The organism is Micromonospora sp. FIMYZ51 (assembly GCF_038246755.1).
Classification (GTDB): Bacteria; Actinomycetota; Actinomycetes; order Mycobacteriales; family Micromonosporaceae; genus Micromonospora.
Genome location: NZ_CP134706.1, coordinates 1,541,613 through 1,598,619 on the forward strand (window position 1 = coordinate 1,541,613; position 57,007 = coordinate 1,598,619).

General features: G+C 71.6%; 51 protein-coding genes and 3 pseudogenes (1 of these 54 running past the window's edge). 38 read left to right on the forward strand and 16 right to left on the reverse strand.

The features are described 5' to 3' along the window. Positions 1–640 carry the 3' portion of a bifunctional DNA-formamidopyrimidine glycosylase/DNA-(apurinic or apyrimidinic site) lyase gene (gene mutM / locus QQG74_RS07275; protein ID WP_341719524.1) on the forward strand. Its footprint begins 206 nt before the window's first position, so only the last 640 of its 846 coding nucleotides appear in the window; its start codon lies beyond the left edge, outside the window; it ends in the stop codon at positions 638–640. A gap of 9 nt (positions 641–649) precedes the next feature. Here mutM and QQG74_RS07280 read toward each other — a convergent pair whose 3' ends face one another. Together QQG74_RS07280 and QQG74_RS07285 are read right to left on the reverse strand one after the other, a co-directional pair. Next, positions 650–1,558: an endo alpha-1,4 polygalactosaminidase gene (locus QQG74_RS07280; RefSeq protein ID WP_341719525.1), complete on the reverse strand. Its 909-nt coding sequence runs from the start codon at positions 1,556–1,558 to the stop codon at positions 650–652. 102 nt (positions 1,559–1,660) lie between these two features. Continuing rightward, entirely contained in the window at positions 1,661–2,983 is a 1,323-nt protein-coding gene (locus QQG74_RS07285) for a CAP domain-containing protein (RefSeq protein WP_341719526.1), read from the reverse strand. A 357-nt stretch (positions 2,984–3,340) separates the two neighbouring features. Here QQG74_RS07285 and QQG74_RS07290 point away from each other — a divergent pair, with 357 nt between their 5' ends. The 3 genes from QQG74_RS07290 to QQG74_RS07300 all read left to right on the forward strand — a co-directional run bounded on the left by QQG74_RS07290 (position 3,341) and on the right by QQG74_RS07300 (position 8,041). Further along, positions 3,341–3,535: a hypothetical protein gene (locus tag QQG74_RS07290; protein ID WP_111213647.1), complete on the forward strand. Its 195-nt coding sequence runs from the start codon at positions 3,341–3,343 to the stop codon at positions 3,533–3,535. A gap of 271 nt (positions 3,536–3,806) precedes the next feature. Further along, a complete protein-coding gene (gene smc, locus QQG74_RS07295) occupies positions 3,807–7,421 on the forward strand; it encodes a chromosome segregation protein SMC (protein WP_341719527.1) in 3,615 nt (1,204 codons plus the stop codon). Then, positions 7,421–8,041, forward strand: a complete 621-nt coding sequence (locus QQG74_RS07300; protein ID WP_341719528.1) for an HAD-IA family hydrolase — start codon at positions 7,421–7,423, stop codon at positions 8,039–8,041. The genes smc and QQG74_RS07300 overlap by 1 nt, the downstream gene beginning before the upstream one ends. Before the next feature lie 12 nt (positions 8,042–8,053). Here the strand turns inward: QQG74_RS07300 and QQG74_RS07305 are convergent, their stop codons facing one another. The 4 genes from QQG74_RS07305 to QQG74_RS07320 all read right to left on the reverse strand — a co-directional run bounded on the left by QQG74_RS07305 (position 8,054) and on the right by QQG74_RS07320 (position 12,896). After that, positions 8,054–8,575 (reverse strand): DinB family protein, encoded by a 522-nt coding sequence (locus tag QQG74_RS07305; RefSeq protein ID WP_341719529.1) that lies wholly within the window; start codon positions 8,573–8,575, stop codon positions 8,054–8,056. A 63-nt stretch (positions 8,576–8,638) separates the two neighbouring features. Further along, entirely contained in the window at positions 8,639–10,255 is a 1,617-nt protein-coding gene (locus QQG74_RS07310; RefSeq protein ID WP_341719530.1) for an MFS transporter, read from the reverse strand. Positions 10,256–10,606: 351 nt separating this feature from the next. Continuing rightward, entirely contained in the window at positions 10,607–11,047 is a 441-nt protein-coding gene (locus tag QQG74_RS07315) for a MarR family transcriptional regulator (protein WP_341719531.1), read from the reverse strand. 145 nt (positions 11,048–11,192) lie between these two features. Continuing rightward, a complete protein-coding gene (locus QQG74_RS07320) occupies positions 11,193–12,896 on the reverse strand; it encodes an alkaline phosphatase D family protein (protein ID WP_341719532.1) in 1,704 nt (567 codons plus the stop codon). A 144-nt stretch (positions 12,897–13,040) separates the two neighbouring features. On the opposite strand from QQG74_RS07320, the gene ftsY reads away from it, so the two are divergent. The 12 genes and pseudogenes from ftsY to QQG74_RS07380 all read left to right on the forward strand — a co-directional run bounded on the left by ftsY (position 13,041) and on the right by QQG74_RS07380 (position 26,724). Further along, positions 13,041–14,231 (forward strand): signal recognition particle-docking protein FtsY, encoded by a 1,191-nt coding sequence (gene ftsY, locus QQG74_RS07325; RefSeq protein WP_341719533.1) that lies wholly within the window; start codon positions 13,041–13,043, stop codon positions 14,229–14,231. 6 nt (positions 14,232–14,237) lie between these two features. Beyond that, positions 14,238–15,101 (forward strand): aminoglycoside phosphotransferase family protein, encoded by an 864-nt coding sequence (locus tag QQG74_RS07330; protein ID WP_341719534.1) that lies wholly within the window; start codon positions 14,238–14,240, stop codon positions 15,099–15,101. Positions 15,102–15,305: 204 nt separating this feature from the next. Next, positions 15,306–16,673, forward strand: coding sequence for an ammonium transporter (locus QQG74_RS07335; protein ID WP_341719535.1), 1,368 nt, complete (start codon positions 15,306–15,308; stop codon positions 16,671–16,673). A gap of 25 nt (positions 16,674–16,698) precedes the next feature. Continuing rightward, a complete protein-coding gene (locus QQG74_RS07340) occupies positions 16,699–17,037 on the forward strand; it encodes a P-II family nitrogen regulator (protein ID WP_170147604.1) in 339 nt (112 codons plus the stop codon). A gap of 11 nt (positions 17,038–17,048) precedes the next feature. Then, positions 17,049–19,443: pseudogene (locus QQG74_RS07345) on the forward strand ([protein-PII] uridylyltransferase). 152 nt (positions 19,444–19,595) lie between these two features. Then, complete coding sequence (locus QQG74_RS07350) at positions 19,596–20,498, forward strand: ABC transporter ATP-binding protein (protein WP_341719536.1); 903 nt, start codon at positions 19,596–19,598, stop codon at positions 20,496–20,498. Next, positions 20,488–21,309 carry an ABC transporter permease gene (locus tag QQG74_RS07355; RefSeq protein WP_341719537.1) on the forward strand — a complete coding sequence of 274 codons (822 nt, stop codon included), beginning with the start codon at positions 20,488–20,490 and terminating at the stop codon, positions 21,307–21,309. Before QQG74_RS07350 ends, QQG74_RS07355 begins: the two co-directional genes overlap by 11 nt. Before the next feature lie 22 nt (positions 21,310–21,331). Then, positions 21,332–22,567, forward strand: coding sequence for a sensor histidine kinase (locus QQG74_RS07360; protein ID WP_341719538.1), 1,236 nt, complete (start codon positions 21,332–21,334; stop codon positions 22,565–22,567). Further along, entirely contained in the window at positions 22,564–23,220 is a 657-nt protein-coding gene (locus QQG74_RS07365) for a response regulator transcription factor (protein ID WP_341719539.1), read from the forward strand. The genes QQG74_RS07360 and QQG74_RS07365 overlap by 4 nt, the downstream gene beginning before the upstream one ends. Before the next feature lie 189 nt (positions 23,221–23,409). Next, the gene (gene ffh, locus QQG74_RS07370) at positions 23,410–24,981 is read left to right on the forward strand and encodes a signal recognition particle protein (RefSeq protein WP_341719540.1); all 1,572 of its coding nucleotides are present in this window, start codon (positions 23,410–23,412) and stop codon (positions 24,979–24,981) included. Positions 24,982–25,047: 66 nt separating this feature from the next. After that, positions 25,048–25,626: a Uma2 family endonuclease gene (locus tag QQG74_RS07375; protein WP_341719541.1), complete on the forward strand. Its 579-nt coding sequence runs from the start codon at positions 25,048–25,050 to the stop codon at positions 25,624–25,626. An 18-nt stretch (positions 25,627–25,644) separates the two neighbouring features. Beyond that, positions 25,645–26,724: an amidohydrolase family protein gene (locus tag QQG74_RS07380; protein ID WP_341719542.1), complete on the forward strand. Its 1,080-nt coding sequence runs from the start codon at positions 25,645–25,647 to the stop codon at positions 26,722–26,724. Here QQG74_RS07380 and QQG74_RS07385 read toward each other — a convergent pair. Further along, on the reverse strand, positions 26,714–27,256 hold the full coding sequence (locus QQG74_RS07385; protein ID WP_341719543.1) for a hypothetical protein: 543 nt from the start codon (positions 27,254–27,256) through the stop codon (positions 26,714–26,716). The two genes, QQG74_RS07380 and QQG74_RS07385, sit on opposite strands and share 11 nt — an antisense overlap. A 201-nt stretch (positions 27,257–27,457) precedes the next feature. Between QQG74_RS07385 and proS the strand changes: the two genes are divergently transcribed. From proS to QQG74_RS07445, 12 genes are all read left to right on the forward strand, one after another. Further along, a complete protein-coding gene (gene proS, locus QQG74_RS07390; protein WP_341719544.1) occupies positions 27,458–28,864 on the forward strand; it encodes a proline--tRNA ligase in 1,407 nt (468 codons plus the stop codon). A gap of 79 nt (positions 28,865–28,943) precedes the next feature. Further along, positions 28,944–29,591 carry a DUF402 domain-containing protein gene (locus QQG74_RS07395; RefSeq protein ID WP_341719545.1) on the forward strand — a complete coding sequence of 216 codons (648 nt, stop codon included), beginning with the start codon at positions 28,944–28,946 and terminating at the stop codon, positions 29,589–29,591. Positions 29,592–29,854: 263 nt separating this feature from the next. Continuing rightward, positions 29,855–30,313: a 30S ribosomal protein S16 gene (gene rpsP, locus QQG74_RS07400; protein WP_341719546.1), complete on the forward strand. Its 459-nt coding sequence runs from the start codon at positions 29,855–29,857 to the stop codon at positions 30,311–30,313. A gap of 1 nt (position 30,314) precedes the next feature. Further along, on the forward strand, positions 30,315–30,548 hold the full coding sequence (locus QQG74_RS07405; protein ID WP_013732101.1) for an RNA-binding protein: 234 nt from the start codon (positions 30,315–30,317) through the stop codon (positions 30,546–30,548). A gap of 2 nt (positions 30,549–30,550) precedes the next feature. After that, on the forward strand, positions 30,551–31,168 hold the full coding sequence (gene rimM / locus QQG74_RS07410) for a ribosome maturation factor RimM (protein ID WP_341721160.1): 618 nt from the start codon (positions 30,551–30,553) through the stop codon (positions 31,166–31,168). Between the two features lie 16 nt (positions 31,169–31,184). Then, a complete protein-coding gene (gene trmD / locus QQG74_RS07415) occupies positions 31,185–31,958 on the forward strand; it encodes a tRNA (guanosine(37)-N1)-methyltransferase TrmD (protein WP_341719547.1) in 774 nt (257 codons plus the stop codon). 144 nt (positions 31,959–32,102) lie between these two features. Beyond that, positions 32,103–32,459, forward strand: a complete 357-nt coding sequence (gene rplS / locus QQG74_RS07420; RefSeq protein ID WP_341719548.1) for a 50S ribosomal protein L19 — start codon at positions 32,103–32,105, stop codon at positions 32,457–32,459. A gap of 182 nt (positions 32,460–32,641) precedes the next feature. After that, positions 32,642–33,529 (forward strand): signal peptidase I, encoded by an 888-nt coding sequence (gene lepB / locus QQG74_RS07425; RefSeq protein WP_341719549.1) that lies wholly within the window; start codon positions 32,642–32,644, stop codon positions 33,527–33,529. Continuing rightward, the gene (lepB, locus tag QQG74_RS07430; protein WP_341719550.1) at positions 33,526–34,161 is read left to right on the forward strand and encodes a signal peptidase I; all 636 of its coding nucleotides are present in this window, start codon (positions 33,526–33,528) and stop codon (positions 34,159–34,161) included. Before lepB (QQG74_RS07425) ends, lepB (QQG74_RS07430) begins: the two co-directional genes overlap by 4 nt. 54 nt (positions 34,162–34,215) lie before the next feature. After that, positions 34,216–34,704, forward strand: a complete 489-nt coding sequence (locus QQG74_RS07435; protein ID WP_341719551.1) for an NUDIX domain-containing protein — start codon at positions 34,216–34,218, stop codon at positions 34,702–34,704. Beyond that, entirely contained in the window at positions 34,698–35,510 is an 813-nt protein-coding gene (locus QQG74_RS07440) for a ribonuclease HII (RefSeq protein WP_341719552.1), read from the forward strand. The genes QQG74_RS07435 and QQG74_RS07440 overlap by 7 nt, the downstream gene beginning before the upstream one ends. Further along, entirely contained in the window at positions 35,507–35,830 is a 324-nt protein-coding gene (locus tag QQG74_RS07445) for a DUF2469 domain-containing protein (protein WP_007075222.1), read from the forward strand. The genes QQG74_RS07440 and QQG74_RS07445 overlap by 4 nt, the downstream gene beginning before the upstream one ends. Positions 35,831–35,971: 141 nt before the next feature. On the opposite strand, the gene QQG74_RS07450 is transcribed toward QQG74_RS07445, so the two are convergent. Beyond that, entirely contained in the window at positions 35,972–36,598 is a 627-nt protein-coding gene (locus QQG74_RS07450; protein ID WP_341719553.1) for a class I SAM-dependent methyltransferase, read from the reverse strand. Between the two features lie 131 nt (positions 36,599–36,729). On the opposite strand from QQG74_RS07450, the pseudogene QQG74_RS07455 reads away from it, so the two are divergent. After that, a pseudogene (locus tag QQG74_RS07455) lies at positions 36,730–37,398 on the forward strand (M23 family metallopeptidase); the annotation flags it as partial. Positions 37,399–37,429: 31 nt separating this feature from the next. On the opposite strand, the gene QQG74_RS07460 reads toward QQG74_RS07455, so the two are convergent. From QQG74_RS07460 to QQG74_RS07485, 6 genes are all read right to left on the reverse strand, one after another. Beyond that, complete coding sequence (locus tag QQG74_RS07460; RefSeq protein ID WP_341719554.1) at positions 37,430–38,608, reverse strand: aminotransferase class V-fold PLP-dependent enzyme; 1,179 nt, start codon at positions 38,606–38,608, stop codon at positions 37,430–37,432. A 138-nt stretch (positions 38,609–38,746) separates the two neighbouring features. After that, complete coding sequence (locus tag QQG74_RS07465; RefSeq protein ID WP_341721161.1) at positions 38,747–39,835, reverse strand: tyrosine-type recombinase/integrase; 1,089 nt, start codon at positions 39,833–39,835, stop codon at positions 38,747–38,749. 57 nt (positions 39,836–39,892) lie between these two features. Further along, positions 39,893–40,756 carry an MBL fold metallo-hydrolase gene (locus tag QQG74_RS07470; RefSeq protein ID WP_341719555.1) on the reverse strand — a complete coding sequence of 288 codons (864 nt, stop codon included), beginning with the start codon at positions 40,754–40,756 and terminating at the stop codon, positions 39,893–39,895. Between the two features lie 231 nt (positions 40,757–40,987). Continuing rightward, the gene (locus tag QQG74_RS07475) at positions 40,988–42,175 is read right to left on the reverse strand and encodes a DNA-protecting protein DprA (protein ID WP_341719556.1); all 1,188 of its coding nucleotides are present in this window, start codon (positions 42,173–42,175) and stop codon (positions 40,988–40,990) included. Next, positions 42,172–43,689: a YifB family Mg chelatase-like AAA ATPase gene (locus QQG74_RS07480; protein WP_341719557.1), complete on the reverse strand. Its 1,518-nt coding sequence runs from the start codon at positions 43,687–43,689 to the stop codon at positions 42,172–42,174. The genes QQG74_RS07475 and QQG74_RS07480 overlap by 4 nt, the downstream gene beginning before the upstream one ends. Beyond that, on the reverse strand, positions 43,689–44,048 hold the full coding sequence (locus tag QQG74_RS07485; RefSeq protein ID WP_341719558.1) for a YraN family protein: 360 nt from the start codon (positions 44,046–44,048) through the stop codon (positions 43,689–43,691). Before QQG74_RS07485 ends, QQG74_RS07480 begins: the two co-directional genes overlap by 1 nt. 221 nt (positions 44,049–44,269) lie before the next feature. On the opposite strand from QQG74_RS07485, the gene QQG74_RS07490 reads away from it, so the two are divergent. The 8 genes and pseudogenes from QQG74_RS07490 to QQG74_RS07525 all read left to right on the forward strand — a co-directional run bounded on the left by QQG74_RS07490 (position 44,270) and on the right by QQG74_RS07525 (position 53,150). Then, positions 44,270–45,322: a hypothetical protein gene (locus QQG74_RS07490; protein WP_341719559.1), complete on the forward strand. Its 1,053-nt coding sequence runs from the start codon at positions 44,270–44,272 to the stop codon at positions 45,320–45,322. A 357-nt stretch (positions 45,323–45,679) separates the two neighbouring features. After that, the gene (gene rpsB / locus QQG74_RS07495) at positions 45,680–46,567 is read left to right on the forward strand and encodes a 30S ribosomal protein S2 (protein WP_341719560.1); all 888 of its coding nucleotides are present in this window, start codon (positions 45,680–45,682) and stop codon (positions 46,565–46,567) included. A 126-nt stretch (positions 46,568–46,693) separates the two neighbouring features. Then, positions 46,694–47,521, forward strand: coding sequence for a translation elongation factor Ts (gene tsf / locus QQG74_RS07500; protein ID WP_341719561.1), 828 nt, complete (start codon positions 46,694–46,696; stop codon positions 47,519–47,521). 153 nt (positions 47,522–47,674) lie between these two features. Then, on the forward strand, positions 47,675–48,442 hold the full coding sequence (gene pyrH, locus QQG74_RS07505; protein WP_341719562.1) for a UMP kinase: 768 nt from the start codon (positions 47,675–47,677) through the stop codon (positions 48,440–48,442). A gap of 74 nt (positions 48,443–48,516) precedes the next feature. Beyond that, positions 48,517–49,074, forward strand: a complete 558-nt coding sequence (frr, locus tag QQG74_RS07510) for a ribosome recycling factor (RefSeq protein WP_341719563.1) — start codon at positions 48,517–48,519, stop codon at positions 49,072–49,074. Between the two features lie 304 nt (positions 49,075–49,378). Further along, positions 49,379–50,632, forward strand: coding sequence for a phosphatidate cytidylyltransferase (locus tag QQG74_RS07515; RefSeq protein WP_341721162.1), 1,254 nt, complete (start codon positions 49,379–49,381; stop codon positions 50,630–50,632). 104 nt (positions 50,633–50,736) lie between these two features. Then, complete coding sequence (gene rlmN, locus QQG74_RS07520) at positions 50,737–51,888, forward strand: 23S rRNA (adenine(2503)-C(2))-methyltransferase RlmN (RefSeq protein ID WP_341719564.1); 1,152 nt, start codon at positions 50,737–50,739, stop codon at positions 51,886–51,888. Positions 51,889–51,919: 31 nt separating this feature from the next. Then, positions 51,920–53,150, forward strand: a pseudogene (locus QQG74_RS07525) (DivIVA domain-containing protein). Between the two features lie 105 nt (positions 53,151–53,255). Here the strand turns inward: QQG74_RS07525 and QQG74_RS07530 are convergent. Further along, positions 53,256–53,477 (reverse strand): DUF2631 domain-containing protein, encoded by a 222-nt coding sequence (locus QQG74_RS07530; RefSeq protein ID WP_341719565.1) that lies wholly within the window; start codon positions 53,475–53,477, stop codon positions 53,256–53,258. 259 nt (positions 53,478–53,736) lie between these two features. Here QQG74_RS07530 and QQG74_RS07535 point away from each other — a divergent pair, with 259 nt between their 5' ends. Further along, positions 53,737–55,320, forward strand: a complete 1,584-nt coding sequence (locus tag QQG74_RS07535) for a Rieske 2Fe-2S domain-containing protein (protein ID WP_341719566.1) — start codon at positions 53,737–53,739, stop codon at positions 55,318–55,320. 27 nt (positions 55,321–55,347) lie between these two features. On the opposite strand, the gene QQG74_RS07540 is transcribed toward QQG74_RS07535, so the two are convergent. After that, positions 55,348–56,970, reverse strand: coding sequence for an NAD(P)/FAD-dependent oxidoreductase (locus QQG74_RS07540; protein WP_341719567.1), 1,623 nt, complete (start codon positions 56,968–56,970; stop codon positions 55,348–55,350). Between the last annotated feature and the right edge of the window lie 37 nt (positions 56,971–57,007).

Sequence of the window (57,007 nt, forward strand, 5' to 3'; positions counted from 1 at the left end):
CGGCGACGCGGTGATCGGGCACCTCGGGATGTCCGGGCAGTTGCTGCTGCAACCGGCCACCACGCCCGACGAGCCGCACCTGCGGGTCCGCTTCCGGTTCGGCGACGGCGGGCCGGAGCTGCGCTTCGTCGACCAGCGTACGTTCGGCGGGCTGTCGGTGAGCGAGGGCGGCGCCACCCTGCCTGCGGAGATCGCACACATCGCCCGGGACCCGCTGGACCCGGAGTTCTCCGACGCCGAGTTCGTGGCGGCGCTGCGTCGACGCCGTACCGAGGTCAAGCGCGCTCTGCTCGACCAGACGCTGATCTCCGGAGTGGGCAACATCTACGCCGACGAGGCGCTCTGGCGTGCCGGTCTGCACGGTGCCCGGTCGACCGAGGCGCTCACCGGGCCGGCCGCCCGGCGACTGCTCGGGCACGTCCGGGATGTGCTCGGCGAGGCGATCACCGCGGGTGGCACCAGCTTCGACGCCCTGTACGTGAACGTCAACGGCGAGAGCGGCTACTTCGACCGGTCGCTTAACGTCTACGGCCGCGAAGGGCAGCCCTGCCGCCGCTGCGGCGCACCGGTGCGCCGCGAGGCGTTCATGAACCGCTCGTCGTACAGCTGCCCGCGCTGCCAACCCCGCCCGCGCCGCTGACCCGCGTGGTCACGGCGGCGGAGGACAGGGTTGCCGCCAGGCGTCCAGGGTGCGGTTCTTGCGCATGGAGGCGAAGCCGTACCCGACGCTTGTGACGCAGAAATCCAGGGTGGCGCCGGTGTACTCGACGTGGAAGACCGGCTTGCCGGCGTCGGCGAAGGGCAGCAGCTTGGCGCAGTTCTTCAGTCGTACGCACTCCTCGTTCACCGCGAAGTCGAAATCCGGCGCCAGCGCGGCGACCTGCGCGAGGGCACCCAGCAGGCCGGGGGAGAGGCCGAGTGAGCGGGCCAGGGCGGCGACCCGGCGGTTGAACGCCAGTTGGTCGTCGAACTCCAGCGGGAAGCCGCTGCGCTTGTCGTAGCCGTCCGCGTCGGCGATCACCACCGCTGCGAAGCCCTTGCCCCGGCAGAGCCGGAACCGGTCGGCCAGCACCGGCCGCAGCGTCTCCCAGCGGCGTACGTCCAGCCAGCTGCGGCCGGTTCCGGTCGACGTGGCACCGCGTACCTGGGCCGGATAGCGGCTGGCGTCCGGATCGTCGGGGTGCACCGACCCGACGTACACCTGGCAGATCAACCGCCGGTTCCGGGAGCGCAACTCGGTGGTCTGCGCCGCGGTGGTGGCCACCGGATCGAGCACGAAGACTTCCGCCTCGACCGTCGGGTCCAGCACCCCGTCGAGCTGCCACTGCCACCGCCAGTGCCGCGCCGAGGCGGCCGGCCAACCGGTCGGCGCGCCCGGCGGGGCGGCGTCCGGCCGGCAGGCCGCCATGGTGGTGAGCAGTACGAGTGCCAGGCCGGCCGGCAGCGCCGGGGTTACCCCTCGCCTCGGTCGCCCGTCCAGCCCGTCGCGCATGGCCAGCTCCGCGGTCGCGGGGCGGCGTCCGCGCCGCCCGAGCCGGTACGCCGGATCCCGACGCACCTCACCGGGTCAAACGAGCACAGACCCGACAAGGACTCGCGGTCGGTCGCCCACCAGCAGGGCGTGGGCCCAGCGGGCCGTGGGGTCTTCGGGGCCGCGGGGTCAGCGGGGCGCGGCGAAGACCTGGGTCCAGTACGGTCCGTTGCTGCTCACGACGCCGACGCCGATCTCGGTGAAGGAGCAGTTCAGGATGTTGGCCCGGTGCCCGGGGCTGTTCATCCACGCGTCCATCACCGCAGCCGGGGTCCGCTGGTTCCAGGCCACGTTCTCGCCGTACGTCCGCCAGCTGTACCCGACCCGGTCGAGCCGCGTGCCGGGGTCGCTGCCGTCGCTGCCGGTGTGCGACATGTTCTGGTGGTCCGCCTGGTCCTGGCTGTGTCGCTGGGCCGCGGTCGTCAGCTTCTCGTCGATGCTCAGCGCGCCGCAGCCCGCCTTGGCCCGTTCCGCGTTGACCAGTTCGACGACCTCGGCCGCCTGTGCGCTGGTGCCGGCGGGCGGGGCGAAGGTGGTGGTGGTGCCCCGGTTCGCGTTGCCCTGACGCTCGGCGGTCTGCCGGGAGGCCGCCGCGCTGCGTGACTGGGCCGGGGTGGGTGCGGGCCTGGGCTTGGCGGTCCGGCTCGGGGTGGGGGAAGGCGCGGCGCTGCTGGGGGAGACGCTCGGGCTCGGGCTCGGACTCTCCAGCGCCTCGAACGGGATCGCCACCTCCTCGTCGGGCTGGGCCGATGTGGTGGCGGCGGGCACCTCACCAGCGCTGGTGCTGGTCGGGGCGTCGGCACCGGGCAACGCGAGGGCGGCCACGCCGACGCTCACCACCAGGGTGGCCGCCGCGGCGGCTCCGCCCATCACCAGGGGACGCGACAGCCGGCGTCTGCGGCGACCGCCCCGGGCCGCAGCGGCGGGCAGGTCCGTCCCGGTCGGGCCGGGAACCTCCCCGCCCGCTGCGCCGTACGCAGCCGAAGCAGGTACGCGATCGGCCTCCTGCGGCTCGACGTGGTACCGCTCGGCGTCGTATCGACCGGGTTCGTATCGAGCGTCCTGGTACCGGCCGTGTTCATACCGACCGTCCTCGTACCGGAGGGAGTCGTACCGGTCGGCGTCGTACTGCTCGGGGGCGTACCGGTCGGCGTCGTACCGGTCGGCCGCTGGTGCCGCGTGGCGGGCGGCCCACGCCGTGTCGTGCGGTGCGGTCCAGTCGTCGGCGGGTGCGGCGGGCTCCGCCACCGGCCAGCGGTCGGTCGACTCCGCCACCGGCTGGTCGCGCTGCCAATCGTCGGCGGGGCGGTCCGGTTCGTCACCGAACAGGTATGACGACCGTGGGGCCGGTCGGTCGGTCAACCAGGCCGGGTCGTCGGTTGGTTCCGGCCGCCGAGGGTTGTCCGCCGGGTCGATCGGATCGTTCCAGCCGTGCACGCCTGTCGCCTCCACGGGTCGGGTATGGGCCGGGGTGACGCTACGTGTCGGGCTGACCAGCAGCAATGTGGCTAAGGAAGAGTTAAGGGGACCCTGTCCATCCGGGTGAGGTGTTCCGGCGATTCGTCGCGTAGAGTCGGTGCGTCCGGACAGAGCGTGTCCGCGCCTATTGGCACCCGGCCAGAAAGGGGCCGGGTCGACGCCGGGATGATCTACGGCCTGCGTGAACTTGACGAAGCAGGGGCTGTCGGCTCAATATGGAGATGTCGCCAGTCGCGCCCGGCCATGCCTAGAAATTCGTGGGAATGGTAGCCGCGTACGTATGGGCGCGCGTTGGCCGGCCTCTCCGGCAGCGCAATTCAAGGAGTCAACATGGCGAAGGCCCTCTTCGGCCACGTAGGTGCGGCGCCCGACCGGCGCCTGCTCGACGAGGTCACCCGACTGCGTGCCAGGGTTCAATCACTGGAGTTCGAGGTCACCCGACTGCGCGCCGAGAACGATCGGCTCGCAGCGGCTGCGGCGGAGGCGGACGATCTGCTCCGTCTGGCCGAGCCGGCCCTGACCTGATCCACCTGGCCGCTACAACCGAATAGCACCACCGCACCCAGAGCGCGCCGGACACCATGTGCCGGCGCGCGATTCTGTGCGTACTCCCTCGGTCTGGGCGGTTCGGTGCGCGGACCGCAACGGCCGGCGTGCGGTCGGCGTGCGGTCGGCGTGCGGTCGGCGGCGGGTGGGTCGCGTGGCACCACCCGGCCGGTTCCGGGTTAGTCTGCGGGTTTACCAGGGTCCGCGCAGCCGGGCGACGGTACGGCGGCCACGGACGAGGATCGAGAAGGTGCATCTCAAGAGCCTGACGGTGAAGGGCTTCAAGTCCTTCGCCTCCGCGACGACGCTGAAGCTGGAGCCGGGGATCACCTGTGTGGTGGGCCCGAACGGCTCCGGCAAGTCCAACGTCGTCGACGCCATCGCCTGGGTGCTCGGTGAGCAGGGCGCGAAGGCGCTGCGCGGCGGCAAGATGGAAGACGTCATCTTCGCCGGGACCGCCGGCCGGGCCCCGCTGGGCCGCGCCGAGGTGACCCTCACCATCGACAACACCGACGGCGCCCTGCCGATCGAGTACACCGAGGTCTCCATCACCCGCCGGATGTTCCGATCGGGGGAGAGCGAGTACGAGATCAACGGCGACTCGTGCCGGCTGCTCGACATCCAGGAACTGCTCTCCGACTCCGGCATCGGCCGGGAGATGCACATCATCGTCGGGCAGGGGCGGCTCGACGGCATGCTGCACGCCAAGCCCGAGGACCGGCGCTCGTTCATCGAGGAGGCGGCCGGCGTCCTCAAGCACCGCAAGCGCAAGGAAAAGGCGCTGCGCAAGCTCGACGCGATGCAGCAGAACCTCAACCGTCTCACCGACCTCACCGCCGAGCTGCGTCGCCAGCTCAAGCCGCTCGGCCGGCAGGCCGAGGTGGCCCGCCGGGCCGCCGTGATCCAGGCCAACCTGCGCGACGCCCGGCTGCGGCTGCTCGCCGACGACCTGGCCACCCTGCGTACCACCCTGGATCGGGAGATCGCCGACGAGACCGCGCTGCGGGAGCGGCGCGAGCAGGTGGAGGCGGAGCACGCGGAGGTGCAGTCCCGCCTCGGCGAACTGGAGGAGGCACTGGCGTCCGACGCCCCGCTGCTGGCCGCCGCCCAGGACACCTGGTACAAGCTCTCCGCGTTGCAGGAGCGGTTCCGCTCGATCGAGCAGCTCGCGGCGGAACGACTGCGGCACCTGAGCGCCACGCCCGACGACGAGCGACCGGGCCGCGACCCGGATCAGTTGGAGGCCGAGGCCGAGCGGGTCCGTGAGCAGGAGGAGGAACTGCGCGCGGCACTCACCGACGACCAGATCCGCCTGGCCGAGGCGGTGGAGCACCGCCAGGAGCTGGAACGGCAACTGGCCGCGGCCGAACGCGAGCTGGTCGCCGCCGCGAAGGCGATCGCGGACCGGCGAGAGGGGCTGGCCCGGCTGACCGGGCAGGTCAACTCCGCCCGGGCGCGGACCACAAGCGCCGGTGAGGAGATCGAGCGGCTGGCCGCCGCGCACACCGACGCGCTGGGCCGCGCCGAGCGGGCCCAGGCCGAGCTGGACGCGGTCGCCGAGCAGTCCACCGAGGCGGACCGGGACAACGCCGACCTGGACGCCCGGCACGCGGAGGCCGTCGCCGCCCAGGAGAAGGCGCAGGCGACGGTCCGGTCGCTCGCCGACGCCGAGCGGGCGGCGGAGAAGGACGCCGCCACCTGGAAGGCCCGGGAGGAGGCGCTCGCCCTGGGCCTGCGCCGCAAGGACGGTGCCGGCGCGTTGCTGGCCCGCGCCGACCAGGTGCCCGGCCTGCTGGGCAGTCTCGCCAGCCTGCTCACGGTCGCCCCCGGGCACGAGGCGGCGCTCGCCGCGGCGCTCGGCGGACTGGCCGACGCGGTCGCGGTCAGCGGAGTGGACGAGGCCGTGGAGGCGATGCGGCTGCTGAAGATCTCCGACGCCGGCCGCGCCGGGCTGCTGGTCGGCAGCCCCGCCGGCCCGGGGATGGCCGGTTCCGCCGACGCGCTGCGTCCCAAGCTGCCCGACCGGGCCCACTGGGCACCCGACCTGGTCGACTGTGACGCGCAGATCCGTCCGGCGGTACACCGGGCGCTGCGCGACGTGGTGCTTGTCGACGACCTCGCCGCCGCGGCGGAGGTGGTCGCCGGCAACCCCGAGCTGCGGGCGGTCACCCGGGAAGGGGACGTGGTCGGGGCGTACGCGGCGGCCGGCGGGTCGGCGAAGGCGCCCAGCCACATCGAGGTGCAGGCGGCCGTCGAGGAGGCACGCGCCAACCGGCTGACCGCCGAGCGGACCAGTGCTGAACTGCGGGAACAACTGGTCGACGCGCGGGGTGCGGTGGCCGAGGCCAAGGACCGGGTGCAGCACGCCGCCGCCGCCAAGCGGGAAGCGGAAAGCCATCGCAACGCCGCCGCCCGCCGGCTCGCCGAGCTGGGTGCCGCCGCCCGGTCGGCCAAGGCGGAGACCGACCGGCTGGGCGAGTCCCGTTCCCGGGCCGAGGCGGCCCGGGAACGCGACCTGAGCGCACTGGCCGAGCTGGAGGAGCGGCTGCGGCTGGCGGAGGCGACCCCGATCGACGCCGAGCCCTCCACCGACGAACGCGATCAGCTTGCCGCGATGGTGCCGCAGGCCCGGCAGAACGAGATGGAGGTCCGGCTCGCGGTGCGTACCGCGGAGGAGCGGGTGGCCTCCATCGCCGGGCGGGCCGACTCGCTGCGCCGGCAGGCCACCGCCGAACGCGCGGCGCGGGAACGGGCGGCGGCCCGGCGGGCGGCCCGGACCCGGGGCGCGGGCATCGCCCGGGCCGTGGCCGGCGGCGCGCGTGAGGCGCTGACCCGACTGGCCACAAGCATCGCCCGGGCCGAGGAACACCGGGACGCGGTGGCCCGGGAGCGGGCCACCCGCGAGGCGGAACTTCAGGAGGTGCGGGCCGCCGCCAAGCGGCTCGGCACCGAACTGGAGCGGCTGACCAGCCAGGTACACCGGGACGAGGTCGCCCGCGCCGAGCAACGGATGCGCATCGAGCAGTTGGAGGCGAAGGCCGCCGAGGACTTCGGGCTGACCATGGAGACCCTCGTCGCCGAGTACGGCCCGAGTCAGCCGGTGCCGCCGACCGAGGCGGAGGTGGCCGCCGCGGAACGCGACGGCCTGCCGGTGCCCGAGCCGGTCCGCTACGAGCGGGCGGTGCAGGAGAAGCGGGCCGCCAAGGCGGAACGGGAGTTGACCCTGCTCGGCAAGGTCAACCCCCTCGCGTTGGAGGAGTTCGCCGCGCTTGAGGAGCGGTACAAGTTCCTCTCCGAGCAGCTGGAGGACCTCAAGGCGACCCGGCGCGACCTGCTCACCGTGGTCAAGGATGTCGACGACCGGATCCTGGAGGTCTTCGCCAGCGCCTTCGCCGACACCGCCCGGGAGTTCGAGCAGGTCTTCACCGTCCTCTTCCCCGGTGGTGAGGGCCGGCTGGTGCTCACCGAGCCGGACGATCTGCTGACCACCGGCGTCGAGGTCGAGGCCCGCCCGCCCGGCAAGAAGATCAAGCGGCTGTCGCTGCTTTCCGGTGGCGAACGGTCGCTGACCGCGGTGGCGATGCTGGTGGCGATCTTCCGGGCCCGGCCCAGCCCGTTCTACATCATGGACGAGGTCGAGGCGGCGCTCGACGACGTCAACCTGGGCCGGTTGATCACGCTGCTCGCCCAGTTGCGGGAGAAGAGTCAGCTGATCGTCATCACGCACCAGAAACGGACCATGGAGATCGCCGACGCCCTGTACGGCGTGACCATGCGCGGCGGGGTGACCCAGGTGATCAGCCAACGGCTCAACCGGGCCGACGGGGACGAGGAGCGGCACAGCCGCGGCGAGGAGAACGGGTAGTGGCTCGGGAACGCGCGACGGCGCTCCTGGTGGACTTCGACGGCGTACTGCGGCGGTGGGACCCGGCGGTCGCCGCCGGCGTGGAACGGGAGTACGGCCTCACCACCGGCGTGCTCGGTGAGATCGCCATGTCCTGGGGACTGCTCCAGCCGGTGCTCACCGGTCGAATCAGCCACGCCGAGTGGGTGTCGAGCGTCGCCGACGCGTTGACTCCCTCGGTGGGGGACCCGAGCCGGGCCCGGGCCGCCGTGCAGCAGTGGCAGCGCTATCGCGGCGAGGTCGTCCCGGAGGTGCTGGCCTTCATCCGCGAGGCGCGTGCCGCCGGCATCCGGGTCGGCCTGGGCACCAACGCCACCGACCTGCTCGACGCCGACCTGGCCGCGCTGGAGCTGACCGGCGAGCTGGACGTGGTGGTCAACTCCTCGGCGATCGGGGTGCACAAGCCGGCCCGCGAGTACTTCCAGGCCGCCTGCGTGGCGCTGGAGACTTCACCGGACCGGGTGCTCTTCGTCGACGACGAGGACCGGGCGGTCAGCGGTGCCCGGGTGGCGGGGCTGTCCGCGTACCGCTGGACCGGTCCGGCCGACCTGCGTTACCTGCGCGCGGCGCTGGCCTACTGAGGTCGTCCTCCGTCACGAGCCGACCACCCCGTCGATGCGTTCGCGGATCAGGTCGGCGTGCCCGTTGTGGCGGGCGTACTCCTCGATCATGTGGACGTAGATCCAGCGCAGGTTGCACGTCCGTCCCTTCCGGCCGATCGAGGTGAACGTCCCGTCGAGGGACCGGTCGGCGACGGCGGCGCGGGCCAGCTCCACCTGGTGCTGGAAGGTGGCGAAGTCCGCCTCGGCGTCGGCGGCGCTGATGTCGAAGTCCGCGTCGGGATCGTCCTCGGTGAAGTACGGGTAGTCGACCCGCTCACCGAGGAAGTTCTCCCGGAACCACCAGGCTTCCACCTCGGCCATGTGCCGGACCAGACCGAGCAGGGTCAGCCCGGACGGCTCGACACTCGCCGTCTTGAGCTGCTCGGCGGTCAGGCCGGTGCACTTGAGCAGCAGGGTCTGCCGGTGGTAGTCGAGCCACCCCGCCAGCATGGTGCGCTCGTCACCGACGTACGGCTCGGGGGTTCGGGTGATCTCCGGTGCTCTCCAGGTCATCCGGCCATCGTGCGGCCCAGGTCCGACAGCGGCGAGCGAATTTCCGCCTGTGGCGGCCCGGCGTCAGCCGCGTACGCCGGTGCGGATCACGGCGGTCGCGCCGCCGGTGGCCACCGTCGACTCCTGCTCGACTTCGTCGGCGAGCGGGCCGCCGGTGTGCCGCAGCAGGGGTACCTCCTTGATGAAAAGGACGGCGACCAGGGCGATCAGCCCGAACGGCGCGGCGGCGAGGAAGATGTCCCCGGCCCCGTGCCCGTACGCGGACTCCACCACGGCCCGGATCGGTGCGGGCAGCGTGTGTACGTCCGGCAGGGTGCCGCCGCTGCCGGCCGAGGCCGGTACGCCAAGCGCGGCCAACCCGTCGGCGAGGTACCGGCTGACGTTGTGGCCGAGCAGGGCACCCAGCGCGCTGACCCCGACCGCGCCACCGAGGCTGCGGAAGAAGGCCACCACCGAACTGGCCGCGCCGAGTTCGTGCGTGCCGACGGTGTTCTGCACGGCGAGCACCAGGTTCTGCATGGTCATCCCGACGCCGGTGCCGATCAACGCCATGAAGATGCTGACCTGCCAGTACGGGGTGTCCGCCCGCAGCGTGCCCATCAGTGCGAAACCGACGGTGAGCAGGGCCGAACCGGCGACCAGGTACCGCTTCCAGCGGCCGGTGTTGGTGATGATCCGGCCCACGGCGGTGGAGGCCACCAGCAGGCCGAGGATCATCGGCAGGGTCATCAGGCCGGACATGGTGGGGCTGACCCCACGGCTGATCTGGAAGTACTGGCCGAGGAAGACCGAGGCGCCGAACATGCCGACGCCGACCGCGATGCTGGCCACCACCGAGAGGGTGATGGTGCGGTTGCGGAACAGTCGCGGTGGGATCAGCGGCTCGGTGACCCGGGTCTCCACCCGGACCGCGGCGGCACCGAGCAGCAGCGCGCCGGGCACCATGACCGCGGTCTGCCAGGAGAGCCAGTCGTACTGGCTGCCGGCGAGCGAGACCCAGATCAGCAGCAGCGACACGGCACCGGTGATCAGCGTGGCGCCCCACCAGTCGATCTTCACCTTCCGCTTGACCACCGGCAGGTTGAGGGTCTTCTGGAGCACGATCAGAGCGAGCAGCGCGAACGGCACCCCGACGTAGAAGCACCAGCGCCAGCCGAGCCAGGAGGTGTCCACGATGATGCCGCCGATCAACGGCCCGCCGATGGTGCCCACGGCCATCACCGCGCCGAGGTAGCCGCTGTACCTGCCGCGTTCCCGCGGCGCGATCATCGTCGCCATGATGACCTGGGCCAACGCGGCGAGGCCGCCGGCACCCACGCCCTGGAGCACCCGGCAGGCGATCAGTTGCCCGGTGGACTGCGAGAGCCCGGCCAGCACGGAGCCGAGCACGAAGATCGCCAGGGCCACCTGGACCAGCACCTTCTTGCTGGTGAGGTCGGCGAGCTTGCCCCAGAGCGGGGTGGTCGCGGTGGTCGCCAGCAGCGTCGAGGTGACCACCCAGGTGTACGCGGACTGGGTGCCGTGCAGTTCGGTGATGATCCTCGGTAGCGCGTTCGCGACGACGGTGCCGGAGAGGATCGCGACGAACATGCCCAGGAGTAGGCCGGAGAGCGCCTCCAGGATCTGCCGGTGGGTCATCTGGACGGGGATCCCTCGGGCGGGGGCGCTCGCCTGAGTCATAGCGGTGCCTTCCAAGCGCAGTGAAAAGTGTTGCCGCAGGCAACCGTATGGCTTGGTTGCCTCAAGCAACAACTTCTCGTGAGGAAGGTCTATTCCGGGGTTCCGGGCCGGATGTCCGGTCCGAGTGCCGCCGCGACCAGTGTCGACGGTGTGGTGGTCGTGGCGGTAGCGGTCCGGGCGGCGTCGGTCCTGGCGGTAGCGGTCCGAGCGGTGGTCGTGGCGGTAGCGGTCCGGGTGGCGTCGGTCCTGGCGGTTCCGCATCCGGTGGTGTGCGTCCTGGCGGCTTCGTCTCCTGGTGGCTTCGTGCGGCCCGACCACCGAGCCGAGCAGGTAGATCCTGGTGGCGTCGGGTCAGCCCCAGGCGTCGTTGAACCGACGCATCAGGCGGGCGAGATCCTCGATGTCCTGTGCCGGCCAGCTCTCCAGCGTGCGTCGGATCTGACCGAGCCGGGAGGCGCGGGCCGCGTCGAACCGGCGCTGGCCCTCCTCGGTCAGGCTGAGCTGCGCGGCGCGCCGGTCGCTCGGGTCCGGATCCCGCCGGACCAGGCCGAGGGTCTCCAGGCTGTGAATCTGCCGACTCAACGTGCCCTTGCCGACGCCGAGCCGGGCGGCCAGGTCGGTGAGCCGGATTGAGCCGGACCGCCGCAGCCAGAGCAACAGCCCGTACGCGTTCGGTTCCAGATTGGGATGCACCTCGCTGGCGATCTCCCAGGAGATGGCCCGGCCCCGACGCAGCAGCGCGGCCAGCTCGTGCTCCACCGCGCGCAGGCTCTCCGGCAGCTGCTCGTCCACCCGACGAGAGTACGAAGCGCGCAGAGCCGCCCGCTGGCCGGTCGCCCGTCCGACTCCGACGAGTCTGGGTAGCCCCGCTCAGGCGCGAGTTAACAAGGGGCCCTTTTACTACACGAGGCGTTAATAAGGGGCCCTTCCTTACACCTCAGCTGGTGAGGCGGTGGCGGGCTACTTCGCGGAGGTGACCGTCGCTGGTGGTGCCCTCGATGATCACTTCGGCGGTGCGGGCGGCGTGGGTGAGGGTGGCCACCGCGTTGCCGAAGTACGGGCCGGCCAGTTTGCGCCACCTGAACAGCGGCCGGGGTACCCCGGCGGAGCGCGCGAGGGCCCGGGTCGCCCCGACCGGGCCCGGTGCCCAGCCGAGTCGCATCAGCGGTCGCATGCCGGCCGGTACCTGGTTGTGAAACGGCGAGCAGGTGAGCTGGTGCACCGGGGTGCGTACGGCGGGATCGGCGAAGCGGACCCGGGCCACGTACGAGTGGTGCACGTCCCCGGAGAGCACGTTTATCGACGCCGGTGGCGGGTACGCCGGACCGGCGCCCTTGCGGTCGTCGGGGGTGCCCGGTGTGCCGCTGCCGATGCGGGCGAAGAGTTCGCCGAGGCCCTCGAAGGAGCGGCGGAAGGCACCCCAGTGCTCCAGGTCGAGGCCGCGCCGCAGCCGCTCGGACAGGGTGGCGACCCACGACCGGGACGAGTCGGCCAGCTTCTCGTTCCACGCCTCGACGTGGTGGATGCCGGGCGGCAGCAGCCAGGGCAGCGACGAGCCGACCACCAGGTGGTCGTAATCGCCGTGCGCGCGGTCGACGAACCAGGACCACTCGCCGGCCGGCAACATCGCCCGCCGGCCGGGCTGCAACACCCGACTGCACCGGCTGTCCAGCATCACCAGCCGGGTGCGGCCCAGGTCGAGCGCGTAGCTGAACTGGTACTGCACCGCGCGCCACCGCTCGGTGTCGTGCGCCAGGTCGGCCTCGGTGTCGACCCGTTCGCCGAACTCGCGCAGCACCTCGGTGGCGTCCTCGGCCGCGCGTACCTTGCCGAAGACCGGGTCGGCGGTGATCTCGTCGGGGTCGAGGTTGCCCAGGTGCTGGTAGACCCAGTAGGAGGCCAGCCCGCTGGCGATCCGCTCGGCCCACCAGGGCTGCTGGCGCATGTCGGCCCGCCACGAGGCCGAGGTGTTCCAGTCGTCGATGATCTCGTGGTCGTCGAAGATCATCACGCTCGGCACGGTGGAGAGCAGCCACCTGATCTCCGGGTCACCCCAGGACTCCAGGTAGAGCTTGGTGTACTCGTCGAAACTGACCACCTGGTCGCTGGGCGCGTCAGCCGGCCGCCGCCGGCGCCGCCGCAGCAGCCGCTTCACGGTGGGCGAGGTCTCGTCGGCGTAGACCTGATCCCCGAGCATCACCAGCAGGTCCGGCAGGGCGGCCGGGTCGGGGTCGGCCAGGATCCGCCGGGCGTACGCGTCGAGCGCGTCCGGCGGCAATTTGCGGGTGGTGGCGTGCTGGGTGGTCTCCCGGCAGGAGCCGAAGAGCAACCGGACGGGCTGGTCCCGGTCGTCGGCGGCGCGGGTCCGGATCACGCTTGGCGGGTAGCGGCCGTCGGGCAGCGGCCAGACCACCTCGTCGTCGATGAGCACCTCGTAGGTCGTGGCGCTGTCCGGGGTGAGCCCCGCCACCACCACCAGCGCGTAGTGGTGGCCGTACGCGGAGAAGGTGGGGGCCGTGCCGCTGGCGCCGCCGGCCGTGCGGACGGTGACCACCGCCGGTGCCGTCGTCTCGACCCACACGGTGGCCCGCGCGCCGACCACCCGGCGCAGCAGGGGGCCGATGAGCAGCTCGGCGGGCATCCGGAACCTCCAGGTGAGAGAGCTTCATCCTCCACTACCCGGCCGACGGTCGCACCACCGCTGGCTGTGGTCGAAACTACTGCCGCCTGGCGTGGCGGGAGCGGTGGCTGAGACGTGCTCGCCGGCATCTGACAGGATTTCGGCATGATGGATTACCTCCTCATCGCTCTCGCCCTGCTCGGCGTGCTGATCCTCGGCGGCATCGGGCTGGTCGTGCCGAGGTTGCGTCGGCGGGCGGAACCGCCGCTGCCGCGCACCGAGGTCGACACCCGGGCGGAGGAGGAGCTCGCCGGACCGCCGGTGCAGGCGCCGGAGAGCGAGCTGTCCACCGGCATCCTGGTCGAGCCGCCGCCGGTCATCGAGGCACCGGCACCGACCGTCGAGGTACCCGAGCCCACCGCCGGCCGGCTGGTGCGGCTGCGGTCCCGGCTGTCCCGCTCGCAGAACGCCCTCGGCAAGGGGCTGCTCGGCCTGCTCAGCCGCGACCGGCTGGACGAGGACGTCTGGGAGGAGATCGAGGACAGCCTGATCACCGCCGACGTGGGGATCGACGCCACCCGCGAGATCGTCGACCGGCTGCGCGAGCGGACCCGGGTGCTGGGCACCCGCTCGGCCGCCGAGCTACGCGCCCTGCTCGCCGCCGAGCTGGTGAACGCGCTCGACCCGGCACTGGACCGCTCGCTGCGTACCGCGCCCAAGGAGGGGGTGCCGGCGGTGCTGCTTGTGGTCGGGGTCAACGGCGCCGGCAAGACCACCACCTGCGGCAAGATCGCCCGGGTGCTCATCGCCGACGGTCGCAGCGTGCTGCTCGGTGCGGCCGACACCTTCCGCGCCGCCGCCGCCGACCAGCTGGAGACCTGGGCCGGGCGGGTCGGTGCGGAGACCGTCCGCGGCCCGGAGGGTGCCGACCCGGCAAGCGTCGCGTTCGACGCGGTCCGGCGCGGCATCGACACCGGCGTGGACACCGTGCTCGTCGACACCGCCGGTCGCCTTCAGAACAAGGTCGGCCTGATGGACGAGCTGGGCAAGGTCAAGCGGGTGGTGGAGAAGCACGGCCCGATCGACGAGACACTGCTGATCCTCGACGCGACCACCGGGCAGAACGGTCTGGAGCAGGCCCGCGTCTTCACCGAGGTGGTGAACGTCACCGGCGTGGTGCTCACCAAGCTCGACGGCACCGCCAAGGGCGGCATCGTGATCGCCGTGCAGCGCAAGCTCGGCATCCCGGTGAAGCTGGTCGGCCTCGGCGAGGGCCCGGACGACCTGGCGCCGTTCGATCCCGCGCAGTTCGTCGACGCGCTGCTGGGTACCGAAGCCCCCGGTCCGACCGCGTAACCTCGGGTGACCAGAGAAGACCGCGCGTACGCGGGTTGGCGCGATCCGAGCCACCCGTCGCAGCGCCTCGGGAGACCGTACGTGACTTCGCAGGAGATCCCCCTGCACGGCGGGAACGTGAGCACCGTCGTCCGGGTGGGCGACACGGTCCGGCGCAACGCCGGACCGTGGACGCCGTCGGTGCACGCCCTGCTGCGACACCTGGAGTACGTCGGGTTCACCGGCGCGCCCCGGGCGCTCGGCATGGACGAGCGCAACCGCGAGGTGCTGTCGTACCTGGAGGGGGAGTGCGGGGAGTACCCGCTGGCCCCGCACTGGGTGACCGACGAGGCGCTGGTCACCGTCGCCACCATGCTCCGGATGTTCCACGACGCCCAGTACGGCTTCGCGCCGCCGCCCGGCGCGGTGTGGCGCTCGTTCGGCCCGCCGCCGCCGGACACCGAGGTCATCTGCCACCACGACGCCGCGCCGCACAACGTGATCTGGCGGCCGGACGGCACCCTCGGGTTGATCGATTTCGACCTGGCCTCACCCGGGGCGCGGATCTACGACGTGGCGTACGCGGCCTGGACCTGGGTGCCGATCTTCTCCGACCGGGACTCGATCACCCTGGGCTGGAAGCACCCGGACCGCCCGCGTCGGCTGCGGCTCTTCGCCGAAGCGTACGGGTTGATCCCGCGCGACCGGCACCGGCTGATCCGGACCATTCGGAAACGGATCGTGGACCACGTCGAGGGCATCCGCCGGATGGCCGCCGCCGGTGAGCCCGCCTTCGTCCGGATCGTGCACAAGGGCCACCTGCGCCGGCCCATGCGGGACCTGCGGCTGCTCGACTACGAACGCCAGATCCTTGAGGACGCCCTGCGCTGATCCCCCACGGGGATCGACCGGCATTCCGTCGGGGTATCGACCGGCACCGACCGGCTGATCCGCCCCCGTCCATGTCACCGAGGCGAGCAACGTTCTTCACACGTCCGAAACAACCCGTCACGATCCGGAAACCAGCCGGGGACCCTGGGTGAAACAGCCGGCTACCAGGCTTCCGCGCAACCGGCGTACGGGCGATGCTGCGCGATGCCGGGAGGGAGGGAAAACAACCCGAGAGGAGGCAGCGTGCCGGAGCTAGATTCTGGTGCCACCGCCTGGATTTTGACTTCTGCCGCGCTGGTGTTGCTCATGACGCCCGGCCTGGCGCTTTTCTATGGCGGCATGACGCGATCCAAGTCCGTGCTCAACATGATGATGATGAGTTTCGGGGCGATCGGCCTGGTCAGCCTGTTGTGGGTGTTCTACGGCTACAGCATCGCGTTCGGCGAGGACATCGGCGGGATCACCGGTGATCTCTCCGCCGCCGGTCTGCGTGGCATGTTGGAGAGCGGCACCGAGGGCGGCATCCCCGACCTGCTGTTCGCCGGCTTCCAGCTGATGTTCGCGGTGATCACGGTCGCCCTGATCAGTGGTGCGATCGCCGACCGGGCCAAGTTCGGCCCGTGGCTGCTCTTCGCCGGCCTCTGGGCCACCCTGGTCTACTTCCCGGTCGCGCACTGGGTCTGGGGCGGCGGCTGGATCATGGAGCTCGGCGTGCTCGACTTCGCCGGTGGCACCGCGGTGCACATCAACGCCGGTGCTGCGGCGCTCGCTCTGGCACTCGTCCTCGGCAAGCGGGTCGGTTGGCCGAAGGACAAGTTCAAGCCGCACAACCTGCCGATGGTGCTGCTCGGTGCGGGTCTGCTGTGGTTCGGCTGGTTCGGCTTCAACGCCGGCTCGGCCGGCGCGGCCAACGGCGCTGCGGCGGTCTCGCTGATCAACACCCAGGTCGCCACCGCCGCCGCGGTGCTCGGCTGGATCGTGGTCGAGTGGCTTCGCGACGGCAAGCCGACCACCCTGGGTGCGGCCTCCGGTGCGGTCGCCGGTCTGGTCGGTATCACCCCCGCCTGTGCCTTCCTGGAGCCGCTGGGGGCGATCGCCCTCGGTGTGATCGCCGGTGCGGTCTGTGCGCTCGCGGTCGGCCTGAAGTACCGGTTCAAGTACGACGACTCGCTCGACGTGGTGGCCGTGCACATGGTCGGCGGCATCATCGGCTCGCTGCTCATCGGCTTCCTGGCCATCGAGGTGCTGGCCGGCGAGGGCAACGACGGTCTGCTCTACGGCGGCGGCATCAAGCTGCTGGGTCTCCAGACGGTCGGCGTGATCGCGGTGCTGGTCTACTCGTTCGTGGTCGCGTACCTCATCGGCTTCGCGATCGAGAAGACCATCGGCTTCCGGGCCAGCGCCGACGCCGAGGTCGAGGGCATCGACAACGCCGAGCACGCGGAGAGCGCCTACGAGTTCAGCACCACGGGTGGCGGTGGCGGCGGTGCCTTCGCCGCTGCGGGCATCGCGCCTTCGGCCGCGCCGAAGTCGGAGCCCACCGAACCGGTAAGCGAGAAGGTCGCCGGCTAACGTTCCTGGAATGGAGGGGTTGGACATGAAGCTGGTGACCGCGGTCATCAAGCCGCACCAGTTGGACGCCGTCAAGGAAGCCCTGCACACGCTGGGCGTAGCCGGGTTGACCGTGAGCGAGGTCCAGGGCTACGGGCGGCAGAAGGGCCACACCGAGGTCTACCGGGGTGCCGAGTACACCGTCGAGTTCCTGCCCAAGATCCGGGTGGAGGTGCTCACCGACGAGATCGACGTCGAGAAGATCGTCGACGCCGTCGTCGGCGCCGCCCGGACCGGCAAGATCGGTGACGGCAAGGTCTGGGTGACCGGAGTCGAGGAGGTCGTCCGGGTCCGCACCGGCGAGCGCGGCCTGGACGCACTGTAGGAACACCGTCGATGACCTCGTTGACCGAGCGGGCAGCCGCAGAACCCAATGGCGACGCGGACCTGCTGGTCAACGAGGTCGTCGGAATACCAGCCGGTACCGGTGCCAGCGCGCGCCGGGCCCGGGCGGACGCGTACGACGCCTGGCTGGCCCGGCTGATGCCGGACCGGCCGGGCGTCGCGCTGCTCGCGGTCGGCGGGCTGGGGCGGCGGCAGTGCGCGCCCTACGGCGACCTCGACCTGGTGCTGGTGCACGCCGGGCTGCCCGGGGTCGACGAACTCGCCGCCCAGCTGTGGTACCCGATCTGGGACGCCGGGCTGCGGCTGGACCACTCGGTGCGTACCGTCGCCGAGGCACTCTCGGTCGCCCAGGACGACGTCAAGGTGGCCCTCGGGCTGCTCGACGCCCGGCTCGTCGCGGGCGACCCCGAACTGGCGGAAACGCTGATCCGCAGCGCCACCGACCACTGGCGGCGCACCGCCGTACGCCAACTGGCTCCGCTGCGGGAGAGCACCGCCGCCCGCTGGCAGGCCCACGGCGAGCTGGCGTTCCTGCTCGAAGGCGACCTCAAGGAGGCGGCCGGCGGCCTGCGCGACGTCGGCATCCTGCGCGCCATCGCGATCGCCGGGATCACCGACGCGCTGCGTCCCGCCGTGCACGCCGCGCACCTGCGCCTGCTGGACACCCGCGACGCACTGCACCAGCAGGTCGGCCGGCGGGTCGACCGGCTGCTCGCCCAGGAACGCGCCGGGGTGGCCGCGCTGCTCGGCCTCCGCCACACCGCACCCGGCGGGCCGGACGCGGAACTGGGTGAAACGGACACGGACCGGGGAGAACCGGACGCGGACCCGCCTCGCCCCCGGCGACCCGAGCCCGACGCGGCGCGGCGACCCGAGGAGGGCGACGGCGACGCCCTGCTGCGCCGGGTGGCCGGCGACGCCCGGACCGTAAGCCATGCCCTGGACGATGCCTTCCGCGCCGCCGACCGGCTCCGCTCCGGCCGCCGCCGGGGCGCCGACGGACGACCGCTGCGCCGGCCGGTCGCCCGGGACGTGGTCGAGCACGACGGCGAACTGGTGCTGGCCCGGACCGCCATCGGTGCCCGCCCCGATCCCAGCCTCTCGCTGCGGGTGGCCGCCGCCGCGGCCACCACCGGGCTGCCGATCGCGCGGGCCACCTGCGAGTGGCTGGCCGTCTACTGCCCGCCGCTGCCGACGCCCTGGCCGGCCGAGGCGCGGTCCGCGCTGACCACGCTGCTCGGCGCCGGCGCGGGCCTGCTCCCGGCCTGGGAGACCTGCGACCGGTACGGATTGATCGACGGCTGGCTGCCGGAGTGGACCCGGCTGCGTAGCCTGCCCCAGCACAACCCGGTGCACCGGTTCACCCTCGACCGGCATCTGGTGCAGACCGCCTTCGAAGCCAGCCGGCACACCCGCGACGTGGACCGTCCCGACCTGCTGCTGCTCGGCGCCTTCCTGCACGACATCGGCAAGGGGCTACCCGGTGACCACTCCACGGTCGGCGCGCCGATCGCCGAGGAGATCGCCGCCCGGGTCGGCCTGCCCGCCGTCGAGGCGAAGCTGATCGGCACGCTCGTCCGGCTGCACCTGCTGCTGCCGGAGGTGGCGACCCGCCGGGATCTCGCCGACCCGGTCACCATCGCCCGGGTGGCCGAGGCGGTCGGCGACGCCACCACCCTCGACCTGCTGTACGCACTGGTCCGCGCCGATGCCGCCGCCACCGGCCCGGCCGCCTGGTCGGACTGGAAGGGTCGGCTGGTCGCCGAACTGGTCGCCCGGGTCCGCACCACGCTGGACACCGGCGCCGTACCCGAGCCGCCGGCACCGGACCCGACGTTGGTGGCGGGGCCGCTGCCGGTCGTACACCTGACCGGGGACCGGGTGGCGGTGGCCGCAGCCGACCGGCGTGGCCTGCTCGCGACGGTGGCCGGTTGCCTGGCCCTGCATCGCCTGGAGGTGGTCGCCGCCGACGCCTCGACGGTGGACGGGCGGGCGTTGGTGGAGTGCCGGGTGCAGCCGCGCTACGGGTTGGCCCCGGACCCGGTGGCGCTCAGCGCGGACCTGCGCCGCGCGGTCGGCGGCGACGTGTCGGTGACCCAGCGACTGCGCGGCCGGGCGCTGGCCGCCCGGGGCCGGCGCCCAGCCGAGGGTGGTCTGGCACCGCGACGCCGCCACCGACGCGGTGCTGCTGGAACTGCGGGCGGCCGACGCCGCCGGCCTGCTCTACCGGGTGACCAGCGCGCTGGACGCGGCCGGCGCCCAGGTCCGCGCCGCCCGGATCGCCACCCTCGGCGGCGACGTGGTGGACGCCTTCTACCTGGTCGGCGGCTGGCCGGCCGCCGACGAGCGCACCCGGATCGAAGCCGCCATCCTCGCCGCCGTGTAGGTGTCAGGAAGGGCCCTTGTTAACGCCCACCGCAGGCAGCCGAACGAGGGCCGGCGTACGCGTGGCGAACGGTGAGCGTACGCGTCGGGACGTAGCTGCGTTGCCGCTCGCGGGGTGATGTGCCCCGGTGCACGTGACGGCAGGCTCGGGGCATGGAACTGCCAGTGCGGACCGAAGCGCTCAGCAAGCGGTACGGTGGCAAGACTGCCGTACGAGATCTCGATCTGATCGTCCGGCCCGGGGAGGTGTACGGCTTCCTCGGCCCCAACGGCGCCGGCAAGACCACCACCCTGCGGATGCTGCTCGGCCTGGTCCGACCCAGTGCCGGGACGGTCCGGCTGTTCGGCCGGCCACCCGGTACCGGCCGGTTCGCCGACGTCGGGGCGCTGATTGAGGGTCCGGCGTTCTACCCGTACCTGTCCGGCCGGGACAACCTGCGGGTGCTCGCCCGCTATGCCGGGGTGGGTACGGATCGGGTCGCGCTGGTGCTCGATCTGGTCGACCTGGCGGATCGGGCCGGCGACCGGTACGCCGGCTACTCGCTTGGCATGAAGCAGCGCCTGGGAGTGGCCGCGGCGCTGCTTCGCGACCCGCGTCTGTTGATTCTCGACGAACCGACCAACGGGCTCGACCCGGCGGGCATGGCGGACATGCGCCAACTGATCCGGCGACTTGGCGCGAGTGGTCACACGGTCCTGGTTTCCAGCCATCTGCTCGGCGAGGTCGAGCAGATCTGCGACCGGGTCGGGGTGATCTCCCGAGGGCGACTCGTCGCGGAGGACAGCGTCGCCCAACTGCGTGGCGCGACCGGATTGTGGGTGCTGGCCGATCCGCTGGACGCCGCTGTCGAGCATGCCCGGGCGTTGGTCGGCGCGGAGCACGTCCGGGTGGTCGACGGGGGCTTGGCACTGTCTGTCGCGCCGGAGCGGGCGGCCTGGCTCAACACCGAACTGGTCGCCGCCGGGGTGGCGGTCCGTGAGCTGCGCCCCCGCGAGCGTGATCTGGAACAGGTCTTCTTCGACCTCATCGAGAAAGGCACCGTGGATGTCGCGTAGTTGGTCCGCCGAAATCGTCAAGCTCGTCCGCCGGCCGGCCTTCTGGCTGTTGATCGGCATCGCGCTCGTGATCTCCCTGACCTTCACCTACCTGCTGCCGTACGCGGCCATCGTCGGCGGGACGGGCGGCCCGAACAGCGATCGGACGCTGCCGATGCTCCTGCCGGACCAGTTGGTCGGCAACAGCATCGGTGGGCTGCCGATCTTTCTCGGCGCGATCGTGTTGATCATCGGCGTGCTCGTCGTCGGCGGCGAGTATGGCTGGGGCACCTGGAAGACCATCCTCACCCAGGGCCCGACCCGGTTGGAGGTGTACGCAGGCAAGCTGTTCACCCTGGCCGCCGCCGCGCTCGTCGTGGTGCTCGCCGTCTTCGCCGTGGGTGCGGCGGCCAGTTCGCTGGTCGCGGTCGCCGAGTCGCAGCCCGTGCGCTGGCCGTCCGGCGGCGACCTGCTGGCCGGAGTAGGTGCGGGGTGGCTCGTGGCCGTGACCTGGGCCATGCTCGGTGGAGTGCTGGCGGTCGCGATGCGGTCGGTGGCGTTGCCCGTCGGTCTCGGGCTGGTCTGGCTGCTCGCGGTGCAGAACCTGCTCGCCGGGGTGGCCGCGCCGTTGCTGGACTGGGTGGCCGAGTTGCAGAAGGGGCTGCCCGGGCCCAACGCCGGCTCGCTGGTGGCGGCACTCGGCGCGCCCAGCGACACGCCGGGGGTCGCGGCGACGGTCGGTGCCGGGCAGGCGACATTGGTCCTGGCCGGCTACCTCGTTGCGTTCGTGCTGCTCGGCGGGCTGCTGTTGCAGCGGCGAGACATCGCCTAGCCAGGCGGAGACGAAAGGCTCGATGATGCGTAACCGGACCGGTTGGCGACGCGATCTGGTGGACGTGATCCTCGCCCTGGCGCTGGTCGCGCTCGGGCTGGTCGGCACCGCGCCGGCCGGGGCGAACCAGGGCGTGCCCGTCGGGCCGGCCGGGTACCCGCTGGTGGTGGTGGCCGCGCTGGCCCTGACGCTGCGCCGGCGCTGGCCGTTGCTCACGTTGGCGATCGTGACCGGGGCGGTCCTGTCCTACCTGCTGCTCGGCAACCCGTATGGGCCGATCCTGGTGTCGCTGCTCGTCGCGGTGCACACGGTCGCGGCGCATCTGCCGACGCGGGACGCGATGGTGGGCTGCGGCGTGGCACTCGTCGCCCTGCTCATCGGGATCTTCGTGGGCCGGGGCGCGCCCGGTTGGCCGGGGCTGATGCCCGTCGCGGCCTGGGTGGTGGTGCCGTTCGCGGTCGGCACGGTGGTCCGACTCGGGCGGGAGACCGCGGCTCGGACGCGCCTGGAGGAGGTCCGGCGGCTGGCCGACACCGAACGGCTGCGAGTGGCCCGCGAGGTGCACGACGTGGTCGGCCACGGACTCGCGGCGATCCACATGCAGGCGCAGATCGCGCTGCATCTGCTCGACCGGAAGCCGGAGCAGGCGGAAATCGCGTTGACCGCGATCAGCCGGACCAGCAAGGAGGCGCTGGACGAACTGCGGGTCACGCTGCGCGTCGTCAGGCGCAACGAGCGGACCGGGCAGGACGGACGAGAGGAGCGGGACGAGGTCGCCGTTGAGCGGTCTGGAATGCCCGGCCTGGCCCGGTTGCCGTACCTGCGCGACCGGCTGGCCGGTGCCGGCCTGCCGGTGACCGTCGAGACCGTCGGCGAGCCGCGTCCGCTCCCCGTCGCCATCGACCTCGCGGCCTACCGGGTGGTGCAGGAGGCGCTGACCAACGTGCTGCGCCACGCCGGTCCGGCGACCGCCACCGTCCGGGTCGACTACCAGCCGGACCGGCTCGTCGTGGTGGTGTCCGACACCGGCCGGGGAGCGGCATCGGACGCGGTCACCGGACACGGTTTAGGGCTCGCCGGCATGCGGGAGCGGGTCGCCGCGCTCGGCGGAACCTTCCAGGCCGGTGCGCGGAGTCAGACCGGCACGAACAACCAGACCGGCGCGACCAGCCGGACCGACGCCGCGAGTCAGGCCGGTGCGGCGAGCGGCGGCGGGTTCCGGGTGTGCGCGACACTGCCCGTGGAGGGAGCCGGATGATCAGTGTGTTGCTCGCCGACGACCAGGACCTGATCCGGATCGGTCTGCGTGCCCTGTTGGAGAGCGAGGACGGCGTCACGGTCGCGGGCGAGGCTGCCGACGGGCTCGGTGCGCTGGAACTGGCCCGGCGGGTACGCCCCGACGTGGTACTGATGGACGTCCGGATGCCGGGGATCGACGGCATCGAGGCGACCCGGCGGATCGTCGCCGATCCGGAGCTGACCGGTACCCGGGTCGTCGTGCTGACCACCTTCGAGTTGGACGAGTACGTCTTCGACGCGTTGCGGTACGGGGCCAGTGGTTTCCTCACCAAGGACACCCCGCCGGCCGAACTGCTGCGGGCGATCCGGCTGGTCGCCGAGGGGGAGGCGCTGCTGTCGCCCTCGGTGACCAGGCGGGTGGTTCGGGAGTTCGCCCACCGCCCGGCTCGGGTGTCCCGCCCGCACCCCCGGCTGAACACCCTCACCGAGCGGGAACGGGAGGTGCTGGGGTTGGTCGGGGAGGGGCTGAGCAACGGTGAGATCGCCGAGCGGTTGGTGCTCAGCCCGGCCACCGCGCGTACCCACGTCAGCCGGGCCATGGTCAAACTCGGCGCGCGGGACCGGGCCCAACTGGTGGTCTTCGCGTACCAGTCGGGGGTGGTCGAGCCGTGACCGCGGTCTGACCGCCGAGGTGGAGATCTCGACCGGCTGGCGCTTTCGTCATGATCCACCCGTCGTGGGCGGCGGTGAGGTGGCTGGCGCGGAGCATGGCTGTGGGTGGCGGGCTACCCTAGCGGTGACTGGACACCTCTGTCCGGTCGCGTTCGTGCTCGCCGGGACACTGACAATCGGGATGTTCGCGTGTTTGACACCTTGAGTGACCGCCTCTCCGGGATCTTCACCAAGCTCCGCGGCAAGGGACGCCTCACCGACGCCGACATCGACGCGACGGCGCGCGAGATCCGCCTCGCGTTGCTTGAGGCCGACGTCGCGCTCCCGGTCGTCAAGGGCTTCATCGGCAACGTCAAGGAGCGGGCCCGCAGCGCGGAGGTCTCCCAGGCGCTCAACCCGGCCCAGCAGATCATCAAGATCGTCAACGAGGAGCTGATCGCTGTCCTCGGTGGCGAGGGACGCCGGCTCCAGTTCGCCAAGCAGCCGCCGACCGTGATCATGCTCGCCGGCCTCCAGGGCTCCGGCAAGACCACGCTCGCCGGCAAGCTGGCCCGCTGGCTCAAGGCCCAGGGGCACCAGCCGCTGCTGGTCGCCGCCGACCTCCAGCGTCCCAACGCCGTCGGGCAGCTCCAGGTGCTCGGTGGTCGGGCCGGCGTCGAGGTGTACGCCCCGGAGCCCGGCAACGGCGTCGGCGACCCGGTGCAGGTGGCGAAGTCCTCGATCGAGCACGCCCGTCGGGCCGCCCGTGACGTGGTCATCGTCGACACCGCTGGCCGGCTCGGTATCGACGCCGAGATGATGCAGCAGGCGGCCGACATCCGGGACGCGGTCGCACCGGACGAGGTCATCTTCGTCATCGACGCGATGGTCGGCCAGGACGCGGTGCGTACCGCCGAGGCGTTCCGGGACGGCGTCGGCATCACCGGTGTGGTGCTCTCCAAGCTCGACGGCGACGCCCGGGGCGGCGCGGCGCTGTCGGTCCGCGAGGTGACCGGCCAGCCGATCCTCTTCGCCTCCACCGGCGAGAAGCTGGAGGACTTCGATGTCTTCCACCCCGACCGGATGGCCAGCCGGATCCTCGGCATGGGCGACGTCCTCACTCTGATCGAGCAGGCCGAGGCGGCCTTCGACACCGATCAGAAGGAGAAGATGACCGCCAAGCTGATGGGCGGCGAGCAGTTCACCCTGGAGGACTTCCTCGACCAGCTCATCGCGGTACGCCGGATGGGCCCGATCGCCAACGTGCTGGCCATGATGCCGGGCATGGGGCAGGTCAAGGACCAGCTCGCCGAGCTGGACGACAAGCACTTCGACCGGATCACCGCGATCATCCGGTCGATGACCCCGGCCGAGCGCAGCAACCCGAAGATCATCAACGGTTCCCGGCGGGCCCGGATCGCCAACGGCTCCGGGGTCACCGTGATGGACGTCAACCAGCTGCTCAACCGCTTCAACGACGCGCAGAAGATGATGAAGCAGATGGGCGGCATGATGGGCCTGCCGGGCGGCGGTCGGCGCAAGGCCACCAAGAGCCCGAAGAACAAGCGTAAGGGCACCAAGGGCGGTGGCCGGCCGCGCAGCGGTGCGGGCACCCGGGCGGCGCAGGGCGGGCTGCCGGGCGGCTTCCCCGGTGACATGCCGCAGCTGCCGCCGGGGATGAACCCGGACGATCTGGCGGCCGGTCAGGGCCTTCCGCCGGGCTTCAAGCTGCCGAAGATCGACTTCAACAAGTTCGGCAAGGGCGGCCAGCCGCCGCGCTGAGCGTGTCGGTGACGGCGGGTGACTTCATCATCGCCTAGGGTGATGTCGCCCCTGGAAGGAGGAGTCATGACCGTGGCGCCCATCCTGCCCGAGCGGTCGGAGTGGACGGTTGACGACCTCGGCGACCTGCCGAAGGACCTTCCGTACGAACTGATCAACGGAAGGTTGATCGTGCCGTCCCCCACCGCGCTCCATCAAGACCTCTGTGTCCGACTGCTGCTCGCGCTCGAAGTCAACTGCCCGGCGGAATACCTGGTAAGCATCGACCTGTCGATGCGGGTGGACCGCCGCAACGAGCTTCGGCCCGACGTGGTCGCCATCCGGCGTGAGCACGCCGACCGCTCGCCCGTACCGGTCGAGGACGCCCTGCTGGCCGTCGAGGTCGTCTCGCCCTCCTCGACCTTCCGTGACCTCTACGACAAGGCCCGGGTCTACGCCCGCGCCGGAGTGCGCACCTACTGGGTGGTCGACCCGCTGCACGACAAGATGACCCTTACCGAGTACGTGCGCGGCCCGTCCGGCGAGTACGAGGTGGCCACCCACACCGACGACCTGTTCGTCACCGAGCGACCGTGGAAGGTGTCGGTCGACCTGCCGGCGTTTACCGCCCGGCGGGCGGGGCTTCTCGCCAACGACGGGCAGTGATCGGGTAGGACTGTGCGCATGGCTCTGCATGTGCGCGGTGTGCTCCTGCCCGACGACGAGGTCCGGGATCTGTGGTTGGTCGGCGACCGGGTCACCTTCGACCCGGTGCCCGGCGCGGAGACGGTCGCCGAGCGCGGCTTCGTCCTGCCCGGCCTGGTCGACGCGCACTGCCACATCGGCATCGCCCGAGGTGGTGCGCCGATCACCTCGCTGGATCAGGCCCGCACGCTGGCCCGTACCGATCGGGACGCGGGGGTGCTGGCGATCCGGGACGCCGGCTCGCCGTACCCGTATCCGGAGCTGGAGGACGAGCCCGACCTGCCCCGGCTGGCCCGCGCCGGCCGGCACATCGCGCCGCCGAAGCGGTACCTGCGCGACATCGGTGTGGAGGTCGGTGCGGCCGAGGTGGCGGCGACCGTGGCGGAGCAGGCCGCCGCCGGCAACGGCTGGGTGAAGCTGGTCGGTGACTGGATCGACCGGGGCGTCGGTGACCTGGCCCCGGCCTGGGACGCCGACACGATGACCGCCGCCGTGGCCGCCGCGCACGCCGCCGGGGTACGCGCCGCCGTGCACACCTTCAGCGAGTCGGCGGTGGAGATCATGGTGCGGGCCGGGGTGGACTCGGTCGAGCACGGCACCGGGCTGAGCCTCGACCTGATCGACCTGATGGCCCGGCAGGGCACCGCGCTGATCCCCACGATGATCAACATTCGTACCTTCGGCCACATCGCCGACCAGGCCCGACCCAAGTTCCCCGGGTACGCCGACCACATGCTCGCCCTGCGTGACCGCTTCCCGCAGGTGGTCCGGGCCGCGTACGAGGCCGGGGTGCCGATCTACGTCGGCACCGACGCGGGCGGGGGAATCGACCACGGCATGGCCGCCGAGGAGATGCTGCTGCTGCACGACGAGGCCGGCCTGGCCGCCGAGGACGTGCTCGCCGCCGCCTCCTGGGGTGCCCGCGCCTGGCTCGGCTTCCCCGGTCTGGTCGAGGGCGGTCTCGCCGACCTCGTCGTCTACTCCGACGACCCGCGTCGGGACCTGCGGGCGGTACGCGAGCCGGCCCGCATCGTCCTGCGCGGACGGGTCATCCGCTGACCTGTCGCACGTCGAGCTGGTACTGCGCTTCGACCTGGAACCCGTGACCGTCGGTGCCGCCGAAGCTGAGCTGGTGCATGCCGGGCGAAGGTGGTGGCACCAGGCTCCACAGTCCCCAGCAGGAGACCTGCATCGGCCACGGCCAGTCGGTGACGACGTTGTTGAAGAAGCCCCGAACCGGGAAGGAGGCGGGTGAGCCCACCGGGTACAGCGGCAGCTGCGCGCCGTCGAGCTGAGCGAATCCGCTGGCCTCTGCCCACGGCTCGGCCGGCTCTGCGGTGCGGCCAACCTCCCACCAGCAGAAGGCCGGGAAGAACAGCGTTCGCCCGGCCGGCACCACGCACTGCCGGGTCACCGCGCCGCCGAACGTGCCGGCCAGGAACCAGACGTCGTCGGGCTGGTGACGCCCAGCGTCCCGACCGGTGCGGTCCTTGATGGGGTTGTTCGGCTGCCGGTGGGCGGCCACCCAGCGCACCCAGCGGGCGGCCAGCTCGGCCAGATCCCAACGCAAGTCCGGGTTGGCGGAGAACATGGCGGCCGATGCTAGTGGTACCGCGCCCGGTCGCGCTGCCCCGCCGTGCCCGCTGCCCACCCCCGCGATCTTGCACTTTTCGTCGCCGTAAACCAGCCCATACATGACTTTTCGGCGACCGAAACTGCAAGATCGGCGCGGTGGAGGGGCGGGCGGGGCGGGCAGGGGTGGGGGAGGGGAGTGGGCATAGGATGTGCGGTCATGGCGCGTGTGCTCACTCCCCGGGCGGAAGACTTTCCCCGCTGGTACCAGGACCTGATCGCCAAGGCGAAGCTGGCCGACAACGGGCCGGTGCGGGGGACCATGGTGATCCGACCGGCTGGCTACGCCATCTGGGAGCGGATGCAGGCCGAGATGGACGCCCGGATCAAGGCGGCCGGGGCGGAGAACGCGTACTTCCCGCTCTTCATCCCGGAGAGCTACCTCAAGCGTGAGGCCGAGCACGTCGAGGGCTTTTCGCCGGAGCTGGCGGTGGTCACCCACGGCGGCGGCAAGCAGCTCGCCGAGCCGGTGGTGGTCCGCCCCACCAGCGAGACGGTGATCGGCGAGTTCATGGCCAAGTGGATCGACTCGTACCGGGACCTGCCGCTGCTGCTCAACCAGTGGGCCAACGTGGTCCGCTGGGAGCTGCGCCCGCGGGTCTTCCTGCGGACCAGCGAGTTCCTCTGGCAGGAGGGGCACACCGCGCACGCCACCCGTGAGGATGCCCGGGCCTACGCCCGCCGGATCCTGCACGAGGCGTACGAGGACCTGATGGTCAACGTGCTCGGCATTCCGGTGGTGGTCGGGCTCAAGACCGCCCGGGAGCGGTTCGCCGGGGCGACCGCCACCTACACCTGCGAAGGCATGATGGGTGACGGCAAGGCGCTCCAGCTCGGCACCAGCCACGAGCTGGGGCAGAACTTCGCCAAGGCGTTCGACATCAGCTACTCCTCCGCCGAGGGCGGCCGGGAGCACGCCTGGACCACCTCCTGGGGCACCTCGACCCGGATGCTCGGTGGCCTGATCATGTGCCACGGCGACGACAACGGCCTGCGGGTGCCGCCGAAGCTGGCGCCGGTCCAGGCGTACGTGATGGTGGTCAAGGACGGCGAGGGTGTGGGCGAGGCGGCGGCCAAGCTGCGCGACGCGCTGCGCGACGCCGGCGTCCGGGTGGCCCTCGACGACCGCACCGACACCCCGTTCGGCCGCCGGGCCGTCGATGCCGAGCTGCGCGGCTATCCGGTACGCGTCGAGGTCGGTCCGCGTGACCTGGCCGCCGGCAACGCGGTAGTGGTCCGGCGTACCGACGGCTCGAAGGCCCCCACGCCGGTGGCCGACGTGGTGGGCGCAGTGCTGGCCGCCGTCGACGCCGACCAGCGGGCGCTGCACGACCAGGCGCTCGCCTTCCGCGACTCGCGCACGGTCGACGTGGCGACCCTGGACGAGGCGATCGAGGCGGCGGCCACCGGCTGGGCCCGGGTGCCGTGGCCGGCCGTCGGTGTCGAGGGCGAGGCGAAGGCCAACGGGCAGGGCGTCACCGTCCGCTGCCTGCTGCGCGCCGACGGCTCCGTGCCGGACACCGAGGACGAGCCCGACCTGATCGCCATCCTCGCCCGCGCCTACTGACGTGCAAGGAAGGGCCCCCTGTTAACGCCTCCGGTATAGGAAGGGCCCCTTTCTAACAGTTCATCGATAGGGTCGGAGCGTGAGATTCGAGCCAGGTCGGTTGGTTGTGCACCGGAACGTGCGGCGGGGGCGGATCGGCTGGGTCCGGCCGGCCCGGGTGGTCAGCGACGACGAGCGCGGCCTGCTGCTCTGGGTGGCCGAGGGGTCGCCGGTCGCCGGTGAGGTGACCGAGGCCGGGCTGGGCATGCGAGCCGTGCCCTTCGCCGAGTGGATCACGTCGAGCTACCGCCTCGCCGAGGGCCGGTGGAACGGGCCACCGTTGCTGAAGTTCCTGCCCACCGGCGCGGCCCACTCCGTCTGGTGGTTCCGGGACGCGCAGGGGCGCTTCGCTGGCTGGTACGTCAACCTGGAGGAGTCCGGCGTCCGGTGGGACGACGGACGGCTGGCCGGGGTCGACATCGTGGACCAGGACCTCGACGTGTGGGTCCGGCCGGACCGTACCTGGGAGTGGAAGGACGAGGAGGAGTTCGTCGAGCGGCTGGCCTTCCCGGAGCACTACTGGGTGCCCGACGAGGCCGCTGTCCGGGCCGAGGGCAAGCGGGTGATCGCCCTGGCGGAGGCCGGCGAGTTCCCGTTCGACGGCACCTGGTGCGATTTCGTCCCACCGGCGCAGTGGCGCACCCCCGGGCGCCTGCCGGATGGCTGGGACCGGCCCCCCGCGCGCTGACGTCGCCCGAGCCCTCCGGCGGATGTGTCCTCGGTCACGTTCGGCTCGTGTCGGATGAACCGCGCCGGTCCGGTGTGAGAGATCCCGGGTGGATCTGGCAGAATGGCTGGCTGGTATCCGGCGCGTGTCCGGCGCCCTCTAACCCGGGCACGTCGCCAGTCCACCCGAGCTGTCTCCGGCCCAACCCCACTGTGCCGGTTGGCGCTCACCCGTGCACACCGCCCGCATTGGGCCGGTGAGATCGCAACAGGAGCGAAACAACCGTGGCCGTAAAGATCCGGCTCCTGCGGATGGGCAAGATCCGCAACCCGCAGTACCGCATCGTCGTCGCCGACTCGCGCACCAAGCGCGACGGCCGGGCGATCGAGTTCGTCGGGATCTACCAGCCGAAGGAAGACCCTTCGGTGATCGAGGTCAAGTCGGAGCGGGTCCAGTACTGGCTGTCCGTCGGCGCCCAGCCGAGCGAGGCGGTGCAGCGGCTGCTGGAGCTGACCGGTGACTGGCAGAAGTTCAAGGGCCTGCCGGCTCCGCCGCCGCTGAAGGTGGCGCCCGAGCGGGCCGACCGCAAGGCCGCCTACGAGGCCGAGGCGAAGGCCGCCGCCGGCGTGGCCGACACCCCGGCCAAGCCGGCGAAGAAGGCCGCCAAGGCCGAGGCCGAGGCGCCGAAGGCTGAGGCGCCGAAGGCCGAGGAGCCGGCCGCGAACTCCGGTGAGCAGGCCTGACATGGCGCTGCGGCCGGCGTTGGAGCATCTGGTCAAGGGGATCGTCGATCACCCCGACGACGTACGCGTCCGGATGGTCGACTCCCGGCGGGGCAAGCGGCTGGAGGTCCGCGTACACCCCGAGGACCTGGGCACCGTGATCGGACGGTCCGGCCGGACCGCCAAGGCGCTGCGCCAGGTGATCGGCTCCATCGGTGGACGCGGCGTACGCGTCGACATCGTCGACTCGTACTGATGCTGCTCATCGTCGGCAGGATCGGCAAGCCGCACGGCATCCGCGGTGAGGTCACCGTGGAGGTACGTACCGACGAGCCCGATGCGCGGTTCGCTCCCGGCATGGTGTTGCGCACCATGCCGGGGGTGACCGCCGGGCGTGGCGCGCCACCCCCGGCCGCCGGCCGTGGCGCGTTGTCCTCGACCGCCGGTGGTGATGTGCCGTCCTCGGCCGCTGGCCCCGGCGTGCCGTTCGAGGTGCCCGACGAGCTGACCGTGGAGGCCGCCCGCTGGCACCAGGGCCGGCTGCTTGTCGCCTTCGAAGGGGTGCTGGATCGCGACGTCGCGGAGGCGCTGCGCGGCACCCTGGTCGTGGTGGACAGCGCCGAGGTCGCCCCGCCGACCGACCCGGAGGAGTTCCACGACCACCAGTTGGTCGGCTTGGCCGTGGTCACCCCGGACGGCGAACGTCTCGGCGAGGTGGCCCGGATCGACCACGCCCCCGCCTCCGACCTGCTGGTGCTGCGTCGCCCCGAGGGACGGACCGCACTGATTCCGTTCGTCAAGGCGATCGTCCCCGAGGTCGATCTCGCAAATGGCCGGGTGGTGGTCGACCCACCGGGCGGCCTGCTCGACCTCTGAGCGCGGAGCACCCCTGATGCGCGTCGACATCGTGTCGATCTTCCCGGAGTACTTCGCTCCACTGGACCTGTCGCTGGTCGGCAAGGCTCGGGCCAACGGCACGCTGCGGCTGGTCGTGCACGATCTGCGCAGCTGGACCCATGACGTGCACCGCACCGTCGACGACACCCCGTACGGCGGCGGGCCCGGCATGGTGATGCGGCCCGAGCCGTGGGGCGAGGCGCTGGATGCCCTGGCCCCGCCCGAGTTGACCCCGCCCCGGCTGCTGGTGCCCTCGCCGGCCGGCGTTCCGTTCAGCCAGGCGCTGGCCCAGGAACTGGCCGCCGAGCCGCACCTGCTCTTCGCCTGCGGCCGGTACGAGGGCATCGACCAGCGGGTGCTCGACCACGCCGCCACCCGGATGCGGGTGACCGAGGTCAGCCTCGGCGACTACGTGCTCTTCGGCGGCGAGGTGGCGGTGCTGGTGATCCTGGAGGCGGTGACCCGGCTGCTGCCCGGGGTGCTCGGCAACGCGGGCTCGCTGGACGAGGAGTCGCACGCGCACGGGCTGCTGGAGGCGCCGATGTACACCAAGCCGGCGACCTGGCGTGGGCTGGACGTGCCCGAGGTGCTCCGCTCCGGCGATCATGGCCGGATCGCCCGCTGGCGCCGGGACCAGGCGCTGGAGCGTACCGGCCACCGGCGGCCCGACATGCTGGCCGCGCTCGACCCGGCAAGCCTGGACAAACGGGACGTGGCGGCGTTGGACCGGGGCGGATTTCAGGTGCCCGGAGCGGATGTGGCAGAGTAGAGGGGTTGCCGCAGTCGTCTGCGCCGCAGACGGCTGCGAGGATCTCCGACCGGGGTCGGCCGTCGCCAGCCACCACCCGGGGATCAGTATCACCCATCCGCGCGCCGAATGACGGTGCGCCGTGAGCCTTACGAGGACGCAGCGATGAACATCCTGGACGCCCTTGACGCCCAGTCGAAGCGCACCGACCTGCCCGCCTTCCGCGCCGGTGACACCGTCAAGGTGCACGCCCGGGTCGTCGAGGGCAGCCGGTCCCGGGTCCAGATCTTCCAGGGCGTCGTCATTCGTCGCCAGGGCGCCGGGCTGCGCGAGACCTTCACCGTCCGCAAGCTCAGCTTCGGTGTCGGCGTCGAGCGGACCTACCCGATCAACAGCCCGGGCATCGACCGGATCGAGGTCGTGACCCGCGGTGACGTCCGCCGCGCCAAGCTCTACTACCTGCGTGAGCTGCGGGGCAAGAAGGCCAAGATCAAGGAGCTGCGCGAGAAGCAGCCCAGCTGACCTCGCTCTGCGCCACGCCGCCCGAGCTGCGCGTATGCCGTACTGGCCAGATCGCACTACCCTGGTCGTACGGGCGCAGCGCGCGGTGATCCGCCTTGCGTGGCGGGTGACCTCCACTACCGCCCGGGGAGTCTCGACGAGACTGCCGGGCGGTAGTCGTTTCTGCGGACCGGGGAGTGGGCGTGGTACGGACGCTTGACGACGGCGGTGCGGTCGATCCGTGGCGCCGACGCACCCGTCGAAGCAAGCCGCAGATGCCGTTGTGGCAGGAACTGCCGCTGCTCCTGATCGTGGCCTTCTGCCTCGCGGTGCTGATCCGCACGTTCCTGCTGCAAGCCTTCTTCATCCCGTCCGGGTCGATGGAGGACACCCTGCTCGTCGGCGACCGGGTCATCGTCAACAAGGTCGTCTACACCATGCGGGACCCGGAGCGCGGCGAGGTGGTGGTCTTCCGCGGCACGGACCAGTGGGTCCCGCAGGTCGACGCGCAACCGCCGACGGGTTTCGCGGACAAGCTCGGTCGCACCATCGGCGACCTGGTCGGCTACAGCCGCCCCGGCGAGAAGGACTTCATCAAGCGGGTCATCGCGCTGCCCGGCGACCGGGTCAGCTGCTGCGACGACCAGGGGCGGGTGCTGGTCAACGGCACCCCGCTTGACGAGTCGTCGTACGTCCTGCGGGACTCGCCGCTGGACCTGCCACCGAACCCGGAGGAGTGCCGGTCGCGGCGGTTCGAGGAGATCGTCATCCCGCCCGGCCAGATCTTCGTGCTCGGTGACCATCGGCTGGTCTCGCAGGACGCGCGCTGCCAGGGCCCGGTGCCCATCGACAACGTGGTGGGGCGGGCGTTCGCCGTGGTCTGGCCCTCCAGCCGCTGGCATTCCCTGCCGATCCCCGACACGTTCCGCACCGTCGCTCCGCCGGCCACCGCCACCGCTGGCGCTGCCCCGCCGGTACGCCCCACCCCCGCCGGAGGTGTCGTCCTGCTTCTCCCGATTGCAGCCACACTATCCGTTCTCGCGCGTTCCAGGCGCTGGTCCGGATCCGGGCAACGTAGGCTCCTCCCGTGATTGACGAGCAGACCGACAAGTCGCGCCACTCCTTCTGGAAGGAACTACCCATCCTGCTCGGGGTGGCGATCCTGGTCGCGGTGCTGGTGCGCGCCTTCGTACTACAGACCTTCTTCATTCCCTCGCCGTCCATGGAGAACACTCTCAAGATCGACGATCGGGTGCTGGTCAACAAGTTGGTCTACAACTTCCGGTCGCCGCACCGGGGTGAAGTGATCGTCTTCAAGGCACCCATGGAGTGGAGCGGCAACCCGGCGGGGGAGGACTTCATCAAACGGGTGATCGGCGTCGGCGGTGACCGGGTGGTCTGCTGCGACGAGCAGGACCGACTGGTGATCAACGGCGTGCCGCTGGACGAGCCGTACATCTTCTCCTTCGACGGCCAGCGGGACAAGCCGGCGGACCAGGAGTTCGACGTGGTCGTGCCGCCGGGCCGGCTCTGGGTCATGGGTGACCACCGCTCGGCCTCGGGCGACTCGCTTGAGCACTACCAGCAGTCGGGGGAGAACATCACCTCGGCGACCATCCCGGAGTCGGAGGTGGTGGGCCGCGCCTTCACGATCTTCTGGCCGGTCAACCGAGCCACCCTGCTGAGCGTGCCCGAGCAGTTCGAGGCGATTCCCACGCCCTGATCTCAGGCCACCCGGGGCGTGGGCGTTGTCGGCGGTGTCTGGCAGGCTGGTGCGGTGACGGTCCACACCCCGAGGCGCGCCGCCCGCGTGCTCCTGGTCGACGCGGCCGGTCGGTTGCTGCTCTTCCGTGGCTTCGACCCGGCTCGTCCCGAGGGTGGACGCTGGTGGTTCACCCCGGGTGGGGGCCTGGACCCGGGCGAGACGTACGCCGAGTGCGCCGCCCGCGAACTGGCTGAGGAGACCGGATTGCGACTGACGGTGGCCGAGCTCGGCGAGCCGGTCCACGCCGACGTGACGGAGTTTTCCTTCGCCGGGGTGTCATACCGGCAGGAACAGCAGTTCTTCCTGGTCCGGGTGGCCAGCCACGAGGTCGACACGGCCGGGTTCAGCGAGGTGGAGCGGGGCAGCGTAGACGGTCATCGCTGGTGGTCGGCGCAGGAGTTGGCCACGACCGGCGAGCGCTGTTACCCGAGCGATCTGGCAGCGGTGCTTGCCGATGCGTTGACCGGTCCGGCGCAGCGTACGGGAGGTCCGGCGTGCTGACTCCGCCGCGTACCGTGATCCGCCGCGAGGCCGGGCTCTATGCGCTGGAGCGGGCCCTGCAACGGCGTGGTTTCCGGTTCGTCGCCGGTGCCGACGAGGCTGGTCGGGGTGCCTGCGCCGGGCCGCTTGTGGCCGCCGCCGCGGTGCTGCCGGAGGGACGGCGTGGCGAGATCGACGGTCTGGCCGACTCCAAGCTGCTCACCGCGGCCAGCCGGGAACGGGTGTACGACGAGGTCGTGGCGCGTGCGTTGGCGTACGCGGTGGTGGTCATCCCGGCCGACGAGGTCGATGCCCGGGGGCTGCACGTGTGCAACCTGGCGGCGATGCGCCGAGCCCTGGCGTCGCTCACCGTCCGGCCGGAGTACGTACTCACCGACGGCTTCGGTGTCGACGGCCTGGAGGTGCCCGGTTTGGCGGTGTGGAAGGGCGACCGGGTGGCGGCCTGCGTGGCGGCGGCGAGCGTGCTGGCCAAGGTGACCCGGGACCGGATCATGGTGGAGCTGGACGCCGCCTATCCCGGCTACGGCTTCGCCGAGCACAAGGGGTACATCACCGCCGAGCACACCGCGGCACTGCGTGATCGCGGTCCGTGTCGGGAGCACCGGTTCTCCTATGTCAACGTCGCCGCCGTCACCGGCCTCGACAGCCGTCCGCCGCGCTCGCGCCGACCGCTGGGCGCAAGCCGGGACGAGCCGATGGAGCGTTCAGGCGTCGTAGGAGGTACCGTCGGCGTGGCGTTGGGCGAGCAGCCTCGGCCCTCGGCGCCAGTGGGGGAAGATGTGGTCATGGAAGGCGGAGTGGGATGAGCGCGGAAGATCTCGAGAAGTACGAGACCGAGATGGAGCTCCAGCTCTACCGGGAGTACCGCGACATCGTCCGCCAGTTCTCCTACGTGGTGGAGACCGAGCGGCGGTTCTACCTGGCCAATCAGGTCGACCTGCACGTGCGCAACTCCGACGGCGAGGTCTACTTCGAGGTCGAGATGCACGACGCCTGGGTGTGGGACATGTACCGCCCTGCCCGGTTTGTCAAAAATGTCCGAGTGATGACCTTCAAGGACGTCAACGTCGAGGAACTGGAAAAGCCGGACATCTCGCTACCCGCCGACTCCGGTTTCGGCGGCTGATCCTCGGCCGCCCTCCGGGTGCGGCACCTCGGCGGCCCCCCACCCGCCGTGCTGCGTCCACAATGCTGCCCGTCGGCGTGCGTCGGTAGATCCGACCGGCCGGCGGCCGTGCTGCGGCCCTGCTCGCTTCGGCGAGAGCGGTCAGATGAATTCGAACATCGACACTCCGGCCGGTAGCGGTCGCGGTGTGCCGAGAAACCGGTGCACGCCCACGCCGACCTGCTCCGCCGGGGTGGTCACCGCGACTGGCTCGAAGCCTTCCTCGGCGAACCAGTCGCAGATCGTCGGAACCAGGTCGGGTTCCTCACGGTGCCGGGTCCAGAAGACGACGCCACCGGTGGCGCAGAGCGATGCGCAGTGGCCCACCACCGCCCGCACGTCGGCGTCGGAGATGTTGCCGAAGACACCGCAGACCAACACCAGATCGGCCGGTGCCAGCCCGGCGTACGCGTCGGTGCGTGCCGCGTCGGCGAGCACCACCTCGACGCCGGACAGCCCGGCCGCGGCAGCCGCTGCACGGGCCAGGTCGGCGTTTCGTGGGTCGAGCTCGACCAGCCGCGCCGTCACATCGCCGCCGCGCGGGTGGGTCGCCAGCACCGGAATCAGGTCGCGTCCCTGTCCCGCGCAGAGACTGACTGCCCGCAGTGGCCCGGGTGGCGCCTGATCCAGCTCGGCGGCGATCCGGGTGCGCAGTTCCGCCAACCTGTGCGACAGCGCGGACGCCGGATCTGCGTAGTGGTCGTGCCAGGTGTACCAGTCGCGGGTCATGCGCCCGAGCCTAGAAGAATCGCCATAACAGATCACCTCGATTTGCGCGGACTGTCCACAGAGCGCTCCGCTGTCCACAGTTCAGTCGGGTGGGGTGGCGGCAGACATGGCGGTCGATGAGGCTGGCGGGCATGTCGACCTGCTCCCGCTCGCGTCGCGCCGCTGCCGGATCGCGTGGTGTTCCCGGCCCACCCGATCCGCTCCGGCTGCGCCACGTTGTCGTGCGCGGCCTTGCTCTGGCCCTGCTCATGTCGCTTGTCGCGCCGGCCGTCGCGGCGGCGCAGTTGGTGCCGCCGCAGTCGACCGCGCCGTCGGCGGTGCGGTCGACGGAGCCGCCGGCGGTGCGGTCGGCGGTGCGGTCGGCGGTGCCGACGGGCGAATTGGCGCGGGTTGCCGGTCCGTTCCGCTGGCCGGTGGATGGCGCACCACAGCCGGTACGCCGATTCGATCCCCCGCCCCGCCCCTGGCTTTCCGGTCACCGGGGAGTCGACCTGCTCGCCGCGACCGGCGCGACGATCCGGGCGGCCGGCGCCGGTACGGTCCTGTTCGCCGGCCCGGTCGCCGGCCGACCGGTGATCACTGTGGGCCACGCCGACGGATTTCGGACCACCTACGAGCCGGTCCAGCCCTCGGTCCCGGTCGGCGCGGCGGTGTCGGCCGGGTCCGTCCTGGGCCGCCTGCTAGCCGGCCATCCGGGCTGCCCGGAGGTCGCCTGCCTGCACTGGGGACTGCGTCGCGAGTCTGACTACCACGACCCGCTGGCCCTGCTCGGCCTCGGTCGCGCCCGCCTGTTGCCGCTCGGCGAGATCCCCGCCGACCCGGCCCTGCCGCTCACCGTTGGGCGAGTAGGGCGGGCAGCCGCGCCGCGAGCCGTTCGTACTCCTCGGGCGAGTTGTACACCTGCCCGCAGAGCCGTAGCCAACCGCGCGCGTTCCAGGTCATCACCGCGACCTGGGTGGCGAGCCGCTCGGCGATCCGAGCTCGCAGTGCCCGCGCCGCGTCGATGCTTGTCGCCAGGCCCGCCGGCAACGGAATGATCCGCATGGCGACCGTGGGTCCGCCGGGGTCCGGCAGATCGGCCGGTGGCACCCCGAGCGCGTCCCCCACCACCCGCTGACCGTACGCGGCCAGGGCCGCATTGTGCGCGCGTACCCGGTCGACGCCGAGGCTGCGCAGCGCGTACAGCCCCACCGGGGCACTGAGCCAGGCGGTGTAGTCCGCCGTCGCCTGCCACTCCATCCGACCGGGAAAGCCCGCCTCCTGCTCCCAGGAAACCACCAACGGCTCGATCCGCTCCCGCCACGGTCCGGCGACCACAAGTACGGCGGTGCCCCGTGCGGCGTACCCCCACTTGTGCAGGTTGCCCACCCAGAAGTCGGCGCCGATGCTCTGCACCGTCGCCGGCAGCATGCCCGGCGCGTGCGCGGCGTCGACAAGCACCGACACCCCGTGCTCCCGGGCCACCCCGACGATGGCGGCAGTCGGGAGCAACCAGGCGGTGGCCGAGGTGAGCTGATCCACGATGAGCAGCCGGGTGCGCCCGGGCCGCAGGCCGGCGCGCACGATCTGCACGACCTCCTCGGCCGGGGCGCCGAGCGGCAGCCGCAGCACCCGGTGGGTCGCTCCGGTGCGGCGGCACTCCCGCTGGACGGAGAACCCGACCGCGCCGTAGCCGTGGTCGGTGGTGAGCACCTCGTCACCGGGACGTAGTCCGAGCGACTGGAGCACCACCGCCACCCCGGTCGTCGCGTTCGTGGTCAGCGCTGTGCCGTCGGGGTCGGCACCGAGAAAACCGGCCAGGTGCCGGCGGGTGTGGGTGATCCGGTCGACCAGCCCCTGGGTGAAGAAGCGCAGCGGGTCGGCTTCCATCTCGTCGCGCAACCGCTGCTGGGCCCGCTGTACCACGATCGGCACCGCGCCGAACGAACCGTGGTTGAGATGGCTCACCGCCGGATCGAGGGAGAAGAGCAGCCGGGCGCCTGCGATCGGTTCGGGCGCCGCGATGCTCACCGGATGATCGTAACGCCGTCGCTGATCCCCTCGGGTCTGTCAGCGTCAATCGCTGCGGCCGAAGGTGGCGGCGCGGCGGTCAGGCACGGGGATGGCGGCGCGGCGGTCAGGCACGGGGATGGCGGCGCGGCGGTCAGGTCAGGCGCGGGGGTGCGCCTGCTGGTAGGCGGCCCGCAGCCGGTCCATCGAGACATGGGTGTAGACCTGCGTGCTGGCCAGCGACGAGTGCCCGAGCAACTCCTGCACCGCCCGCAGGTCCGCGCCGCCTTCGAGCAGGTGGGTGGCGGCCGAGTGGCGTAGCGCGTGCGGGCTGACCCGGGGCAGGCCGGCAGCGTCCGCGTACCCGCCGACGATCCGGCGGGCGGTCGTCGGATGCAGCCGACCGCCTCGGGCACCGAGCAGCAGGGCATCGCGCGATCCCGGGACCGCCAACACCGGCCGCCCTCGCCGCAGCCAGTCGTCGATCGTCCGCTGGGCCGGCAGGCCGTACGGCACCGACCGTTCCCGTCCGCCCTTGCCGCGTACCCGTACCACCCGCCGCCCGTGGTCGATGTCCGCCACGTCGATCCCGCATGCCTCGCTGACGCGTACGCCGGTGCCGTAGAGCAGTTCCAACAGTGCCCGGTCGCGCAGCAGCACGGCCTCGGCGGTGTCGCTCCCGGCGGAGTCGGTCCCGGCCCGGCCGGTGCCCTCGGGTGGTTGCGGGCCGTCGGTGCCCTCGTCTGGTTCCGGGCCGCCGGTGGCGTCGGGTGGTCCGGTTCGGAGGGTGGCGTCGGGTGGCCTGGTTTGGTCGGCGGCGTCGGGTGGCTCGGGGCGGTCGGTCGGGGCGCGGGCCGGTGCCTCGACGAGCAGCGCGGCCTGGTCGGCGCGGAGCACGGTGGGCAGCGTGCGCTGTGGACGGGGACTGGCCAGCGTGGCGGCGACATCGGCGGGCAGCAGTCCGCTGCGGTGGGCCCAGGCGCTGAACGTCCGCGCCGTGGCCGCCCGTCGGGCCAGCGATGCGCGGGCTGCGCCCGTGGTGCGCTGCCTCGCCAACCAACTGCGTACCGTGTCGAGGCTCAGCTGCGACACCTGCGTGCAGCCCATCCGCTGGGCATGGTCCAGCAGGGACACCAGATCGCCGACGTACGCGCGCACGGTGTGTGCCGAGCGGTTGCGTACTCCGGCGAGGTGGCGGGCGAACTCGTCCACCACGTCCCGCAACGGTTCCGGCAGCGCCGCATGCATGGCCTGCGTGCTGCGGGCGTTCCGGTTCTGCCCATCCGTACCGTGCACGAGTCCAGCCTACGGCTGGCCGTGGCTGCCGGTCCCGCTGCGGATGTCACCGCCGCGTGACGTCGTGTGGCCGAAGAGCGGTCGTGTCTCACCGCGCCGGAGAGTCTGGATCGCGGGGCGCAGGCCCTGCTCGGCGGCCGTGGCGAGGAAGTCCCGCAGGGGCGAGCGGAACACCCGGTAGTCGTCGTAATGGATCGGCAGCGTGACCTGCGGCTTGACCAGGCGCATCAGGTCGACTCCCTGCCGGTCGTCCATGGTGACGAGGAAACCGAGGATGCGAGTGCCGCCCAGGTGAAGAAGCATCGCGTCGATGTCGGGAAAACGCTCGGGTATCTCGGCCAGGCTCGGGTGATAGAGCGTGTCGCCGGTGACGTAGAGGCGCAACAGCCGTTGCCCGTCGCGTTCCAGATCGATGATCGAGCCCATCACCGCCGGCAGCAGCCGATCGAGCAGACCGGGACCGTGATGGCCGGGCACGGCGGTGATGGACAGCCGCTCCCTGCCGTGGTGCAGCTCCCGCCGCTCCCAGGTGTCCAGACCGTCGGCGGCAGCGAAACCCCACCGCCTGAGTCGACGCTGCGCCTGTGTGGTGGTGAAGATGGGCAGGGACTTGGGCAACCCGTCTCGGGCGATCCGGTCGAAGTGGTCGCCGTGCATGTGGGACAGGACAATCGCGTCGAGGTCGGGCAGCTCCGCAAGTTGCATCGCGGGATCGGTGAGCCGGCGCGAGGACAGGCCATAACCGAGGTACGCGCGCTGCCCGGCGTGCAGGAAGTTGGGATCGGTGAGCAGGGTGAACCCGCCGAGCCGCAGCACGGTGGTCGCCGTCCCCACGAAGGTCACCTGGCCGATCGGATCGAACCCGGATGGCATCTTCGTCTCCCAACCCCTCGCGTCGGCCGATCCCCGGATCGCCCGCCTGGCCTTACCCGCGCAGGGCCATGCCAAACGGGCTCCGTCACGCACCCGGCCTGGTCGCCGATGTCGGGTCGCCCTCGGCCCGGCCGGGTGCGCCTCAGCTGTGCCTGGTCGCCCGCCTCAGCTGGGCCGGGTCGTCCGGCCGGGCCCGGCTCAGTTGGGCCGAATCGTCCGGCCGGGCCCGGCTCAGTTGGGCCGGGTCGTCCGGCCGGGCCCGGCTGCCAGGAGGTAGCCGTCGGATCCGCGTACCACCAGGGCCAGTTCCTCCAGCATGGACATCGTGCGCAGCACGGTCCGGACCGGCAGGCCGGCCCGCGCGGCGAGGGTGTCCACGTCGACCCTGCCGCGCGGGGGCATCGCCTCCACAATCGCCCTCGCATCGTCGTCGAGCAGGTCGGTGGGCCGATCCGGGCCGCGCGGCACCGGGGCGAATTCCCCGATCCGGCCGACCTCCTCGAGTACCTGGTCGAGGCCGGTCACCAGCCGCGTCGCCGGCTCCTCGCGCAGCAACTCGTGGGCACCGACGGACATCGCCGAGGTGACCGGACCGGGCACCACCATCGCCGGTCGGCGCAGGGCGATGGCCCGCCGGGTGGTCTGGGTCGCCCCGCTGCGGGCCGCCGCCTCGACCAGCACCGTGCCCTTCGTGCCGGCTGCGATCACCCGGTTGCGGATGAGGAACCGTGGGCGCAGGGGCTCTGCACCCGGGGGCCACTCGCTTACCAGCAGGCCGGTGTCGGCGATCCGGTCGAACATCGCCGTGTTGCCCATCGGGTAGGGACGGTCCAGGCCGCAGGCGAGCACGGCCACGGTCCGACCACCGGCGTTCAGGGCACCACGATGCGCGGCAGCGTCGATGCCGAAGGCACCACCGGAGACCACCGTCCAGTCGCGATCAGCCAGGCCGTAGCCCAGGCCCGTCGCGACATGCGCGCCGTACGCCGTGGCGGCCCGCGCACCCACCACCGCCACGGACCGGTCCAGGATCTCGGCCAGCGGCCACGGGCCGCGTACCCAGAAGCAGAGCGGCGGTGCGGTCTCCCGGTCGACCCGGCGGCGCGCGTCGGGCAGGTGCAGCGTGCGAAGTTGCTCCACGGTCATGGGCCACTCCTCGTCGCCAGGGATGACGACGCGGGCACCCAGCCGATCGCTGCGCTCCAGCGCCTCGGCCGCCACCAGCCGGGCGTCCCCGGCTCTACTGCGTGCCGCCACACTGTCGCGCAGTCCTTCCTGCGGCGCCCCGCCGTCGAGCAACAGGTCAAGTGCCCGCACCGGGCCGAGTTCGTCGACCAACCCGTACACCGACCGGGTGCCGGGCTCCGTCAGCCAGGTCAACGCCACCCGGGCCAGCACCGACTGCTCGCGCGTACTCATGTGCCCTCTCCCGTTCTCAGCTGAATGGCCTCGGCGACGTCGCCCCGGTCGGGGCGGGCCCGTCCGTCCAGGTCAGCGATCGTCCAGGCGAGCCGGATGACCCGGTCGAATCCGCGCGCGGAGAGCGATCCGGCGTCGAGCCGTGAGCGCAGCTCGGCAGTGTCCCGGGCCGGTAGCCGCCATGGTGACCGGCGCAGGTGCGGGCCGGGTATCTCGGCGTTGAGCCGGTGCCCTGAGGTGGCCCACCGGATGGCCGCCGCCGTGCGCGCGGCGGCCACCCGTGCGGCGACGACCGTGGAGGACTCGATCGCGGCGGATTCCATCAGCTCGGCCGCGCGCACCGGTGGCAGTCGGACCTGAAGATCGATCCGGTCGAGCAGCGGGCCGGAAAGCCGACCGAGGTAACGGCGCCGGGCCAGCGGGGGACACTCGCAGCGGTCGTCGCCGGCCGGGTTGGCGCAGGGGCAGGGATTGGCCGCGATCACCAGCTGGGCCCGGGCAGGATATTCGGCGCCGCCCCGGCTGCGGGCCAACAGCACCCGGCCGTTCTCCAACGGCTGCCGCAGCGCCTCCAGAGCCGCCTTGCTGAATTCGGGCGCCTCGTCGAGAAAGAGCACCCCGCGATGGGCGAGGGAGACCGCTCCGGGGCGAGCCAGACCCGCGCCACCGCCGACGATTGACGGCGCGCTCGCGCTGTGGTGTGGGGCCTGGAACGGAGGTCGGCGGAGCAACCCGCCACCCGCCGGCAGCAGCCCGGCGATCGAGTGCAGCGCGGTCACCTCCAGCGCGTCGTCGTCGTCCAGCTCCGGCAGGATCGACGGCAGGCGCTCGGCGAGCATGGTCTTTCCGGCTCCGGGCGGCCCGATCAGCGCCAGATGGTGCCCACCGGCGGCGGCGATTTCCAGGGCCCGCCGACCGAGCCACTGGCCGGCGACCTCGGCCAGATCGGGGCCACCGTCGACCGGGGGTGGCGCACCGGTCGGCGGTTCGATCAGCGGGTCGCCGTCGCGGACGAAGCCGACAAGTCGGTGCAGGTTGTCCACTCCCCGCACCCGTAGCCCGGGCACGACCGCAGCCTCGGCGGCGTTGCCGGTCGGGACGATCACCCGCTGGACGCCGGCCTTGGCGGCTGCGGCCACCATCGGCAGTACGCCCCGAACCGGCCGCACCGTCCCGTCCAGGCCCAACTCGCCGAGGATCACCACGCCGTCCAGCGGCGCCAACGGCAGCTCACCGGAACCGCCGAGCAATGCCACCGCGATCGCCAGGTCGAACGCCGACCCGAACTTGGGCAGGGTGGCGGGCAGCAGGTTGAGGGTTATCCGTCGGTTCGGCCAGCGCTGCCCGGAGTTGACCACCGCCGCGCGGACCCGGTCCCGGGCCTCGTGCAGGGCGGTGTCGGGTAGCCCGGATATGGCCACGCCGGGCAGGCCGGGCGCGAGATCCGCCTCCACCTCCACCAGGTGACCGGTCATCCCGACCAGCCCGACGCAGAGCACCCGCGCGTAGCTCATCAGAACGCCCCTCTGAGGTGCTCGACGCGGGCCCGGCCGGTGCCGGGCACCAGGACCGAGATGACGTCGAAGCGAATCTCGTCGGCGCTGGTGCCGGTAGCGGAGAGCCATTCAGCCGCGAGACGGCGCAGGCGGTGGACCTTGCTCCGGATCACCGCCTCGGCGGGGGTGCCGAAGTCCCCGGTGCGGCGCGTCTTCACCTCGCAGAAGGCCAGCACCGGGCCGTCCCAGGCGATGATGTCTATCTCTCCGGACGAGCAACGCCAGTTCTGTGCCACCGGGCGCAGCCCCGCCTCGATGAGGTGTCGGACGGCGCACCGCTCGCCGTACCCGCCGACGGCCTGGTTCCGCTTGGTCATGACCGGCACCTTGCTCGCGCCGGCCGTTTCTCGGCGACCCCGTTCGGTCAACCTGTGGACAACCGAGGGTGCTGTGGACAAGCGGACGATCTTGCCCCTGATGTGTTATGGCGATCAAATTCGGTTCTTACTCTCCGTACCGGGTCGAAAGGGCTGCACCGCCTCTGGCCAGCGCAGGGGCCGGATGGCGCTTGGCTGATCGGTCGCATACGGTGCCGGGCGTGGACGGACGACGAAGCTTTGCCGACGATCAGGAATCGCGCTGGTACCCGGGTGACCGCAGTGGCTACAGCGACCCGGACTGGCGCGGTGCGGCGGAGGCGCGCTACCGCGACGACGAGTCGCGGAGCGCCACCGAGCCGGTGATCGGGCCCGACCCCGGTGTTACCTCCAGTCCGAGTGCCGCCACCGACTCCCGGGTCGGGTCCGACTCGTGGGCCGCATTCGACTCGCGGGCCGATGACGACGACAGGTACGGCTCGGCGCGTCGCTTCGGCAGCGCGGACCCGCTGGGGGACGCGCCGGCAGAAACCGAGCGGTACCGGGCATCACGGATGCGGCGTCCCGAATGGGTGGATCCGGAGGTTTCCGGCGAGTTGCCGGCCGATCGTCCCGGTCGCCGCGCCGCCCCCGAGCCGCACCCGACCGAGGCGGATCCGCTGGCGACGGAGACCACCCGGTCCACCCTGCTCGCTGGTTACCCGATCGTCGAGGCAAGGCGGGTTCCGGAGCCGGCGAATCCCCCGGAACGGGTTCCGGAGCCGTCGAACCTGGTGGACCGGGCGGTGGAGCCGGCGAACCCGGTGGACCGGGCAGTGGAGCCGGCGAACCCGCTGGAACAGCCGACCGGCCCGATGCCGTCGGTTGCCCCCCGGGCCGACCTGCCGGTGGGGGAGACCGGACCGCAGGCCGTCACGGGCGAGGCCGGGTACCCCACGATCGGTACGCAGGCGAGCCTGCCGGCCGGCGACCGTGTCTACCGCAGTCGGCGGCCGGTTCTCGCCGTACTGTGTGCCGTGCTGGTCGTGATCTTCGAGGTGCCGGCGCTCCTGGTGCTGCTGCACGGGGTGACCGCGGATCCGGTGTCCGCCGCCGACGTGCTGGCGGGCACGTTCCTGGCCTGCGGCCTGCCGATCTTCGCGGCCGGCCTGTACGGGCTGCGGACCACCGGATTCTCGCTGACCGACGGGGCGCGCGGCTGGCTGCGTCCGCCGACCGCGTACCTGACCGTCGGACTGGCGCTCTTCCTGGCTGCCGCCCTCGCCGCCGGCTGAGTGAACCTCGCCCCGGTGCCTGCCGGCCGGGTGCCGATCCGATCCGGTGCGTGCGGACCGGGTGCCGATGCGGTGCGTGCGGGCTGCGCGTGTGCCCGGCCGTGTTAATAGGGGGCCCTTCCTCTACAGCAGGCGTTAATAAGGGGCCCTTCCTTACACCTCAGCTGGGGGCGCGTACACTGGTCGACTGGCGACCGCCTCGTGCGGTCGACCTCGCGTGCCCTCCTCACGAGTCGTCGTGCGGCGGCGGCCTCCCTGGTCTCGATCTTGGTCGGGCCCACCATGGCCGGTGACCGGGCACCAGGCCGCCCGGCCGCCGGCCGGGCGGGACAACCAGGGATCCAAGGAGTACGAACCATGGCCGTCGTGACCATGCGTCAGTTGCTGGAGAGCGGTGTTCACTTCGGGCACCAGACCCGGCGCTGGAACCCGAAGATGAAGCGCTTCATCTTCACCGAGCGTAACGGCATCTACATCATCGACCTGCGCCAGACTCTCGACTACATCGAGAAGGCGTACGAGTTCGTGCGCAACACGGTGGCTGAGGGCGGCAGCATCCTCTTCGTCGGTACCAAGAAGCAGGCCCAGGAGGCGATCGCCGAGCAGGCGACCCGGGTCGGCCAGCCGTACGTCAACCACCGCTGGCTCGGTGGCATGCTTACCAACTTCCAGACGGTGTACAAGCGGCTCCAGCGGATGAAGGAGCTGGAGGCGCTGGGTGACCTGAGCGGCACCGCCGCCGGTTACACCAAGAAGGAGACCCTTCAGCTGTCCCGCGAGAAGACCAAGCTCACCAAGACCCTCGGTGGTCTGCGGGACATGCAGAAGCTTCCGGCCGCGGTCTGGATCGTCGACACCAAGAAGGAGCACATCGCGGTCGACGAGGCCCGCAAGCTGGGCATCCCGGTGATCGCCGTGCTCGACACCAACTGCGACCCGGATGAGGTCGACTTCCCGATCCCGGGTAACGACGACGCGATCCGCTCGGCTGAGCTGCTGACCAAGGTCGTCGCCGCCGCCGTCGCCGACGGCCTGATCACCCGCTCCGGCCGTCGCCGGGGCGGCGACGAGAAGCCGGAGGCGGGTGTCGCCACCGACGAGCCGCTGGCCGAGTGGGAGCGCGAACTGCTCGAGGAGCCCAAGAAGGCCGACGAGCAGCCGGCAGCCGAGCAGCAGCCGGCAACGGAGCAGCAGCCGGCCGAGCAGCAGCCGGCCGAGCAGCCGGCCGCCGTCTCCGGGCAGTGACCCCGCCGCCGCTCGGCCACCGTCAGCGACGGTGGCCGAGCGGCCAGGCCGGGCAGGAACTTCCCGGATCCGGGTAACCGGCACCTCAGACCATCCCACCGCAATCTCAACACCGAAGAGAGAGCCATGTCCCAGATCACCGCGGCGGACGTCAAGAAGCTCCGCGACCTGACCGGCGCCGGCATGATGGACAGCAAGAAGGCCCTGACCGAGGCCGAGGGCGACTTCGACAAGGCCGTCGAGATCCTGCGTGTCAAGGGCGCCAAGGACGTCGGCAAGCGCGCCGGTCGTACCGCCGCCAACGGCCTGATCGCCCACTCCGGCCAGGCCCTGCTCGAGCTCAACTGCGAGACCGACTTCGTCGCGAAGAACGACGCCTTCATCGCGCTGGCCCAGCAGCTGGTGGAGCACGGCGAGCGTTCCGGCGTGAGCACCGCCGAGGAACTGCTGGCCAGCGAGATCGACGGCCGTCCGGTCGCCGACCTGGTCCAGGAGCAGTCCGCGAAGATCGGTGAGAAGCTGGTGCTGAACCGCTTCGCCAAGCTGGACGGCACCGTTGCGGTCTACCTGCACCGCAAGGCCCAGGACCTGCCCCCGGCGGTCGGCGTGCTGGTGCAGTACAGCGGCAAGACCGACGAGGCGGGCGACGCCGACGCGCGCGGCGCGGCCATGCAGATCGCCGCGATGCGTCCGCAGTACCTCACCCGTGACGAGGTGCCGGCCGAGGTCGTCGAGTCCGAGCGGCGCATCGCCGAGCAGACCGCCCGCGAGGAGAACAAGCCGGAGGCGGCGCTGCCGAAGATCGTCGAGGGTCGGGTGAACTCCTTCTTCAAGGACTTCGTCCTGCTGGAGCAGTCGTCGGTCACCGACAACAAGAAGACGGTGAAGCAGGTGCTGGCGGAGGCCGGCATCGAGGTCACCCGCTTCGTGCGGTTCGAGGTCGGCCAGGCCTGACGCCGCCGACCGGGCGCGCTGCGCCCGTGGGCTGAGCAACGACACGACGAGGAGGCCGCCGGTGTACGCGACAGACACCGCGGCCTCCTCGTCCCATAAGGTCTGCAAGGGCAGGTACGCACCCGGGCGCACCGGTGGGGGAAGGACGGGCGGATGACGCAGGTTGTGAGGGACCGGACGGTGGCGGCGGGCGATCCGACGGCACCGCCGCCGGGCCGGGCACGGCGGGTGGTGCTGAAGCTCTCCGGCGAGGTGTTCGGCGGCGGCGCGATCGGTGTCGACCCGGATGTCGTCCAGGCCATCGCCCGTCAGATCGCCACCGTGGTGCGCCGCGGGGTGCAGGTTTCCGTGGTGGTCGGCGGCGGCAACTTCTTCCGTGGCGCGGAGCTACAGAAGCGGGGCATGGACCGGGCACGGGCGGACTACATGGGCATGCTCGGCACGGTGATGAACTGCCTCGCCCTCCAGGACTTCCTGGAGAAGGAGGGCATCGAGACCCGGGTGCAGAGCGCCATCACCATGGCCCAGGTCGCCGAGCCGTACATTCCGCTGCGGGCGATCCGGCACCTGGAGAAGGGCCGCGTGGTCATTTTCGGTGCCGGCGCGGGGATGCCGTACTTCTCCACCGACACGGTGGCCGCCCAGCGCGCGTTGGAGATTCACGCGGACGTGGTGCTGATGAGCAAGAACGGCGTGGACGGTGTCTACACGGCCGATCCCCGGGTCGACCCGACCGCCAGCAAGTTCGACTCGATCACCTTCTCCGAGGTGCTGCGCCGCAACCTTCGGGTCGCCGACGCGGCAGCCTTCAGCCTCTGCATGGAGAACGGCCTGCCGATGCTGGTCTTCGGCGCGCAGGGCGAGGACACCATCGTCCGGGCGGTGGGCGGCGAGCAGATCGGCACGCTGATCACCACCTGAGCCGACCGCCGACCTCGGCGGTCCCGGCGACCTGACAAGCCCACGACAAGCACAAGAAGGAGGCGAGGAGAGCGGTGATCGACGACACCCTCCTCGAGGCCGAGGAGAAGATGGAGCGTGCGGTCGAGCACGCCAAGGAGGAGTTCGGGGCCATTCGCACCGGTCGCGCCACTCCAGCCATGTTCTCCAAGATCATCATCGATTACTACGGCAGTCCCACGCCGCTGACCCAGATGGCGTCGGTGGCCGTCCCGGAGCCGCGGATGGCCATCATCAAGCCGTACGACAACTCGCAGATCAACGCCATGGAGAAGGCGATCCGCGACTCGGACCTCGGGGTCAACCCGAACAACGAGGGCAACCAGTTGCGCATCCTGCTTCCGCAGATGACCGAGGAGCGCCGCCGCGACATGATCAAGGTCGCCCGCCACAAGGGCGAGGAGGCCAAGGTCGCGATCCGCAACATCCGGCGCAAGGGCAAGGAAGAGCTGGACCGGCTGGTGAAGGACGGCGAGGTCGGCGAGGACGACGGTCGCCGCGCCGAGCGGGAGCTGGACGACCTGACCCAGCGCTACGTCTCCCACGTCGACGAGCTGGTCAAGCACAAGGAAGCCGAACTCCTGGAGGTCTGACCCCTCCGGCCGCGCGTACCGACGCTCCGCGAGCTTGACCATGAAGTTGTCGTCGCCGTGGTGTGTCGTGGCGACAACTTCATGGTCGACGCGGCGCGGGTCGTGAACGGCGGCCGGGGCTGCTGGGTCCGGTCCGGCGGGGAGGTGCAGTAGGCTCGGCACGATTCCCGGCGACCCGGCGGTGAACGGCGGGAATCGGCCAGCCGACGGGCCGGCAAAGCAGACGGAGCGCCTCGCGCGGGTAGGGGATGGTAGTGGCTGTGCGTCAAGCGGTGGACCTCGTACCACTCTCGTCTGGTGCGTGATGTCCCACCTCGACCCCTACGGTGGCGCCGAGGCTCGCGGCGTGGATCGGCCGGAGCGTCAGGCGTCGCTGCCCTGGCCGGAGCCGGAGCTCGCACCGGGTCCGTGGGGCCGCGACCCACGCCCCGCCACCGAGCTGCACGCCGATCCGCGTAGCCAGCCGCGCCCGGGCGGGATGAACGGACGCCGGGATCTGGACCACGACGAGGCGCCGACCGCGCAGCTCGCGCCGGTACGCGCGGGTGGGGGTCTCGAACATGAGGAGGCACCCACCGCACAGTTCGCGCCGGTGCGTGCCGGGGTGGGACCGGATCAGGAGGAGGCGCCGGTGCGCGCTGCCGACGAGCCGGGGCCCGACGAGCAGCCGACGCCGGGCAAGCGTCACCGTGGTCGGCGCCGTGCCGGTGCCGGCCGGCCGGTAGGCCAGCAGAAGTCGTCCGGTCGGGCCGGACGCAATCTCCCCGCGGCCATCTCGGTCGGGGTGTGCCTGGCCGCTGCGGTCCTGCTGCCACTGTTCCTCTACACGCCGGCCTTCCTGCTGGTGCTCGCCGCCGCCTTCGGCATCGGCATCTGGGAGATGTCCCGCGCGGTGCGGCGCAGCGGCGCCCAGGTGCCGCTGGTGCCGCTGATCGCCGGTGGGGTGCTCACGGTCACCATGGCCTGGTTCGCCGGCCCGGACGCGCTGCTGCTCGGGCTGCTCGTGACGGTCGCCGGCACGATGGTCTGGCGGCTCGGTGACGGCATCGCCAACTTCCGACGGGACATTACCGCCGCCACGCTGATCGCGGTGTACGTCCCCTTCCTCGGCGGCTTCGCCGCCCTGCTCGCCTCGTCCCCGGGCGACGGGGACCTGCGGGTGCTGGTGACCCTCGTCGCCGTGGTGTTCTCCGACACCGGCGGGTACGCGGCCGGAGCCAACTTCGGCAAGCACCCGATGGCGCCGACGATCAGCCCGAAGAAGTCGTGGGAGGGGTTCGCCGGTTCGGTGAGCGCGGCGGCCTTGGGCAGCGCCCTGCTGCTCTGGCTGCTGTTCGACGTGGCCCCCTGGTGGGGTGCGGTCTTCGGGATGGCGATCTCGGTCGCCGCGGTCCTCGGTGATCTGGCCGAGTCCATGATCAAGCGTGATCTCGGCGTGAAGGACATGAGTAATCTGCTGCCCGGTCACGGTGGCCTGATGGACCGGCTCGACTCGGTTCTGTTCGCCGTACCCACCGCGTACCTGCTGCTCGTGGTCTTCGTGCCGGCGGTGAGCTGAGGCATGGATCACGCTGGCGCGGCCGGCTCGCGGGGACGGTGGGATCGGATTCGCCGGTCGCGGACGGGTACGTTCCGTGTCCGGCGTGCCAGACTGGACGAGCCATGACGAGTCTGCCCCTGATTCCGGTCGACCCGGACGCGCCCGGCGCGCGCCGGGCGGCAATGCCCCCACAACACCTCGCCGATCTCGACCTGGCCGGCCGGAAAGCCCTGGTCACCGGGCTGGGTGAGCCGGCGTTCCGGGCCCGGCAGATCTCCACCCACTACTTCGGTCGGCTGGTTCGCGACCCGGCCCGGATGACCGACCTGCCGGCGGCCTCCCGGGAGCGGCTGGCCGACCAGCTGCTGCCCCGACTGCTCACCCCGGTACGGGAGCTGGCCTGCGACGACGGGGCGACGCGCAAGGCGCTCTGGCGACTGCACGACGGTTCGATGGTGGAGAGCGTGCTGATGGGCTACCCGGACCGGGTCACCGTCTGCATCTCCAGCCAGGCCGGGTGCGGGATGGCCTGCCCGTTCTGTGCGACCGGTCAGGCAGGGCTGACCCGTAACCTCTCCACCGCCGAGATCGTGGACCAAGCGGTCTACCTGGCCGGCGTAGCCGCCTCCGGCGTGGTGGCCGGGTCCCCGCCGAGGCTGTCACACGTGGTCTTCATGGGCATGGGGGAGCCGCTGGCGAACTACAACCGGGTGCTGGCGGCGATCCGTCGGCTGGTCACACCGGCACCGGAGGGGCTCGGTCTGTCGCAGCGACACATCACCGTTTCCACGGTCGGGCTGGTGCCGGCCATCCACCGACTGGCCAGCGAAGACCTCTCGGTGACCCTTGCGTTGTCGCTGCACGCGCCCGATGATGAGCTGCGCGACGAACTCGTGCCGGTCAACCAGCGCTGGAAGGTGTCCGAGGTGCTGGACGCGGCGTGGGCCTACGCGGCCCGCACGGGGCGTCGCGTGTCGATCGAATACGCGATGATCAAGGACGTGAACGACCAGCCGTGGCGAGCCGATCTGCTCGGGCGGCTACTGGCCGGCAAGCTGGCCCACGTGAACCTGATCCCGCTCAACCCGACTCCGGGCAGTCGTTGGGACGCCAGCCCGAAGCCGGTCGAGCGGGAGTTCGTCCGGCGGTTGCGCGACGCCGGGGTGTCCACGACGGTGCGGGACACCCGAGGCCGCGAAATCGACGGAGCATGTGGGCAGCTGGCCGCCGCGGAGGACAGAGGCACCGACCCGGCCGGGGAGTTGTCGGCGTGACCGGGCGTGGCGAACGAGACCAGGAGACATAGTGGCGAGTCAGGGTCAGCGTTTCCGGCGTAAGGCGCTCCGCCGGGGATACAAGGTTGACGAGGTGGACGCCTTCCTGGACCGGGTCGAGGCGACCCTCGCCGGCCAGCCGGTCGGAGCCCCGGTGGCCTCCCAGGAGGTCCACGACGTTGTCTTCCGGGTTCGTTTCAACGGTTATGACGAGTGGCAGGTCGACCTGCACCTCGACCGGGTCGAACGGCAGCTGGCCGAGTTGGAGGAGCGGGGCGCGGGCCGCCCCGGCGCAGACTCGCGACTGGGCCCGCCCGACCGGATGGGTCCGCCCGACCGGATGGGTCCGCCCGGGCGCGAGGACCGTGGCATGTCGCCGGTGCCGCAGCCGCCGATGCCGCCCCGGTCGATGCCGGCGCAGGCCGGTCCTCCGTACGGTCGCTACGACGAGCCGACCGGCGCCTTCGCCGGCGGTTACGACGCACCCCGGGGCGGCTACGACGCGCCGCGTGGCCCCGCCGGCCCGATGGGGCCGCCCGGCGCTCCGGTGGGCCACGGCGGTCCGCCGTCGCGCGGCCTGCCCGCCGGTCCCGGTGGTTACGGTCCCCGGACGGTCCCGGTGGTTACGGTCCCCGGACGGTCCCGGTGGGTACGGTCCGCCGGAGCGGTCCGGCGGGTACGGTCCGCCGGAGCGGTCCGGCGGTTACGGGCCGCCGGACGGACCGGGTGGCTATGGCCCTCCGGACGGTCCCGGTGGTTACGGACCGCCGGACGGGCCGGGCGGTTACGGTCCCCCCGATGAGCAGCGCTTCGATGGCTTCGAGGCGGGCCGGCGTGGCCGCGCCGACATGACTGCCGAGATCCGGCTGCCGGACCGGCGCGGTCCGGCGGGGCCGCCCGGCATGCCGCAGCAGGCGCTCGGCGGATCGTCGATGGCCGGGCCGCCGATGGCGGGTCCGCCGGCGATGACCGGGCCGTCCGTGGGTGGACCGCCGATGGCCGGCCCGCCCGGCAGCGACCTCTACCGGGTGGACCAGATCCGCCGCAGTTTCCAGGTACGCCGGTTCGGCAGTGGGTACGACCCGGACCAGGTGGACCGCTTCTTCGAGAGCCTGCTCGGCGGGATGGCCGGACGTAACCCGATGCCGGTCAACCCGAAGGACCTGGACACCCTGCGGTTCGGGCTGGTGCAGGGCGGTTACTTCGAGGCCGAGGTCGACGCCGCCCTGAAGAACGTCCAGGACATCCTGTTCGGCCGCTGAGCGGCCCGGCGTCTGGCCGCCGCAGGACGACAATGTGCGAGGGCCCGCTCCCGAAATCGGGGGCGGGCCCTGCTCGCACGTACCGGACGACGGTGCTCGGCTGGATCAGGATCGCAGCCCGTTGCGGCGGAGCACCACGTCGCCGATCACGATGAGCAGCAGGAGCACGGCCACGCCGATCAGCCAAAGGTCCTCGACCCTGCCCTCGTGGTTGCCGCAGAGCATCGCCAGCATCGCGAGCGCGGTGAGGACCGCGCCGATCCGCCCGGCCTTGCGGTGCCCAGGCTTGTGCTGGTCTGGCGACGTTACCGGCTCGCTTCCTGCCACTGTCGGTCCTTCCCTCGCGATCGGATCTCCGGTTAGTCTGGCACGCCCCGTACCGGCCCTGGCGCAGGGTCCGGCCGATCAAGGAAAAGCGATGCCAGCCGGCGGGGTTCACCGCTGCCGGTCGAGCCCCTGACCACCCGGGCCGATCGACCTGTTCAGGCGGGCCGGAGGGGACTACCGGCGTCGCGGAACGGCGACCACACTGCCTCCGGTAGCGTTCTGGCGTACGCCTTGATTGTCTTGATGAGGGGGAACTGCGGTGCGAGTGACCGGTACCGGGCACGCGAGCATGCGGATCGACACGGCTGCGGGCAGCATCCTCTGCGACCCGTGGGTCAACCCGGCCTACTTCGCCTCCTGGTTCCCGTTCCCGGACAACTCCCAGCTCGACTGGGAGGCGCTCGGTGACGTCGACTACCTGTACGTCTCCCACCTGCACCGGGACCACTTCGACGCGGCGCACCTGAAGCGGTACGTGTCGAAGAAGGCCACCGTGCTGCTGCCCGAGTTCCCCACCTCGGAGATGGAGGACGAGTTCCGCGAGCTGGGCTTCACGAAGTTCCTGAAGACCCGCAACGAGGAGGTCGTCGAGCTGGACGGCGGCCTGAAGATCATGATCCAGGCGTTGACCAGCCCGACCGACGGCCCGATCGGCGACTCCTCGCTCTGGGTGGAGTACGACGGCGTCCGCCTGCTCAACCAGAACGACGCCCGCCCGACCGACCTGAGCGTCTTCGCCGAGTTGGGCCACGTGCACGCGCACATGCTCCAGTTCTCCGGCGCGATCTGGTACCCGATGGTCTACGAGCTGCCGCAGGCGGCGAAGACCGCGTTCGGCAAGCAGAAGCGCGATCGGCAGTTCGACCGTACCTGGCGCTACATCGACGACCTGAAGGCCGACCACGTCTTCCCGATCGCCGGCCCGCCCTGCTTCCTCGACGACGAGTTGTGGCAGTTCAACGACATCTTCGGCGACGAGGGGAACATCTTCCCCGATCAGTCGGTCTTCCTGGCCGAGTACGCCAAGGTCGGTGGGACCAACGGCATCGTGCTGCTGCCCGGCAGCGTCGCCGAGGTCACCACCTCCGGGGCGACGACGACCCACCCGCAGCCGGTGGCGGAGTTCTTCGCCAACAAGGTCGCGCATCTGGAGGAGATGCGCGAGCGCAAGCGGCCGATCATTGAGGCGGAGAAGGCATCCTGGCGGCACCCTGAGATCGACGTGCTGAAGGAGCTGAAGCAGCGGATCGAGCCACTGCTCGACGAGTCGATCTACCTGGCCAAGGGGGTCGGCGGTCCGGTCCGCTTCGACCTGGTCGGTTACGACGGCGAGAGCATCGAGTCGATCGTGGTGGACTTCCCGGGCAAGCAGGTGCGGTCGTACGCCGACGAGAAGGTGCGCTACCGGTTCCGGACCGAGCGGGCGCTTGTCGAACACCTGCTGCACATCGGTGAGGTGGACTGGGTCAACTCGCTCTTCCTCTCCTGCCGCTTCTCGGCGGCCCGGATCGGCCAGTACAACGAGTTCGTGTACGCCTTTTTCAAGTGCCTTTCCACCGAGCGCCTCCAGTACGCCGAGGGCTGGTACGACGAGCACGAGCGGGCGGTCGACGCCGAGGACATCACCATCGGCGACTGGACGGTGCAGCGACGCTGCCCACACCTGAAGGCGGATCTGAGCCGGTTCGGCATCGTCGAGGGGGACCAGCTCACCTGCCAGCTGCACGGCTGGCGCTTCGACCTGCCCAGCGGGCGCTGCCTGACCAGTGTCGGCCACAAGATCCGCGCACACCGCGTCGGCGAGGAAACCCCCGTCCCGGAGACCGTCGACCGGTCGAGCTGAGCTCTGGCTGTTAAGAAGGGGCCCTTCCTATACACGAGGCGTTAATAGGGGGCCCTTCCTTAGGTCCTGAAGGATGCGGCGGGCGGCGTTGTGGCCGGCGGCGCCGATGACGCTGCCCGCCGGGTGGCAGCCGGCGCTGCCCGCGTACACGCCGTCGATGCCGGTGGCGTACGGCATCCGGTCGGTGAACGAGACGGTGTTGTCGACGTGGTGGATGTGCCCGCCGGTGATGCCGAAGTGCGCCTCGATGCCGGGTGGCGGCAGTGGCACGGCGTCGGCGATCAGGTCGCCGGTGCCCGGGGCGTACCGTTCGCAGATCGCCACCAGCTGCTCGACGTAGCCGGGCAGCGCCGCGTCCCAGCTGGTGTCGGCGAGTTCGTAGGGCACCGACTGGACGAACAGCGCCGACGAGTGGTGCCCGGCCGGGTCGGCCAGCGACGGGTCGACGGTGGTGTGCAGGTACCACTCGATTGTGGGCTCCGCCGGCAGCCGCCCGGCACGGACGTCGGCCCACATCGCCCGCAGCGCCGCCATCGGTGACTCGGCACCGCCGCCGGTAAGCGACGCCGAGCCGGGCAGCAGGTGGATGGTCGAGCCGAACGGGCTCGGTGCGCCCGCCGGCAGGCAGGAGAAGCGGGGCAGCCCGCGCAGCGCCAGGTTGAGTTTGAGGGTGGTGCCGGTTCGCCGGACCGCCGCCATCCGCCCGGTGAGCGTGGTCGGCAGCGCGCCGTCGGGCAGCAGCTCGATCAGCCGGTACGGGTCACAGGCGCCGAGCACCACCTCGGCGGCGACCTCGCGCCCGTCGGACAACACGACGCCGGAGGCCGCGCCGCCGTCGAGGGTGATCGCGGTGACCCGCGCGCCGGTGACGATCCGGGCGCCGGCGGCACGGGCCGCGTCGGCGAAGGTGCGCGACACCGTGCCCATGCCGCCTTCGGCGATCATCCAGGTGCCGCCCGAGCCGGGCAGCCGGCACATGTTGTGCACCAGGAAGTTGTGCCCGGTGCCCGGGTCGTCCGGCCCGGCGTTGAGCCCGGACAGCCCGTCGGTGACGGCGTACATGCTGACCAGCAGCTCGGAGCGGAACTCGAAGCGGGCCAGGTAGTCGGCGACCGAGCCGTGTACCAGGTCGACGAAGACCTCACGCAGCGCGGGCCGCAGGTAACGGTCGGCGGTCTGCTCCACCGGCAGCGGCTCGGCCAGCCAGGCCGGGGCGAGGTCCTCGCGCAGCTCGGCCAGCTCGGCCTGCATCGCGTCGTCGGCCGCCACGTCGGCCGGGGAGAAGAACTCGGCCAGTTGCGCGCGGGTGGCCGCGGTGTCGGTGCCGAACAGCAGGTACGGCGATCCGACGCCGCCCGGGGTGGGCAGGAAGTAGTGCGGGTCGCGGCGCAGCACCGGGATGCGTACGTCGAGCGTGGCGAGCAGTTCCGGGGGCATCAGCCCGAGCAGGTACGAGCCGGTCGAGTGACGCAGCTCGGGCACCTTGGGGAACGGGTTCTCGGTGCGGGTGGCCCCGCCGATCACGTCGGCCGCCTCCAGCACCAGCACGTCCAGCCCGGCCCGAGCCAGCAGGATCGCCGAGACCAACCCGTTGTGTCCCGAGCCGATCACCACCACGTCGGCCCGGCCCGGCAACTCAGCACCCGTCATCTCCGCACCCTAACCCGCGGCCGGCCCGGTCAACCCG

Excerpts from the sequence above, each read along its gene's own strand:
- rplS (WP_341719548.1), top strand. The coding sequence starts at position 32,103 with ATGAACATCCTGGACGCCCTTGACGCCCAGTCGAAGCGCACCGACCTG.
- QQG74_RS07485 (WP_341719558.1), bottom strand. The coding sequence starts at position 44,048 with ATGACCAAGCGGAACCAGGCCGTCGGCGGGTACGGCGAGCGGTGCGCC.
- QQG74_RS07340 (WP_170147604.1), top strand. The coding sequence starts at position 16,699 with ATGAAGCTGGTGACCGCGGTCATCAAGCCGCACCAGTTGGACGCCGTC.
- QQG74_RS07480 (WP_341719557.1), bottom strand. The coding sequence starts at position 43,689 with ATGAGCTACGCGCGGGTGCTCTGCGTCGGGCTGGTCGGGATGACCGGT.
- pyrH (WP_341719562.1), top strand. The coding sequence starts at position 47,675 with ATGACGCAGGTTGTGAGGGACCGGACGGTGGCGGCGGGCGATCCGACG.
- QQG74_RS07540 (WP_341719567.1), bottom strand. The coding sequence starts at position 56,970 with ATGACGGGTGCTGAGTTGCCGGGCCGGGCCGACGTGGTGGTGATCGGC.
- QQG74_RS07470 (WP_341719555.1), bottom strand. The coding sequence starts at position 40,756 with ATGCCATCCGGGTTCGATCCGATCGGCCAGGTGACCTTCGTGGGGACG.
- QQG74_RS07290 (WP_111213647.1), top strand. The coding sequence starts at position 3,341 with ATGGCGAAGGCCCTCTTCGGCCACGTAGGTGCGGCGCCCGACCGGCGC.
- QQG74_RS07360 (WP_341719538.1), top strand. The coding sequence starts at position 21,332 with ATGATGCGTAACCGGACCGGTTGGCGACGCGATCTGGTGGACGTGATC.
- QQG74_RS07375 (WP_341719541.1), top strand. The coding sequence starts at position 25,048 with ATGACCGTGGCGCCCATCCTGCCCGAGCGGTCGGAGTGGACGGTTGAC.
- QQG74_RS07380 (WP_341719542.1), top strand. The coding sequence starts at position 25,645 with ATGGCTCTGCATGTGCGCGGTGTGCTCCTGCCCGACGACGAGGTCCGG.
- proS (WP_341719544.1), top strand. The coding sequence starts at position 27,458 with ATGGCGCGTGTGCTCACTCCCCGGGCGGAAGACTTTCCCCGCTGGTAC.
- trmD (WP_341719547.1), top strand. The coding sequence starts at position 31,185 with ATGCGCGTCGACATCGTGTCGATCTTCCCGGAGTACTTCGCTCCACTG.
- QQG74_RS07405 (WP_013732101.1), top strand. The coding sequence starts at position 30,315 with ATGGCGCTGCGGCCGGCGTTGGAGCATCTGGTCAAGGGGATCGTCGAT.
- QQG74_RS07320 (WP_341719532.1), bottom strand. The coding sequence starts at position 12,896 with ATGCCCGCCGAGCTGCTCATCGGCCCCCTGCTGCGCCGGGTGGTCGGC.
- QQG74_RS07350 (WP_341719536.1), top strand. The coding sequence starts at position 19,596 with ATGGAACTGCCAGTGCGGACCGAAGCGCTCAGCAAGCGGTACGGTGGC.
- QQG74_RS07515 (WP_341721162.1), top strand. The coding sequence starts at position 49,379 with ATGTCCCACCTCGACCCCTACGGTGGCGCCGAGGCTCGCGGCGTGGAT.
- QQG74_RS07355 (WP_341719537.1), top strand. The coding sequence starts at position 20,488 with ATGTCGCGTAGTTGGTCCGCCGAAATCGTCAAGCTCGTCCGCCGGCCG.
- QQG74_RS07445 (WP_007075222.1), top strand. The coding sequence starts at position 35,507 with ATGAGCGCGGAAGATCTCGAGAAGTACGAGACCGAGATGGAGCTCCAG.
- QQG74_RS07475 (WP_341719556.1), bottom strand. The coding sequence starts at position 42,175 with ATGAGTACGCGCGAGCAGTCGGTGCTGGCCCGGGTGGCGTTGACCTGG.
- QQG74_RS07450 (WP_341719553.1), bottom strand. The coding sequence starts at position 36,598 with ATGACCCGCGACTGGTACACCTGGCACGACCACTACGCAGATCCGGCG.
- tsf (WP_341719561.1), top strand. The coding sequence starts at position 46,694 with ATGTCCCAGATCACCGCGGCGGACGTCAAGAAGCTCCGCGACCTGACC.
- QQG74_RS07305 (WP_341719529.1), bottom strand. The coding sequence starts at position 8,575 with ATGACCTGGAGAGCACCGGAGATCACCCGAACCCCCGAGCCGTACGTC.
- QQG74_RS07385 (WP_341719543.1), bottom strand. The coding sequence starts at position 27,256 with ATGTTCTCCGCCAACCCGGACTTGCGTTGGGATCTGGCCGAGCTGGCC.
- QQG74_RS07365 (WP_341719539.1), top strand. The coding sequence starts at position 22,564 with ATGATCAGTGTGTTGCTCGCCGACGACCAGGACCTGATCCGGATCGGT.
- ftsY (WP_341719533.1), top strand. The coding sequence starts at position 13,041 with ATGATGGATTACCTCCTCATCGCTCTCGCCCTGCTCGGCGTGCTGATC.
- rpsB (WP_341719560.1), top strand. The coding sequence starts at position 45,680 with ATGGCCGTCGTGACCATGCGTCAGTTGCTGGAGAGCGGTGTTCACTTC.
- QQG74_RS07465 (WP_341721161.1), bottom strand. The coding sequence starts at position 39,835 with ATGCATGCGGCGCTGCCGGAACCGTTGCGGGACGTGGTGGACGAGTTC.
- QQG74_RS07310 (WP_341719530.1), bottom strand. The coding sequence starts at position 10,255 with ATGACTCAGGCGAGCGCCCCCGCCCGAGGGATCCCCGTCCAGATGACC.
- rlmN (WP_341719564.1), top strand. The coding sequence starts at position 50,737 with ATGACGAGTCTGCCCCTGATTCCGGTCGACCCGGACGCGCCCGGCGCG.
- QQG74_RS07335 (WP_341719535.1), top strand. The coding sequence starts at position 15,306 with ATGCCGGGAGGGAGGGAAAACAACCCGAGAGGAGGCAGCGTGCCGGAG.